The 57,671-nt window shown below is 72.0% G+C and carries 44 protein-coding genes (1 of these 44 running past the window's edge); 21 read left to right on the forward strand and 23 right to left on the reverse strand.

The window, feature by feature from the left end; all coding sequences use genetic code 11:
- Nucleotides 1-279: 279 nt before the first annotated feature.
- The 5 genes from AC5L36_RS33695 to AC5L36_RS33715 are packed head-to-tail and all read left to right on the forward strand — an operon-like array spanning nucleotide 280 to nucleotide 7,095.
- On the forward strand, nucleotides 280-3,093 hold the full coding sequence (locus AC5L36_RS33695) for an exo-alpha-sialidase (protein WP_494909498.1): 2,814 nt from the start codon (nucleotides 280-282) through the stop codon (nucleotides 3,091-3,093).
- A 9-nt stretch (nucleotides 3,094-3,102) separates the two neighbouring features.
- Nucleotides 3,103-3,915, forward strand: a complete 813-nt coding sequence (locus AC5L36_RS33700; RefSeq protein WP_441222653.1) for a carbohydrate ABC transporter permease — start codon at nucleotides 3,103-3,105, stop codon at nucleotides 3,913-3,915.
- Complete coding sequence (locus AC5L36_RS33705) at nucleotides 3,915-5,231, forward strand: ABC transporter substrate-binding protein (RefSeq protein ID WP_441222654.1); 1,317 nt, start codon at nucleotides 3,915-3,917, stop codon at nucleotides 5,229-5,231. The genes AC5L36_RS33700 and AC5L36_RS33705 overlap by 1 nt, the downstream gene beginning before the upstream one ends.
- Complete coding sequence (locus AC5L36_RS33710; RefSeq protein ID WP_441222655.1) at nucleotides 5,228-6,220, forward strand: ABC transporter ATP-binding protein; 993 nt, start codon at nucleotides 5,228-5,230, stop codon at nucleotides 6,218-6,220. The genes AC5L36_RS33705 and AC5L36_RS33710 overlap by 4 nt, the downstream gene beginning before the upstream one ends.
- Nucleotides 6,221-6,240: 20 nt before the next feature.
- Nucleotides 6,241-7,095, forward strand: a complete 855-nt coding sequence (locus tag AC5L36_RS33715; protein ID WP_441222816.1) for a carbohydrate ABC transporter permease — start codon at nucleotides 6,241-6,243, stop codon at nucleotides 7,093-7,095.
- Here the strand turns inward: AC5L36_RS33715 and AC5L36_RS33720 are convergent.
- Entirely contained in the window at nucleotides 7,058-9,970 is a 2,913-nt protein-coding gene (locus AC5L36_RS33720) for an AfsR/SARP family transcriptional regulator (RefSeq protein ID WP_441222656.1), read from the reverse strand. The two genes, AC5L36_RS33715 and AC5L36_RS33720, sit on opposite strands and share 38 nt — an antisense overlap.
- A gap of 214 nt (nucleotides 9,971-10,184) precedes the next feature.
- On the opposite strand from AC5L36_RS33720, the gene AC5L36_RS33725 reads away from it, so the two are divergent.
- Complete coding sequence (locus AC5L36_RS33725) at nucleotides 10,185-10,808, forward strand: LysE family transporter (RefSeq protein WP_441222657.1); 624 nt, start codon at nucleotides 10,185-10,187, stop codon at nucleotides 10,806-10,808.
- A 68-nt stretch (nucleotides 10,809-10,876) separates the two neighbouring features.
- Here the strand turns inward: AC5L36_RS33725 and AC5L36_RS33730 are convergent, their stop codons facing one another.
- Together AC5L36_RS33730 and AC5L36_RS33735 are read right to left on the reverse strand one after the other, a co-directional pair.
- Complete coding sequence (locus AC5L36_RS33730; protein ID WP_441222658.1) at nucleotides 10,877-14,005, reverse strand: penicillin acylase family protein; 3,129 nt, start codon at nucleotides 14,003-14,005, stop codon at nucleotides 10,877-10,879.
- 61 nt (nucleotides 14,006-14,066) lie between these two features.
- On the reverse strand, nucleotides 14,067-14,741 hold the full coding sequence (locus AC5L36_RS33735; protein ID WP_441222659.1) for a DNA alkylation repair protein: 675 nt from the start codon (nucleotides 14,739-14,741) through the stop codon (nucleotides 14,067-14,069).
- Nucleotides 14,742-14,769: 28 nt separating this feature from the next.
- On the opposite strand from AC5L36_RS33735, the gene AC5L36_RS33740 reads away from it, so the two are divergent.
- Complete coding sequence (locus AC5L36_RS33740; protein WP_441222660.1) at nucleotides 14,770-15,411, forward strand: acVLRF1 family peptidyl-tRNA hydrolase; 642 nt, start codon at nucleotides 14,770-14,772, stop codon at nucleotides 15,409-15,411.
- Here the strand turns inward: AC5L36_RS33740 and AC5L36_RS33745 are convergent.
- From AC5L36_RS33745 to AC5L36_RS33760, 4 genes are all read right to left on the reverse strand, one after another.
- Nucleotides 15,401-16,618, reverse strand: coding sequence for a cytochrome P450 (locus tag AC5L36_RS33745; RefSeq protein ID WP_441222661.1), 1,218 nt, complete (start codon nucleotides 16,616-16,618; stop codon nucleotides 15,401-15,403). The genes AC5L36_RS33740 and AC5L36_RS33745 overlap by 11 nt on opposite strands.
- 420 nt (nucleotides 16,619-17,038) lie before the next feature.
- The gene (locus AC5L36_RS33750) at nucleotides 17,039-18,061 is read right to left on the reverse strand and encodes a LacI family DNA-binding transcriptional regulator (protein ID WP_441222662.1); all 1,023 of its coding nucleotides are present in this window, start codon (nucleotides 18,059-18,061) and stop codon (nucleotides 17,039-17,041) included.
- 20 nt (nucleotides 18,062-18,081) lie between these two features.
- Nucleotides 18,082-19,242 carry an MFS transporter gene (locus AC5L36_RS33755; RefSeq protein ID WP_441222663.1) on the reverse strand — a complete coding sequence of 387 codons (1,161 nt, stop codon included), beginning with the start codon at nucleotides 19,240-19,242 and terminating at the stop codon, nucleotides 18,082-18,084.
- On the reverse strand, nucleotides 19,239-20,156 hold the full coding sequence (locus tag AC5L36_RS33760) for an ABC transporter substrate-binding protein (RefSeq protein WP_441222664.1): 918 nt from the start codon (nucleotides 20,154-20,156) through the stop codon (nucleotides 19,239-19,241). The genes AC5L36_RS33755 and AC5L36_RS33760 overlap by 4 nt, the downstream gene beginning before the upstream one ends.
- Nucleotides 20,157-20,343: 187 nt before the next feature.
- Between AC5L36_RS33760 and AC5L36_RS33765 the strand changes: the two genes are divergently transcribed.
- From AC5L36_RS33765 to AC5L36_RS33790, 6 genes are read left to right on the forward strand one after another with little or no spacing between them, the layout of a single operon-like run.
- Entirely contained in the window at nucleotides 20,344-21,561 is a 1,218-nt protein-coding gene (locus tag AC5L36_RS33765) for an amino acid ABC transporter substrate-binding protein (RefSeq protein ID WP_441222665.1), read from the forward strand.
- The gene (locus tag AC5L36_RS33770; protein ID WP_441222666.1) at nucleotides 21,558-22,439 is read left to right on the forward strand and encodes a branched-chain amino acid ABC transporter permease; all 882 of its coding nucleotides are present in this window, start codon (nucleotides 21,558-21,560) and stop codon (nucleotides 22,437-22,439) included. The genes AC5L36_RS33765 and AC5L36_RS33770 overlap by 4 nt, the downstream gene beginning before the upstream one ends.
- The gene (locus AC5L36_RS33775) at nucleotides 22,436-24,190 is read left to right on the forward strand and encodes a branched-chain amino acid ABC transporter ATP-binding protein/permease (protein WP_441222667.1); all 1,755 of its coding nucleotides are present in this window, start codon (nucleotides 22,436-22,438) and stop codon (nucleotides 24,188-24,190) included. The genes AC5L36_RS33770 and AC5L36_RS33775 overlap by 4 nt, the downstream gene beginning before the upstream one ends.
- The gene (locus AC5L36_RS33780) at nucleotides 24,177-24,896 is read left to right on the forward strand and encodes an ABC transporter ATP-binding protein (RefSeq protein WP_441222668.1); all 720 of its coding nucleotides are present in this window, start codon (nucleotides 24,177-24,179) and stop codon (nucleotides 24,894-24,896) included. The genes AC5L36_RS33775 and AC5L36_RS33780 overlap by 14 nt, the downstream gene beginning before the upstream one ends.
- The gene (locus AC5L36_RS33785) at nucleotides 24,889-25,986 is read left to right on the forward strand and encodes an alpha/beta hydrolase family protein (protein WP_441222669.1); all 1,098 of its coding nucleotides are present in this window, start codon (nucleotides 24,889-24,891) and stop codon (nucleotides 25,984-25,986) included. Before AC5L36_RS33780 ends, AC5L36_RS33785 begins: the two co-directional genes overlap by 8 nt.
- Nucleotides 25,920-26,900: an NAD(P)-dependent oxidoreductase gene (locus AC5L36_RS33790; protein ID WP_441222817.1), complete on the forward strand. Its 981-nt coding sequence runs from the start codon at nucleotides 25,920-25,922 to the stop codon at nucleotides 26,898-26,900. Before AC5L36_RS33785 ends, AC5L36_RS33790 begins: the two co-directional genes overlap by 67 nt.
- Here the strand turns inward: AC5L36_RS33790 and AC5L36_RS33795 are convergent.
- The 4 genes from AC5L36_RS33795 to ypfJ (AC5L36_RS33810) form a co-directional block, all read right to left on the reverse strand.
- Nucleotides 26,897-28,846: a xanthine dehydrogenase family protein molybdopterin-binding subunit gene (locus AC5L36_RS33795; protein ID WP_441222670.1), complete on the reverse strand. Its 1,950-nt coding sequence runs from the start codon at nucleotides 28,844-28,846 to the stop codon at nucleotides 26,897-26,899. The genes AC5L36_RS33790 and AC5L36_RS33795 overlap by 4 nt on opposite strands.
- Entirely contained in the window at nucleotides 28,843-29,289 is a 447-nt protein-coding gene (locus AC5L36_RS33800; RefSeq protein WP_441222818.1) for a (2Fe-2S)-binding protein, read from the reverse strand. The genes AC5L36_RS33795 and AC5L36_RS33800 overlap by 4 nt, the downstream gene beginning before the upstream one ends.
- 9 nt (nucleotides 29,290-29,298) lie before the next feature.
- The gene (ypfJ, locus tag AC5L36_RS33805) at nucleotides 29,299-30,300 is read right to left on the reverse strand and encodes a KPN_02809 family neutral zinc metallopeptidase (RefSeq protein WP_441222671.1); all 1,002 of its coding nucleotides are present in this window, start codon (nucleotides 30,298-30,300) and stop codon (nucleotides 29,299-29,301) included.
- A gap of 304 nt (nucleotides 30,301-30,604) precedes the next feature.
- Nucleotides 30,605-31,510: a KPN_02809 family neutral zinc metallopeptidase gene (gene ypfJ / locus AC5L36_RS33810; RefSeq protein ID WP_441222672.1), complete on the reverse strand. Its 906-nt coding sequence runs from the start codon at nucleotides 31,508-31,510 to the stop codon at nucleotides 30,605-30,607.
- A 181-nt stretch (nucleotides 31,511-31,691) separates the two neighbouring features.
- Here ypfJ (AC5L36_RS33810) and AC5L36_RS33815 point away from each other — a divergent pair, with 181 nt between their 5' ends.
- Entirely contained in the window at nucleotides 31,692-33,290 is a 1,599-nt protein-coding gene (locus AC5L36_RS33815) for an ABC-F family ATP-binding cassette domain-containing protein (RefSeq protein WP_441222673.1), read from the forward strand.
- A 5-nt stretch (nucleotides 33,291-33,295) separates the two neighbouring features.
- Here AC5L36_RS33815 and AC5L36_RS33820 read toward each other — a convergent pair whose 3' ends face one another.
- Nucleotides 33,296-34,471, reverse strand: a complete 1,176-nt coding sequence (locus tag AC5L36_RS33820) for a hypothetical protein (protein ID WP_441222674.1) — start codon at nucleotides 34,469-34,471, stop codon at nucleotides 33,296-33,298.
- Nucleotides 34,472-34,613: 142 nt separating this feature from the next.
- On the opposite strand from AC5L36_RS33820, the gene AC5L36_RS33825 reads away from it, so the two are divergent.
- From AC5L36_RS33825 to AC5L36_RS33840, 4 genes are all read left to right on the forward strand, one after another.
- The gene (locus AC5L36_RS33825; RefSeq protein WP_085066491.1) at nucleotides 34,614-34,841 is read left to right on the forward strand and encodes a helix-turn-helix domain-containing protein; all 228 of its coding nucleotides are present in this window, start codon (nucleotides 34,614-34,616) and stop codon (nucleotides 34,839-34,841) included.
- 46 nt (nucleotides 34,842-34,887) lie between these two features.
- On the forward strand, nucleotides 34,888-35,652 hold the full coding sequence (locus AC5L36_RS33830; RefSeq protein WP_441222819.1) for an enoyl-CoA hydratase/isomerase family protein: 765 nt from the start codon (nucleotides 34,888-34,890) through the stop codon (nucleotides 35,650-35,652).
- Between the two features lie 107 nt (nucleotides 35,653-35,759).
- Nucleotides 35,760-37,697, forward strand: a complete 1,938-nt coding sequence (locus AC5L36_RS33835) for an ABC transporter ATP-binding protein (RefSeq protein WP_441222820.1) — start codon at nucleotides 35,760-35,762, stop codon at nucleotides 37,695-37,697.
- Between the two features lie 5 nt (nucleotides 37,698-37,702).
- Complete coding sequence (locus tag AC5L36_RS33840) at nucleotides 37,703-37,906, forward strand: bacteriocin immunity protein (protein WP_494909499.1); 204 nt, start codon at nucleotides 37,703-37,705, stop codon at nucleotides 37,904-37,906.
- 498 nt (nucleotides 37,907-38,404) lie between these two features.
- On the opposite strand, the gene mug is transcribed toward AC5L36_RS33840, so the two are convergent.
- The 6 genes from mug to AC5L36_RS33870 form a co-directional block, all read right to left on the reverse strand.
- On the reverse strand, nucleotides 38,405-38,950 hold the full coding sequence (mug, locus tag AC5L36_RS33845) for a G/U mismatch-specific DNA glycosylase (protein ID WP_441222676.1): 546 nt from the start codon (nucleotides 38,948-38,950) through the stop codon (nucleotides 38,405-38,407).
- A 5-nt stretch (nucleotides 38,951-38,955) separates the two neighbouring features.
- Nucleotides 38,956-39,717, reverse strand: a complete 762-nt coding sequence (locus tag AC5L36_RS33850; RefSeq protein WP_441222677.1) for an SDR family oxidoreductase — start codon at nucleotides 39,715-39,717, stop codon at nucleotides 38,956-38,958.
- Nucleotides 39,718-39,733: 16 nt separating this feature from the next.
- A complete protein-coding gene (locus AC5L36_RS33855; protein ID WP_441222678.1) occupies nucleotides 39,734-40,084 on the reverse strand; it encodes an SCO6045 C-terminal-like domain-containing protein in 351 nt (116 codons plus the stop codon).
- Nucleotides 40,081-40,926 carry an MbnB/TglH/ChrH family RiPP precursor modification enzyme gene (locus AC5L36_RS33860; protein WP_441222821.1) on the reverse strand — a complete coding sequence of 282 codons (846 nt, stop codon included), beginning with the start codon at nucleotides 40,924-40,926 and terminating at the stop codon, nucleotides 40,081-40,083. The genes AC5L36_RS33855 and AC5L36_RS33860 overlap by 4 nt, the downstream gene beginning before the upstream one ends.
- A gap of 200 nt (nucleotides 40,927-41,126) precedes the next feature.
- A complete protein-coding gene (locus tag AC5L36_RS33865) occupies nucleotides 41,127-42,062 on the reverse strand; it encodes a TIGR04222 domain-containing membrane protein (protein WP_441222679.1) in 936 nt (311 codons plus the stop codon).
- Between the two features lie 22 nt (nucleotides 42,063-42,084).
- Nucleotides 42,085-42,657: a TetR/AcrR family transcriptional regulator gene (locus AC5L36_RS33870; RefSeq protein WP_441222680.1), complete on the reverse strand. Its 573-nt coding sequence runs from the start codon at nucleotides 42,655-42,657 to the stop codon at nucleotides 42,085-42,087.
- Nucleotides 42,658-42,716: 59 nt separating this feature from the next.
- Here AC5L36_RS33870 and AC5L36_RS33875 point away from each other — a divergent pair, with 59 nt between their 5' ends.
- Both AC5L36_RS33875 and AC5L36_RS33880 read left to right on the forward strand, forming a co-directional pair.
- Nucleotides 42,717-43,556 (forward strand): carbon-nitrogen hydrolase family protein, encoded by an 840-nt coding sequence (locus AC5L36_RS33875; protein WP_441222681.1) that lies wholly within the window; start codon nucleotides 42,717-42,719, stop codon nucleotides 43,554-43,556.
- 157 nt (nucleotides 43,557-43,713) lie between these two features.
- Nucleotides 43,714-44,379: an HAD family hydrolase gene (locus AC5L36_RS33880; protein ID WP_441222682.1), complete on the forward strand. Its 666-nt coding sequence runs from the start codon at nucleotides 43,714-43,716 to the stop codon at nucleotides 44,377-44,379.
- 3 nt (nucleotides 44,380-44,382) lie between these two features.
- Here the strand turns inward: AC5L36_RS33880 and AC5L36_RS33885 are convergent, their stop codons facing one another.
- The 5 genes from AC5L36_RS33885 to AC5L36_RS33905 all read right to left on the reverse strand — a co-directional run bounded on the left by AC5L36_RS33885 (nucleotide 44,383) and on the right by AC5L36_RS33905 (nucleotide 52,351).
- Complete coding sequence (locus AC5L36_RS33885) at nucleotides 44,383-44,634, reverse strand: DUF2630 family protein (protein WP_441222683.1); 252 nt, start codon at nucleotides 44,632-44,634, stop codon at nucleotides 44,383-44,385.
- Nucleotides 44,635-44,667: 33 nt separating this feature from the next.
- Nucleotides 44,668-47,184 (reverse strand): AAA family ATPase, encoded by a 2,517-nt coding sequence (locus AC5L36_RS33890; RefSeq protein ID WP_441222684.1) that lies wholly within the window; start codon nucleotides 47,182-47,184, stop codon nucleotides 44,668-44,670.
- A gap of 2 nt (nucleotides 47,185-47,186) precedes the next feature.
- A complete protein-coding gene (locus AC5L36_RS33895) occupies nucleotides 47,187-47,846 on the reverse strand; it encodes a hypothetical protein (RefSeq protein WP_441222685.1) in 660 nt (219 codons plus the stop codon).
- A 145-nt stretch (nucleotides 47,847-47,991) separates the two neighbouring features.
- Nucleotides 47,992-50,769, reverse strand: a complete 2,778-nt coding sequence (locus AC5L36_RS33900; RefSeq protein WP_441222686.1) for an aconitate hydratase — start codon at nucleotides 50,767-50,769, stop codon at nucleotides 47,992-47,994.
- Between the two features lie 667 nt (nucleotides 50,770-51,436).
- Complete coding sequence (locus AC5L36_RS33905) at nucleotides 51,437-52,351, reverse strand: serine/threonine dehydratase (RefSeq protein WP_441222687.1); 915 nt, start codon at nucleotides 52,349-52,351, stop codon at nucleotides 51,437-51,439.
- Nucleotides 52,352-52,434: 83 nt separating this feature from the next.
- Here AC5L36_RS33905 and pulA point away from each other — a divergent pair, with 83 nt between their 5' ends.
- Nucleotides 52,435-57,671, forward strand: partial view of a pullulanase-type alpha-1,6-glucosidase gene (pulA, locus tag AC5L36_RS33910; RefSeq protein ID WP_441222688.1) — the 5' portion only. It continues 58 nt past the right edge of the window; the window shows 5,237 of its 5,295 coding nt (coding positions 1-5,237); the start codon lies at nucleotides 52,435-52,437; its stop codon lies beyond the right edge, outside the window.

Genomic DNA, 57,671 nt, shown 5'->3' on the forward strand with positions numbered 1-57,671 from the left:
GTACATCGCCCGCGAGCTCTACCAAATCATCACAACAAACGACCCTGACCCCGCCGCTTGACAACCATAGGAGCATCGTCGCGGTAGCCCAAAGGATCTCGGTCTTGGGTGGGTCGGGCTGGCTGAAGCGGCCTGGGCCGGTGGTGACTCGGGATCGTTACATCCCCATCCTTGTACCTCGTGGGTCTTCTCTGAAAGATTGCTGGATAGCGCTGCCAGCGACGGCCGACGATCTCTGCTGCTCGCTGCGCGGCGGCGGCAGCAGGGAAGGGGATCCCGGTGACCCGACGACGTCGTCAGTCTCTCGCAGCTTTCTCGGCCGGGGTGCTGGTCCTCTCGGCCGGCATCGTGGCTCTCCATTACGCCGGTGCGCCGGCCACGCCCGCCGCGGTGACGGGTGAGGCGGAGGCGCCCACCGCGCTCGCCAAGCATCTCGAGCAGCGCCGCCAGGCCATGCCCGGCAACAGTGGCATGGCCCTCGAAGGGCCGGGCTCGGCGGCGGCGGCGGAGTACCTCAAGCGGGCCTACCCCGACAGCGCGGTCGCGGTCACCGAGATCGACGGGGCCAAGCGCGCGTTCGTCACCTCGCACAACCGTGGCTTTCCGCGCGGCAAGGCGAAGAAGGGCACCTGGCTGCCGGTCGGGCCGAGCCAGGCGCTCTACCCGGACACGCCGCTGCGCGACTCCTTCAACTACGTGCCCAACGACTACGTGGCGGGTGGGCGCACCACCTCGATCGCCCTGAGTGACCGGTGCTGGCCGGGCAACTGCCGGGCGTACATCACGCCGGCCGGCGGCGGCATCTGGCGCACCGACGACATCCTGCGCCGGCAGCCGGAGTGGAAATACCTGGCCGGGCCGCTCGACATCAACACCGCGGGCGCGGTGACGATCGACAAGAACGACCCGAGCCGCAACACGGTCTGGCTCGGCACCGGCGAGGCCAACACCTGCGGCTCCGGCTGCGGCGCGGGCGTCGGCCTCTACAAGTCGACCAACGCGGGCCGCACCTGGATCGGGCCGCTGGGCAAGGCGGAGCTGGGCGGCAAGGGCGTCGGCGAGATCGTGATCAAGCCGGGCGACCCGCGCACCCTGTACGTCGCCACGACGACAGCGCTCACCGGCATGTCGAGCGTCTGCTGCACCGGCGTCACCCGGCCCACCCCCGGCGCGGCGAAGTGGGGGCTCTACAAGTCGACCGACGGCGGGCGCACGTTCGCGTTCATCCACAACGGGTCGGTCAACGCGGCCGACTGCACCGGCAGCGCGACCGAGTTCGCCAACGGCTCGACCTGCTCGCCGCGCGGCGTGCGCACCGTCGAGCTCGACCCGGCCAACTCCAACATCGTGTACGCCTCCTCGTACGCGCGGGGCATCTGGCGCTCCAACGACGCGGGCGCGACCTGGACGCAGATCAAGGAGTCGCTCAACCCGGCGATCATCCAGACCCGTCCGGCGTTCGACGTCACGCGGCTGGCCAACGGCAAGACCCGTATGTACGTCTACGAGGGCAACACCGGCACGCCGTACGCGCGGATGCTGCGCAGCGACGACGTGGCCACGGGCGCGCCCACCTTCACCGATCTGACCAGTGCCAACGTCGCCGACCCGGGCTACGCCTGGTACAACCTCTGCGGTGGGCAGTGCTGGTACGACGTGTTCATCCACACGCCCGACGGCCACCCCGACATCGTGTACGCGGGCGGGTCGTACTCGTACGGCGAGACGATCGCCAACAAGCGGGCGGTGGTGCTCTCCACCGACGCCGGCCTCACCGGCACCGACATGACGTTCGACGGCACCGACGAGCTGCACCCGAACGGCCTGCACCCGGACCAGCACGACATCGTCACCCATCCGCGCAACCCGTTCCAGTTCTTCGAGGCCAACGACGGCGGCGTGATGCGCTCCAGCGGCACGTTCGTCGACCGCTCGGCCTGGTGTGACAACCCGCGGCGCGAGCTGACCGCGCCTCAGCTGGTGCGGTGCCGGCAGATGCTCTCCCGCATCCCGTCCAGACTGGACGGCGTCAACTCCGGACTGTCCACATTGCAGTTTATGAGCCTGTCGGTCAGCCCGCACAACCCCGAGCTGCTCCAGGGCGGCACGCAGGACAACGGCACCTGGGAAAACTACGGCAACCGCCGGCTGTGGCTCAACACCATCATCGGTGACGGCGGGCAGTCCGGCTTCGACGTCAAGGTGAAGAACTTCCGGTTCCACACCTACAACGACACGACACCTGAAGTGAACTTCAACAACGGCGCGACGGCCGACTGGATCTACACGGCCGACCCGCTCGCCGGGCAGGCCGGCTCGCAGTTCTACTCGCCGGTGATCAGCGACCCGAAGGTGAGCGGCACGATGTTCGCCGGCACGGGCCGCACGGCGTACCGGACCAAGACGTTCGGGCTCGGCGACCGCAGCCTGGCCGAAGCCAACCGGATCTGCAACACCTGGACCGGCACCTTCGAGGAAGACTGCGGCGACTGGGCGGAGCTCGGGCCCAACCGGCTCGTCGACCCGTTCTGGGGTGACCGGGCCGGCGGGGCGGTCGCGGCGATCGAGCGGACGACGGCCAACACGTCGAGCGCCTGGGCCGCCACGACCACCGGGCGCGTCTTCGTCACGTCCAACGTGGACGCCGAGCCGGCGTCGGCGGTGACCTGGACCCGGGTCGACGACGACGCGCCGGCACCGGGCCGGTTCGTCAGCAGCATCTACGTCGACCCGAAGAACGGCAACCACGCCTGGATCTCGTACAGCGGCTACAACGTCAACACCACGACGACGCCGGGTCACGTCTTCGAGGTCACGTTCGATCCGACCGCGGGCACCTCCACGTGGGTCGACCGGTCGTACGACTTCGGCGACATCCCGGTCACCGACCTGGTGCGCGACGACGTCAACGGCGACCTCTACGCCTCCACCGACTTCGGCGTGCTGCGCAACGCGGCCGGCACGACGACGTGGACGAAGGCGGCGCCGGGGATGCCCAATGTGGAGGTCGCCGGCCTGACGATCCTCCCGGGCAAGCGGATCCTGTACGCGGCCACCCACGGCCTGTCCGCGTGGCGGCTCAACCTTGCCTGATCAGAAAGGATGAGGCTGCGCACCGTCGGGGCGGTAGCCGTCGTCGCGGTGTTCCTGCCGCCACTGCTCATGCTGGTGGCCGGGTCACTCCGCGAGCCGGGGCTGCCGCCCCCGCCGGGTCCGCAGCTCGTCCCCGATCCACTCTCCATGGAGGGGTATCGCCAGGCGATCGACCTCGGCGGCCTCGTGCGCGCCGGCCTCAACTCCGCGGTCGTGGCGGCGATCGCGGTGCCGGTCAGCGTGCTCGTGGCGTCGCTGGCCGGGTTTGCCATGACCCAGCTGCCGCGCCGGGTCACCACCGCCGTGGTAGTCGCCTCGCTCGCCGCCCTGGCGGCACCGGCCACCGCGCTGCTGGTGCCGCGCTTCGCGCTGTTTCGGGCGCTCGGCCTGACCGACACGCTCGCCCCGCTCGTCGCGCCCGCGCTACTGGCCACCTCGCCCCTCTACCCGCTCGTGTTCTACCTCGCCTTCCGGACGCTCCCGGCTGACCTGTACGACGTCTGCCGGCTGGAGGATCTGTCGCCGCTGCGCACCTGGTGGCGGGTGGGCATGCCGCTGGTGCGGCCGGTGACGGCGGCGGTCGCGGCGCTGACGTTCGTGCTCACCTGGTCCAACTTCCTCGACCCGCTCGTGTACGTCTACGACCGCGACCTCTTCACGCTGCCGCTCGCGCTCCGCTCATTGTCCACACTGGACCCGACGAACTTCCCGGTCTTCCTGGCCGGCGCGGTGCTCACCACGATCCCGCCGCTCGTGGTGTTCGCCCTGGTCCAGCGGCACGCTCTCCGCCACCTCCACGTCCACCAGTACCGGGAGACCTGATGCGAAAGCTCACCGCGCTACTCGCCGCGGCCGTCCTCCTCGCCGGGTGCGGTGGCGGCGAGACCGCGGACACCCCGCAGACCGTCCGGCTGCTGGTCTTCGGCGCCCCGGAGGAGCTACAGGCGTACCGCACGCTCGTCGACGCGTACGCCAAGGCGTCGTCCGGCGCGCGGGTGCAGCTCGTCGAGGCGAGCGACCGGGAAGACCTCGTCACCCGCCTCTCCACGTCGATCGCGGGCGGCTCCCCGCCGGACGTGTTCCTGATGAACTACCGGTTCTACGGCCAGTTCGCCGCGAAGAACGCGGTCGAGCCGCTCGACGACCGGTTGGCCAAGTCCACTGTGGTCAAGCTCGCCGACCTCTATCCTCAGGCGACCGAGGCGTTCCGGTGGCAGGGGCGCCAGCTGTGCCTGCCGCAGAACGTGTCGAGCCTCGCCGTGTACTACAACCGCACGCTGTTCCAGAAGTTCGGCGTCGCCGAGCCGAAGACCGGCTGGACCTGGAACGACCTGGTGACCACCGCCACCGCGATGACCCGCAACGCGAGCGGCGCGATCGTGCGCGGCACCGAGTCGGAGGGCGGCAGCGCCCGGGTCGCCGTGCATGGCCTGGGCGTCGAGCCCACGCTGATCCGGATCGCACCGCTCGTGTGGTCGGCCGGCGGCCAGATCGTCGACGACGAGCGCAAGCCGACCCGGTTCACGTTCGACGCCAGCCCGGCCAAGGACGCGCTCCGCGACTTCGTGGCGCTGCGCCTCGCGTACGGGGTGGTGCCGACCGACGAGGAGGTCGAGGCGGAAGACGACGAGACCCGCTTCAGCAACGGCCGGCTCGCGATGCTGCTGTCGTCCCGCCGGGTCACCACGACGTTCCGCACGGTCGAGAACTTCGAGTGGGACGTCGCGCCGATGCCGATGTACGGCAAGCAGCAGGCCGGCATCCTGCACTCCGACGCGTACTGCATCACGAGCGGCTCGAAGGCCAAGGACGCGGCCTGGCGGTTCCTGGAGTACGCGATCGGGCCGGAGGGGCAGCGGACCGTCGCCGCCACCGGGCGGACCGTGCCGTCGAACATCGCGGTCTCCAAGTCGCCAGCCTTCCTCGACCCGGCACAGCCCCCGCGCAACGCGCAGGTCTTCCTGGACGCGGTGCCGACCATCCGGCGGGTGCCGACCATCTCCACCTGGCCGGAGATCGAGGACGTCACGGGCGGCATCCTGGAAAACGCGCTCTATCGCGGTGACCGGCTCGACGACGTGATCCGCCAGCTGGACGAGGAGACCCGGCCCATCTTCGCCCGCGGCGTGGCGCCATGACGGTGGCGTTGGAGGGCGTGCGGGTGGCGCACGGCGCGCGGGAGGTGCTGCACGGCGTCGACCTCACGGTGGCCCGCGACGAGCTGCTCGTGGTGCTCGGCCCGTCCGGCGCCGGCAAGTCCACATTGCTGCGTGCGGTGGCCGGCCTGACGCCGGTGTCGGCCGGCCGGGTGGCGATCGGCGAGCGCGACGTCACCCGGCTGCGGCCGGGCCTGCGCAACGTGGCGATGGTGTTCCAGTCGTACGCGCTCTTCCCGCACCTGACCGCCGTGGAAAACATCGCCTTCGGCCTCGTCGTGCGGGACGTACCGAAGGCGGAGGCGGTCGAACGGGCCCGGCGGGCGGCGGACACCGTCGGCTGTGGACACCTGCTCGACCGCCGGCCGGGGCAGCTTTCCGGCGGCGAGCGGCAGCGGGTGGCGCTGGCGCGTGCGCTGGTGCGCGAGCCGGACGTCTTCCTGCTCGACGAGCCACTGTCCAATCTGGACGCCGAGCTGCGGGTCGAGATGCGCGCCGAGCTGAAGGCGCTGCACGCCCGGGTCGGCGGCGCCACGCTGCACGTCACCCACGACCAGGTCGAGGCGCTCGTGCTCGGCGACCGGATCGCGGTGCTCCGCGAGGGGCGGATCGAGCAGGTCGGCACGCCGGACGAGATCTGGGACGCGCCGGCGACGACGTTCGTGGCCCGCTTCGTCGGCTCGCCCGCGATGAACCTGCTGCCGTCCGACGGTCCGCTGCCCGGCCTCGCCCCGCCGGGCACCCTGATCGGGATCAGGCCAGGCGCGCTCCGCCTCGGCTCCTCCGGCGTCGAGGCACGGGTCGAGCGGATCGAGGTCGTCGGGGAGGACGCGCATGTCTACTTGAGACTGGGCGAGCACTCGGTCGTTGCCCGGGTCCCGGCGACGGAAAGGCCGGGCGGCGAAACGTTCGTCACCGTCAGAGAGGGAGCCGTCCACGTCTTCGACGCCGCCACCGGCATCCGCGTATGAGTCGTCGCCAGCTCGGCTTCATGCTCGCGCCGTACGCCATCGGGCTCGTCGCTCTCGTCCTGCTGCCGGCCGCCGTGACGGTCGCGCTGGCGTTCGCCGACTACGATCTCGTCCAGCCGCCGCGGTGGACCGGCACCGGAAACTTCACCGAGCTGGCCGGTGACGGCATCTTCCGCACCGCGCTGCTCAACTCGCTGGTGTTCGCGGCGGTGGCGGTACCCTTGCGGCTCCTCATCGCCCTGGGCCTGGCCCTGCTGCTGCACCGGCGGGCGCGCGGTGTCGGCACCGCCCGGACCGTGGCCGCCCTGCCCACGGCGGTGCCGGAGGTGGCGTACGGCCTGCTGTGGCTCTGGCTCTTCAACCCGCTCCACGGCCCCGTCAACCAGCTGCTGCGGGTCGGCGGCGAAAACGGCCTGACCGCGCTCGGCCGCACGCCGCCGCAGTGGCTGACCGACCCGACCGACGCCCGGGCCGCGATCATCATCATGAGCCTCTTCACCATCGGCGAGTCGTTTCTGGTGCTGCTCGCCGCGCGGCTGGTGCTGCCGCCCGAGGTGTACGAGCTCGCGGCGGTCGAGGACGCCACGCCCTGGGACGTCTTCCGCCGCGTCACGCTGCCACTCGTCGCGCCGGTGCTCGGGCTGCTCCTGGTGCGGGACACGATCCTGAGCTTCCAGGTGTCGTTCGTGCCGGCGCTGGTCGTCACCGACGGCGGCCCGCCACCGTACGCCACCACGTACCTGTCCCTGTTCGTCTACCGCAACGCCTTCGAGTACCTGCGCTACGGCTACGCCTCGGCGGCCACGGTGGTGATGCTGCTCCTGACCGTCGCGGCGGTCATCCTCCAATGGCGCCTGCTGCGCCGCTGGCGCTGAGCGTGGCGCGCACCTCGTCGGCCTCGGGGACACCGAGTGCCTCGAAGATGGCCAGCGCCCGCCGCCACGCCTCCCGCGCGGTCGAGTGCTCGCCGAGCTCCTCGTGGGTGATGCCCAGCTCGCGGAGGCAGACGGCCGCGCTGCGGCGTTCGTCCACCTTCTCGGCGAGCTCCAGCGCGGTGCCCAGGCGGTCGAGCGCCTCGGTGTGCCGGCCGCGCAGGCGGTGCACCCGGCCGAGCTGGGACAGCACGGTCGCCTGGCCGACCGCGACACCCAGGTCGACGAAGCCGGCGTAGCTCTCCTCGTAGCACGCCTGCGCCTCGGCGTACGCGCCCTGCCGCTCGTACACCTGAGCCAGGTTGCTCAGCACGGCCGCCTGGCTGCGCCGGTTTCCGGTGCCGCGGAAGATGTCGAGCGCCTCGCGCAGGCTATCCACCGCGCGGGCCCGCTCGTCGAGTCCACAGTAGACCTCGCCGAGGTTGTTGAGGCTGATCGCCGCGCTGTGCCGGTCGTCCAGGGCGCGGCTGATGGCGAGGCTCCGTTCCAGGCAGGTGGCCGCCTCGCCGAGCTGGCCGAGGCTGTCGTACACCGTGCCGAGCCCGTTGAGGCAGGCGGCTTCGCCGGGCCGGTCGCCGGCGGCGGCGTAGCGGTCCATGGCCTCGCGCAGGCTGTCCAGCGCCTTCGGGTACTCGCCGCGCACCTCGAACGCCGCTCCCAGGTCGCGGCTCGCGTGTGCCTCCGCGATCGGGTCGCCGGTGCGGCGGGCGACGGTGCGGGCCGCCTCGTTGACCTCGACCCAGTCGTTGAGGTAGCCGCGCACGTGGAAGAACGCGAACAGCGCGCGGGCCAGGCTCGTCGCCGCCGCCGCGGGCAGCGTGGGGGTTTCCGCGACCTGATGTACGGCCGCGAGCAGGTTCGCGCGTTCGGACTCCAGCCAGGCGAGGGCGGCCTCCACGTCGGGGAAGGACGTGCCGCCCTCGGCCCACTCGCCGGCGGTCGCCGGCCGCGCGTCGGCGGGGCGCAGCAGCCGGAACGCCTGCCAGGCCGTCGCCGAGTACCAGCGCAGGAGCCGGACCATCGCGGCCGCGTCCGGTTCGGCGACCGACCGGCCGAACAGCCGGAGCAGGTCGTGCAGGCGGAAGCGACCGGGCGCCGGGCTGGCGAGGAGCTGGCAGTCGACCAGCCGGTCGAGGATCCGCTCGGCCTCGACGAGCGGCAGGTCGAGGAGCGCGGCGGCCGCCGGCAGGCTCAGGTCGGCCGCGTCCGGGAGGGCGATGAGCGGAAACGCCCGGGCCGCCGCGCGGTCGTCCGCCTCCGCGCCGTCGCGCAGCAGCTCGTAGCTGACCTGGAAGCTGGAGCGCACGCCCAGCTCGCCGAAGCGCAGCTCGTCGAGGCGGCGCCGGGTGTCGGAGAGCCGGTCGGCCAGCTCGCGCACCGGCCAGGACGGGCGCGCGGCGAGCCGGGCGCCGGCGATCCGCAGGGCGAGGGGGAGGCAGCCGCACCAGGTGGCCACCCGCTGCGCGCCGCCCGGGTCGGCGGCCACCCGGTCGGCGCCCGCGAGGCGGCTCAGCAGCAGCATCGCCTCGGCCGGCGGCAGCACGTCGAGGTGTACGTGGGTCGCGTTGTCCAGAGTGGACAGCACCGGCCGGCTGGTCAGCAGGACGGCGGTGTGCGGGCCGGCGGGCAGCAGCGGGCGCACCTGCTCGGCGTCGTGTGCGTTGTCCAGCACGACGAGCAGCCGGCGCCCGGCCGCGGCCGCTCGGAAAGCGCCGCTCGCCTCGTCCACTGTGGTCATATCGGTGTCCCGGACACCGAGCGCGCGCAGGAAGCGGCCGAGCACCTCCAGCGGCGGCAGCGGCCGCAGCCCGGCGGTGGCGCCCTGGAGATCGACGTAGAGCTGGCCGTCCGAGAAGTGGTGGGCGAGCCGGTGCGCCAGGTACACCGCGAGGGCCGACTTGCCGATCCCGCCCGGCCCGGCGATCGCGACGAGCGGCGCGGGACGCAGCGGGGTGGCGGCGAGCCGGGAGCGGGCGGCGGTCACCTCGCGGTGCCGCCCGGTGAACGCGGCGATGTCCGGCGGCAGCTGTCGCGGTGCGACCGGTCCGGAGCTTGCGGCCCGGTTTTCCCCGGGCGGGTCGAGTGCCGGGTCGGCGGAGAGGATCTGGCGCTGGAGCCGTTGCAGCGCCTGGCCGGGCTCGACACCGAGGTCGGCCACGAGCCGCCGCCGCAGCTGGCGGAACGTCTCCAGTGCCTCCGCCTGCCGCCCGGACCGGTAGAGGGCGAGCATCGTCAGCTCGTGCAGCCGCTCGCGCAGCGGCTGCTCGGCGGCGGCCGCGGCGAGGGCGGGCAGCGTATCGGCGTGCTCGGCGAGCGCGAGGCGGGCCTGCGCCCAGTGCTCCAGCACGGTGAGCCGCCGCTCGCCGAGGTCGGCCAGGGTGGAGTCGGCCGCGGCGCCGAGCTCCAGCCCGTCGAGGGGGCGGCCGCGCCACAGGCTGAGCGCACGCTCCCACCGGTCGGCCGCGGTTGCCAGCTCGCCCCGGGCCGCCGCCCGGTGCCCTTCCCCGGCGAGCCGGTCGAAGAGCAGCATGTCCAGGTCGTACGGGTCGACCTGGATCTGGTACCCGGGCGGGCGCGCGGTCAGCCCGGTCAGGTGGAGCGAGGTGCGCAGGTTGGAGACGTGCGTGCGGAGCGCACCGGCGGCCGTCCGCGGGGGCTTGAGCGGCCAGAGCGCGTCGGTGAGCGTGCCCACGGCGACCGGCCGGTTGGCGTGGAGGAGCAGCAGGCCGAGCAGGGTGCGCGGCTTGGTAGCGGTGAGCGGCATGGGCCGGCCCTCCGCCCCCTCCACCTCCAGCGGACCGAGAATGCGGAACGTCACCATCCGGCTCCCCTTACCCCTCGACAGGATGCACGCGCGGGGGACGAGATGGTTCAGCGATCAACCATAAAAATTGGTAGCTCTCCGCCAGGAGGTTGACGCAGACTGGCGGCGTGATCGAGCCGAAAACCTTCCGCGTCCCTGTCAGTGCCGTCCTCGCCGGCACGCGACAGCAGCGCGGCGGGCCGCCGGCTGCGATCCCCCACCCACGATCATGACGGGCGCGTTCGTCGACGGCGTGATCGCCGGGTACGGCGTGGCCGTGCCGGTCGGCGCCATCGCGATCCTGATCATGGGGTTGGCGGCACGCACCTCGTTCCGCGTCGGTGCCGCCGCGGCCATGGGCGTGGCCACCGCTGACGGGCTCTACGCGGTCGTCGCCGTGGTGGGCGGGGCGGCCCTCGCCGGCGTGATCGAGCCGGCCGCGACGCCCATGCGCTGGGTGGCCGTGGTCGTGCTGCTCGGGCTCGCGGGGCGCACCGCCTACACGGCGGTGCGGCACCACCGCGACCCGGCCCGCGCGGCCCGGTCCGACGCCGGCCTCGCCTCACCGCTGCGGGCGTACGGCGGGCTGCTGGCGCTCACCCTCCTCAACCCGATGACGATCGTCTACTTCGGAGCGCTCGTGCTCGGCCGGCAGGCGTCCGACAGCCTGAGCGCCGGGGGAGAGGCGCTGTTCGCGGCGGGCGCGTTTCTCGCGTCGGCGAGCTGGCAACTCGTCATCGCCGGCGGCGGCACGCTCGTCGGGCGGTTGCTCACCGGGCCGCGCGGCCGGCTCGCAACCGCCCTGGCGTCGAGCGCGCTGATCGTCGCGCTGGCGGTAGGAACGGCCGCGTGAGCGAGCTTGCGAGCGAACCATCAGGCTCAGGGAAGTCACGCACGACGGCGGCCGCGCCACCAGACGGCCTAAGCAGAGTACACCTCCATCTCATAAAGCGAATAGCCGTAGGAGGTGGCCCGGTCCACGCCGACCATGCGCACGTACCGGGCGTTTCTCGGGGTGAAGGTGTCGTTGTCGGTGCCGCCGTTGCCGGCGGCGGTCGACCACGCCGTGGTCCAGGTGGCCCCGTCGGTCGAGGTTTCGACGCGGTACGCGGACGCGTACGCGGCCTCCCACCGCAGGATCACCCGGGCCACCGTCCTGGTCGATCCTAAGTCGACGGTCAGCGCCTGGTTGTCGGTCCAGGAGCTGGCCCACCGGCTGCCCGGGTCACCGTCGAACGCCCGCGCCGCCGCGTGTGGCGACTGCGTGCCGGTCGCGGTGGCCGGGCGCCCGGCGGCGAGGTTGCCGGCGCCCTGCCCCCGCCCGGTGGGGAACGACACCACCTGCTGGTAGGTGGGCCTGTTCTGCCAGGCGATGATGGGTGAGGTGATGCCGCCGAGCGGCGACTGCACGATCGCGTCCGCGCACCACTGGTCGCCGGCGGCGCAGTGCTCGTCGCCGGGGTACACGGTGGACGCCGGCTGGGCCGCCGCCGCGCGCAGCGTGTCGAGCAGCACCGTGCGGCAGGCGGCCAGGTCGCCGTTGCCGCAGTACGCCCGTCCGAGCCCGCCCTGCACCGGCTCGCCGAGCACCCGCCGGATGTCCTTGTCGACGTAGCCCCACCAGCCGTACTGGAACGAGGAGCCCTTGTGCGGCTGGGACCCCTTGTCGGAGGGCGCCTCATCGATCTGGAGGGTGTTGACCAGCGCTTGGTAAAGGTCGGGACCGAGCCCTGGCTTGAACTGTCCACTCACGAGCAGCGGCCACCACGCGTCGAAGACCCGGATCGCGGTCGCGTGCTGGTACGCCTTCGACCCGGCCGAGGTCTCCTTGCGGGTCGCGCCGGCCTGCTGCCACGCCTTGAGCTGGCTCACCGCGGTGGCGAGACCGGCGTCGGTCACCGGCTGGCTCTCGATGACCCGCAGCAGCTCGTCGAGCACCTCCTTGCCGCGCAGGTCCACTGTGGCCGCGTGCTCCACGAGCCGCACCACGCCCGCCCGGTCGAACTTCTGCCCGGCGTTCAGCGTCGCCTTCACCGGCGTGTCCAGCAGCTCGCCGCGGTGTACCGAGCCGAAGCTGAAGTTGCCGTCCGCCGCGCCGAAGTCGCGGGCCTGCTTGTTGTTCCACGAGACGTAGTAGTCCTGGTCGATCGACTGCGGGTGGGCGGAGGCCGGTGCGAAGCCGGTCCACTCGTACTGCGCGGCCATCGGCAGGTTGGGGTTGGAGTTGGCCGCGCGTATCGGGTTGCGGCCCGAGTTGAAGTACGCCGACTGGGTCGAGTTGACGTAGAACCAGTTGAACGCGTACTCCACGTTGGACGCCGCGGTGAGGAAGGCGTTCGCACTCCCCATCACGGCCGGGTCGTTGTACATCTGGAAGCCGATCGCCGACTGCGCCTCCCGCCCGTACGTGGAGCGGCGTTGGGTGAACGCGTACGGCTGCCCGCCGACGGTGCCCCGCCACGCGACGAGGCCGAGCGCCGTGCGCCAGGCGACAATGCGGTACGAGCCGGCCGGTGTGCTGTCGGCGACGGTCGGGTTCCAGGAGTTGACGTGCGACAGCTCCTCCATCGCCTTGCACTGTCCCTGGTGGAGGTACCGGTTGCTGGCGAGCGTCGGCGCCGAGCCGTCGGTGGTGCACAGCGGCAGCGCGTACGTGTCGGTGATGTCCTGGACGGACGACGTGGCGCTCCAGGCGTAGTCCTGGCCGCGGCCGAGCAGCACGTAGAGGCTGATGCCGGCGAACGCGACGCCCCGGGCGCTGATGCCCGGCCCTTGAAGCTCCTGCATGAGCAGCAGCTGCGGGGAGAAGTAGCCGGTCTGCGGCCCGAAGACCGCGATCGGGTGGCCGCTGGTGGAGTTGCGGCCCGAGATGACGACCGCGTTGGACATGCCGCGGTGCGCGCTGCCGATGGCCAGCTCGGAGAGGGCAACCGCGCCGTCGGTGGCCGAGCCGGTCTGGTCCCGCACCACCGGTTCGGGACGGGCGGAGCCGGCGTCGGGCGTCACCACGCTCGGCGCGTCGTCGGGTGCCGAGCCGTACGGGAAGCTCTGCCCGTCGTGGAGGGTCAGCACGGTCTCCGGGTCGTTCTGCGAGCGGAACGCCCGCCACACCGCGTCACCCTCGGTGGGGCCGTACTTGGCGCGCGCGGCGATGCGCACCAGCGCGGACTGCATCTCGTTGCCGCCGCCACCGCCGAAGAGCCCGCCGACGACACCGGCGATGGCGACGAGGTCGGTCATCGTGAAGCGCTCGGGGCCGCCCGCGTTGGTGATCGCGTCGAGGTGGCCGGTGAGTACGTACTCGCCGGGACAGTTGCGCCCGGCCATGCAGGCGCTGATGTACGCGTTGACGCCCGCGATGTACGCCTCGACGTCCAGGTAGAGCTGCTCGCCGCGGGCGCCCTGCTGGCGCAGCGCGGCGATCTGCGCCTGGAGGTCCGCCTCGGTGTACGGCGAGTTGCGCCAGACGCTCTGCTCCAGCGCGCGGTTGCCCGGCGCGCCACCGGCGAACGGGGTGAGCGTGCCGCGACCCACGTGCCGCAGCAGGTCCATGGTGAAGAGGCGGTCCTCGGCACCGGCGTACCCGGCCCCGAACATGGTGCCGGAGCGAGTGGTGCCGGTGATGTGCGGTGTGCCGGTGGCCTTGTCGCGCACGACCGTCACGTCGGCGCGCGGCTGGTACGTCCGCTCGGCCTGCCCCGCGGGTACCCCGAACGAGGCGTTGTTGAAGTAGGTGTTGATCTGGTCGTCGGTGAGCCCGGCGTAGTTGTAGACGAGGTTGGCGTACTCGTCGATCTGGTCGGCCGAGTGCGCGGGGCGGGTGCCGAGCGCCTGGTGGGCGAGGATCTCGACGAGTGTGGCGTTGCCGTTCTGTCCGGGCGGGAGGATGTCCGAGCACTGCTCGAGGCAGTAGTCGTCGGCCGCGAGGACAGCGGCTGCGGCCTGCGCTTTCGCGGCCGCCGGCACGGGGACGATGAGGGTGGTCGTCGCGGTGAGCAAGGTCGCGGCGAGGACCGGGAGAGTGGCGGGTCTGCGCATGGCGATCCTCATGACTGTTAATATGTGAGGAACATTCGTGTACCGGATAGTAACTTGCCGGACCCCGTCATGCCTAGAGGTTCTTCAATGCCTCTCGCGTGGAGAGCGGCGCCAGCCGGTGCGCGGCGACGTACGCGCGGACCGCGGCCGGGTCGGTCTTGGCGTACTCGCGGAGCGCCCACCCGATCGCCTTGCGGACGAAGAAGTCAGGGTGCCCGGCCTGCCGCGTGCAGTAGCGGAACAGCCGTGCCACGTCGGTCTGCTCCTTGTAGCGCAGCTGGTGCAGGATCGCGGTGCGCACCAGCCACATGTCCTCGTCGTCGATCCAGGCGTCCATCGTGGACACGAGCGCCGGATGCGCGGAGACGAGTGGCCCTACCAGATGCGCCGCGAGCGCGTCCACTGTGTCCCACCACGGCTTGGTCACGACGAGGAAGCGCGCCGTCTCCAGAAACCCGGCCGAGCACACCCGCGCGTGCCGGCGCAGCAGGCCGCAGGCGAAGTACTGGTACTCCCGCTCGGGCAGCGCCCAGCACCCCTCGGCCACGTCGCGCAGGTCGTCTTCGGCCGGCCGGTCGAGCCCGGCGAGCACCTGCCGCGCGAGCACCCGCTGCGCCGGCGACTGGATGCCGAGGAAGGGAAACTTGTCGCGCATGTACGCCGCCATCGCGGGCGCCCGCTCGGGGTCGCGCGCGCCGCCGAACACCCGGGTCAGGCGGCCCAGGACCTCGGTGGCGAGCGGCGTCATGGCCCGATCATGCCGTACCGTCGGGCCCATGGGCAGTCGACCGGCCGCGGGTGGTGGGCGCTGGGTCGACGTCGACCCCGAGCGCCTGACCAGGTGGGTCGACGGCTTCGCGGCCCGGCACGGCTCGATCGAGCCGGCGGTGACCGGTTACGGCGTCTCGCTACGCGCCGACGACGGCGAGACGGCCGAGCTGCACGCGCCGCCCGGCGTCACCGGCTACCGCAACCTCTCGACGTTCGTGGCCGCCGCGATCGCGCCGCGACGCGTGGGTTTGCTGCTGGCCCGCAAGGGCGCCGCCGCGCTCGGCATCGCGGTGGGTGACAAGCTGGAGACGTCCAAGGTGGACACTTCCTACGTGCAGAGCCGCACGGCCGCGGGCGGCTGGTCGCAGCAGCGCTTCGCCCGCCGCCGCGAAAACCAGGCCAAGGCGGCCGCCGGCGACGCCGCTGACCTGGCCGTGCGGCTGCTGCTGCCGGAGGCGGGCGCGCTGGCCGCGCTGGTCTGCGGCGGCGACCGCCGCACGGTCGACACGATCCTCGCCGACCGGAGGCTGGCCCCGCTGGCCGCCCTCCGCGCCGAGCGCCACCTCCACGTCCCCGACCCGAGGCACGCCGTCCTGGTCGACGCCGTACGCGCCGCGCGCGCGGTGGCGATCCACCTCAGCCCGTGAGGACGTCCAAGGATTCCAGGCCGCGGAAGAAGTAGCTCGCGATGTACGTCGGCTCGTAGCCATCCACCAGGCGCAGGCCGGGCAGCCGGGCGAAGAGCGTCTCCACGGCCACCCTGATCTCGGCGCGGGCCAGCGGCGCGCCCGGGCAGAAGTGCAGGCCCCTGCCGAAGGCCACATGACCGCGGACGTTCGGCCGGTCGAGGTCGACGCCGTCCGGCTCGGGGAAGACGCTCGGGTCGCGGTTGGCCGAGCCGAAGAGGAGCAGCAGCAGCGCCCCCTGCGGCAGCAGCGTCCCGCCGAGCTCGACCTCGCGCGTGGTGATCCGAAACAGTCCGCGGTGCGGCGCGTCGCGGCGCAGGGTCTCCTCGATGGCCTTCACGATCGTGCGCGTGGGGTCGGCCGCGAACTGCGCGCGGACCGACGGGTCGCGCAGGGCGATCAGCACGGTCGCGGTGATCGCGTCCCGGGTGGTGTCGAGGCCGGCGACCCGCTTGCCGCGGATGTAGTTGTGCAGGTAGTCGTCGCTGAGCCCGGGAAGGCCCTCGGCGCCGTGTATCAGCGTCGAGATCATGTCTTCACGCGGGTGCGCCCGCCGCTCCTCGATCAGCCCCTGAAGGTACCGCGTGTAGTCGCCGAGCCGCCGCGCGGCGCCAACCCGGTCCTCCACGGGGACGAAATGGTTCCACAGCAGGTTGAGGTCTTCGGTCCAGGCATGGACCCTCGCGTTGTCCTCGGGCGGAAACCCGATCACGGCACCGATGATCGTCTGCACGAAGGGCGCCGCGTACTCGCTGACCAGGTCGGTGGACCCGGTCGAGAAGGCGTCGACCAGCTCGTTCGCCCGCCGGTGCATCAACGGCAGCAGCGCCCGCACCCGCGCCCCGCTGAACGCGATCTCGGTCAGCGCCCGCACATGCTCGTGCGCCGGCGGATCCGTGTTGACCAGCACGGTGGTCTCCGGCACGCCGCCGGCCCTCAGCTCGGCGACCACCTCGGGCGGGTTGTCGTAGATCCACGGCAGCGACGCCGACGAGGAGTACGTCCGCGGGTCGTCCAGAACGGCCGTGACGTCGGCGTAGCGGCTCACCATGTACGCGCCGATGGACTTGCTGAACGCCACCGGCCGCTCCCGCGCCGCCCGGTAGAACAGGTGCGGATCCTCCCGATGCGGGCTGACCATGGGATTGAAGTCGAGCTCGGTCTCCACGGCGGCCCCTTCATCGACGTCCTGTAATTCTCGGCGGCCCCCGCGGCCACGTCCACCTTCCGCATCTGTCCGATCGCTGCTTGCGATCATGCCGCCGAGACGCCCAGCGACCTTCGCGCCCCGAAAGCCCAATTCCAAAGACGTGAGCTACCGCGACGTCCGCGGTGGTCCGGACCGCCGCTCCCGCGGCCTCACCCTCCGCGCCACACAACCAAACCCCCGCGCTGAGGCCACCGCGCAGCGCCCCTCACCGTTCGCGCGTGCCACTGGCCGTCCGTGGCGAATAAGTGCCCTTCTGGGGGCAACAAGTCGCCACGGACGCTCCCGGGCCGGAGGCCGAGACGGGGTAACCGCGACCAGCGGCGAATGGGTGAGGCCGCGGGAGCGACGGACAGCGACCACGACGAACGTCGCGGTAGCTCAAAATCTTTTTGGACGCCCTGTGGAGCCGCGGACGACGAGCGTCAACGGGAGCAGCACCGAGCGCGGGTGGCGATCCGGCTCCTGGATCTCGGCGAGCAGCAGGCGGGCGGCCTCCGCGCCGAGCTCGTAGTGGGGGATGCGCACGGTGGTCAGCGGTGGGCTGAGCTTGTCCATGAAGGGGGTGTCGTTGAAGCCCACCACGCTCACGTCGCCCGGACAGCTCAGCCCGCGCGCGGCCAGCGCGTCGTAGCAGCCGAGCGCGAGCAGGTCGTTGCCCGCCAGCACGGCCGTGAAGTCCACATCGGAGTCGAGCAGCGCGGTCAGCGCCTCCGCGCCGGCGGCCTCCGTCCACGATGCACAGACGACGCGCCGCGCCGGGTCGTCGGGGAGGCCGTGGTCTTGCAGCGCCTGGCGAAACGCGCGCAGCCGGCCCCGCCCGGTGGAGAGGTCTTGCGGGCCGGCCAGGTGGGCGATCCGCTCGTGGCCCAGCTCGACCAGGTGGCGCACGGCCAGCGCCACGCCGGTCGCGTCGTCGGCGGTGACCGAGGGGATCTCGGGGCCGGCGGTGCGGCGGTTGACGAGCACGACCGGACTGCCGGCGGCGGCCAGCTCGGCGAGCAGCGGGTGCTCCAGCCGGGCGGTGGCGAAGACGAAACCCTCCACATTGCGCACCCGCATCGACTCGACGGCGTCGGCCTCGCGGGCCGGATCGTTGTCGGTGTTGACGATCCAGGCGCTGTAGCCGACCGGCCGCAGCACATCTTCGACGCCGCGCGCGATCGGTGGGAAGAGCGGGTTGGTCAGGTCGGGGATGACCAGGCCGATGCTGGCCGAGCGGGAGGTCTTGAGGCTGCGGGCGATCGGGTTGGGCCGGTAGCCGAGCGAGCGTGCCACCCGCTCCACCCGGTCGGCGGTCTCCGCGTTGACGAGGTGGCGGGTGGCCGGGTTGAGCGCGCGCGAGGCGGTCGCCCGGTGCACCTGGGCGCTGTCCGCGACGTCCTGGAGGGTCGGCTGCCGCACTCTGGAATGGTACGAGCCGGTCATGGCGAAACCACCGCGGGCGAGCGCCACCGGGCCCGTGCGGCCGTCGCCAACACCCCGAGGGGCACCAGGAGAGCCGCGGCCACCCCGTAGACGAGGCCGAACCGGCCGGCCTCGACCGGAGGGCCGCCGGCCACCGCGCCGAGCGCGCTGCCGGTGAAGAGGGCGCACGCGAAGAGCGACACCGAGGCCAGCCCGGCCTCCGGCGCTACCTCGGTGGCCCAGGCCTGGAAGGTGGAGTGCATCGAGGCCCAGGCCGCGCCGATCAGCAGGCAGACGACCGCCGCGGCGGCCGGGGCCGCGGTGACGGCGGCCAGCGCGCAGCCGATCGCGGCCAGCGTGGCGCCCGCGGCGATGAGGGCCGCGGCCGGCACGCGGTGCTGTAGGCGGCCGACGATCGGGGCGCAGACGAGCACCGCCACGCCGTACGCCGCGGTGACACCGCCGGCGACCGCGGCGCCGCTGCCGGTCGCGCTTACGGCCGCGGGCAGGAACGTCAGCGCGCCCATCAGGATGCCACCCTCCACAATGGCCAGGAGGAGGAGCGTGCGGGCGGGCCCGGAGCGCAGGACGGCGCGAAACGGGGCGAAGAGGCCGTCGGCGGCCGCGGGCGGGGCCGGCAGCTCGGGCACCCGGCCCAGCACCAGGCAGGCGACCACCGCGATCGCGCCGGTGACGAGGAACGCGGACCGCCAGCCGGCCGTGGCGGCCAGCACCCCCGCGCCGGCGGTCGCTCCGGCCGTGCCGAGGGCGACGCCGGCCATCAGCGCCGTGATGTCGCGGTGCCGCCGGCCCGGCGCCGCGGTGGCGCCGGCGTAGAAGAGGGCGGCGGGCACGGCCGCGCTGAAGCCGCCGCCCGCGACGAGGCGGAAGGCGGCGAGTGACGCGGCGTCGGTGGCCAGCCCGGTGCCGGCGGTGGCGAGCGCCGCCAGGAGCACCGCCAGCCGCAGCGACCGGACCACGCCGATGCGGCTGCTGACGAGGCCCCAGACCGGCTGCATGAGGCCGTACGCGAGGAAGTAGGCGCCGGCCGCGCTGGCCACCCCGGCCACCGGGATGTCGAGGTCGCGCGAGATGGCCAGCAGCATCGGCGGCATCGCGAACCTGTCGAGCGTGCTGGCGAGCGCGGTGAACCGCATCAGCCGGTTGTGCCGCTTCATGCCGGTGACAGTCCACTGAGGAATCGCTCGTCGACGAGGCCGGAGTCGGGTGCGAGCAGCGCGTCGAGCTCCGGACCACCGGCGCCGTGGCTGCTGCGCAGCCAGCAGATCGTCTCCAGCGCCCGGCTGTCGAGGCGGCCGGTGGGCACCAGGCCCTCGCGCGGGTCGGTGAGCGTGCGCAGGTATCGGGCCACGCCGTCCGGGTCGAGGCCGAGGCGGGCGGCGGTGACCTCCGCGGCGGGGCGGGCCAGCCGGCCGGCGACGAGCGCGCGGGCGGTGGAGAGCAGGACCGACGTGAGCGCCCGCAGCGAAGGTCCGCTGGCCTCCACAGTGGAGGCCGGCGCGGCGAGCACGGCGCCGACGTACGGCCCGAGGGCGGAGGCGCGGCCGATCCGGGCGCAGCCGGCGGTCTCGGCGCGCAGGTCGCTGCCGGCGTTGAGCACGCTCATCGTGCACTCGCCGGCGGCCAGGGCGGCGGCCCGGCGCGGTGTGGGGCCGATCGGCCGCACCTCGTAGTCGAGCCCGGCGTGCAGGCCGAGGCGGGCGAGCAGCGCGTAGGCCACGAAGGCGAAGCCGGAGCGCGGCACGTCGACGGCGAGGACCCCGCCGCGCAGGCCGGCGCCCGGGTCGGTGCCGCTGGAGCGGATGCCGGGCCGCGCGAACAGCGACAGCCCCAGCCCGCGGTCGACAGCGGCCAGGATGCGCACGCCCGAGTGCGGGTGGGCGAAGATATTGTCCGGGCTGGTCAGCGCCGCGTCGAGCTCGCCGGAGAGCAGCGCGGCGAACTGCTGGGTCGAGGAGGTGGCCGGCACCTCCTCGACGGCGAGGCCGGCCCGGTCGAGCGCGCCGGTGGCGGCGGCCACGCCGAGCAGCACCGAGGGGCTGAACACCCCCAAGCGCAGCGTGACCCTCACGAGCGACACCCTACCGCAACCGATTGCATCGACGGCGCGCCAATATCTTCAGCGCTATTGACACGTAGTGGCGTGGCTCACATGATGCGAGAGTCGCAATCGATTGCGGTCATCCGAAGTTCCCCGCGCAAACGTGGAGCGCAGCGGAGCGTTTCGTGGGGTGGACTAGTCGGACCAAGGAGGGCCCATGGCTGGCCTGCTGTCTCGCCTCGCACTCGTCACGACCGCCGCGCTCGCCGTCGCCGGCTGCGGAGAGCGGCCCAGCGCCTCCTCCGCCGACTCGGACAAGCCGATCCGGATCGGCATCTCGCTGCCGCTGACCGGCGACTTCTCCCAGCCGGGCACCCAGGCCAAGCGGGGGTACGAGGTCTGGGTCAACATGGTCAACGCCAAGGGTGGCCTGCTCGGCCGGCAGGTCGAGCTCAAGATCACTGACGACGCCAGCAACCAGGACACGGTGGTCGCCGACTACACCCGGCTGATCACGCAGGACAAGGTCGATCTGCTGTTGGGCACGTTCTCGTCGCTGCTCAACTACCCCGCCTCGGCCGTCGCGGAAAAGAACGGCATGCTCTACGTCGAGCCGGCCGGCGGCGCGCCGCGGATGTTCGAGCGCGGCTTCCAGTACCTGATCTACGCCCAGCCCGCGACCGCGCCCAAGCAGGCGGACGTGATGCTCGACTGGGTCAAGTCGCTCCCCGCCGACCAGCGGCCGAAGACCGCCGCCTACCCCACGCAGGACGACCCCTTCACCCGACCGGTCATCGAGACGCTCCAGGCCGGCCTCGAGGCGCTCGGCGTGCGCACCGTCTACTCCACCGTGTACCCGCCGGAGACGACCAACTTCCAGACCGTCGCCAGCGCGCTCGCGGCCCGCAAGCCCGACCTCGTGGCGCAGGGCGCCGTGTTCGAAGACGGCGTCGGGCTGGTCCGCTCGCTCAAGCAGCTCGGCTTCTCGCCCAAGGTGCTCTTCCAGACCTCCGCGCCGAGCAACGCCGGGCAGTACAGCGACGGCGTCGGCGCGGCCAACACCGAGGGCGTCTTCTACACGGTCAGCTGGAACGAGAAGGCCAAGACACCGTTGAACGAGGACTTTGTGGCCGCGTACGGCAAGGCGTACAACGGTGAGACGCCGGCCGAGGACGCGGCGGACGCGTTCGCGGCGGCGCAGGTGCTCCAGGCGGCGGTCGTGGCGGTCGGCAGGATCGACCAGAAGGCGCTCGCCGACTGGCTGCACGCCAACTCCGTCGAGACGATCCTCGGCAAGCTCAGCTGGGACGCGACCGGCGCGCCGCAGAGCCGGTTCCTGCTCGCGCAGTGGCAGGGCGGCAAGGTGGAGATCGTGGCGCCGGCCGACCGGGCGACCACCACGACGGTGATCCACCCGAAGCCGGCCTGGAAATGACGGAGCTGGCGCAAGCCCTGGCGCTCGGCGTGCTGATCGGCGGCGTGTACGCGCTGCTCGCCTCCGGACTCACGCTCATCTTCGGGGTGATGCACGTCGTCAACGTCGCGCACGGCGCGCTGCTCGTGCTCGTCGCGATGCTCACCTGGTGGATGTGGCGGCACACCGGCATCGACCCGATCGTCGCCTCGGTGGTCACGACCCCGTTGATGTTCGGCCTCGGCTGGGCGCTCTACAGAGGACTCGTCGTGCGCATCCGGGGCGCGTCGGCGTCGATGTCGGTGCTGCTCACGTTCGGCCTGGCGCTGACCGTCGAAGGTGTGCTCAACGTGACCGCGGGCAACAAGTTCCGCTCGGCCACCCCCGGCTACTTCGAGGAGTCGTACCGGATCGGCGGGGTCTCGCTGCCCAAGCCACAGCTCTACGGCTTTCTCGCCGCCGTCGCCGTGCTCGCACTGCTCTACGTGGTGCTCACCCGCACCTGGACCGGCCGCGCGATCCGGGCCACCGCGCAAAACCCCGACGGCGCCGCGCTCGTCGGCGTCGGTGCCACGGCGACGGCGTCGCTGGCCTTCGCGATCGGCACGGCGACCACCGGCGTCGGCGGCTCCATCATGTCGGTGCTGTACCCGTTCTTCCCGGCCTCGCACTACGACTGGATCTCCCGGCTGCTCGGCATCATCGTGCTGGGCGGCCTGGGGAGCCTGCCCGGCGCGCTGGTCGGCGCGCTCGTGCTCGGGCTGGCCGAGACGCTCACCGCCACGTACGGCTCGCTGCGCTGGTCCACATTGGTCTTCTACGTGGTGATCCTCGCCGTGCTGCTCGTCCGCAAGCAGGGCCTCTTCGGCGCCCGCCTGCGCGAGGACGTAGCCTCGTGAAGTGGGCGGCCGTCCCGCTGGCGGCGCTGGTGCTGTACCCGGTCATCCGGCCGTTCGACACGTACCAGCAGACCGTGCTGCTGCTCGCCTTCCTGCTCGCCGTGCAGGCGGTCAGCTGGAACATCATCTCCGGGTACGCCGGCTACGTTTCGCTCGGGCACAGCGCGTTTCTCGGGCTGGGCTCGTACACGGCCGGCATCGTCGGCGTCCACACCGGACTCAACCCGTTTCTCGCCGCGCCGTTGGGCGGGCTGGTGGCCGTGCTCGGCGCGCTCGTGCTGGGCGCGGTGGTGCTGCGGGCGCGCGGCCACGCGTTCGTCATCATCACGATCGCGCTGCTGCTCGCCATGCAGGTGGTCGCCACCAACTGGTCGTCGCTGACCAACGGCTCCAACGGCATCACGCTGGAGCTGCCGTTCTGGTCCCGCGACTTCCAGAACGTGCCCTTCTACTACTTCTTCCTGCTCCTGATGTTCGCGACGATCGGGTTCAGCTGGGCGATCCGGCGCACGAAGTTCGGCACCGGGCTGGTGGCGATCCGGGAGGACGAGGGCAAGGCCGCCGCGATCGGGGTGGACACGACGCGGTACAAGATCGTGGCGTTCTGTTGCAGCACGTTCTTCGTCGGCATGGCCGGCACGGGCTACGCCTACTTCCTGACGTTCCTCAACCCGGTCGGCGCATTCGGCATCCTCGGCAGCGTCACGATCGTGCTCGCCGCGCTCGTCGGCGGTCGGGGCACGCTCTGGGGGCCGGTGATCGGCGCGTTCCTGGTGCAGATCGCGAGCGAGGTCGCCACCGTCTACGGTGGAGGGTCGCAGAGCCGGGTGCTGCTCTTCGGCGTGGCGCTGGTGCTCGTCGTGCTCTTCCTGCCGGCGGGCCTGCTGCCGGCGGTCGCCGCCCGCGTGCGCCGGAAGTCCACCGTGGAGTACGTCGACCAAGCGGGAGCCCTGGCCCAGATCTCGACGCCGGCGATAACCCGCGTGGATGGCGACGGCCCCATCCTCGAAGTGCGTGGCGCCGCCAAGCGCTTCGGCGGGCTGGTCGCCGTCGACGGTGCCGACCTCACCGTCCAGCGCGGCACCATCACCGCGCTCATCGGGCCCAACGGCTCCGGCAAGACCACACTCTTCAACCTCGTCACCGGCGCCATGCGGGCGGACGGCGGGGAGATCTGGTTCGACGGGCGGCGGATCGACCGGCTGCCGCCGTGGACCCGCGGACACCTGGGGCTGGGCCGCACGTTCCAGGTCACCCGCCTCTTCAAGAGCATGACCGTGCTACAGAACGTCGTCGCGCCACTGCCGGACGCCCGCTGGCGCACGATGCTGGCCGGCGCGGTGCGCGGGCACGAGGCCGACCGGGCCCGCGAGCTGCTCGGCTTCGTCGGCCTGGCGCGCCTCGCCGACCAGCCGGCCGGCTCCCTCTCGTACGGGCAGCAGAAGCTCGTCGAGCTCGCCCAGGTGCTGATGATGGAGCCCAAGCTCGTGCTCCTCGACGAGCCGGCCGGCGGCGTCAACCCGAGCCTGGTCGGGCGGATCTGCGACATCGTCCGCGGGCTCAACGAGCAGGGCGTGACGTTCCTCGTCGTCGAGCACAACATCCCGATGGTGCTCGGCCTCTGCGACCCGGTGGTGGTGTTCTCCCGCGGCCGGCCGATCGCCGAAGGACCGCCGGCCGCGATCCGCGCCGACCCGGCGGTGCTCGACGCGTACCTGGGGGAGGAGGCGATCGCCGATGCTCTCACTTGACGGTGTCGTCGCCGGGTACGGCGCGGGCGACGTGCTCCAGGGCGTCGACCTGGAGTGCGCGGCCGGCTCGATCACGTGCGTCGTCGGCCCGAACGGCGCCGGCAAGTCCACCGTCCTGCGCGTGGTGAGCGGCCTGATCCGGCCGCGCGCCGGCACCGTGACGCTGGCCGGCCGCCCGATCGGTGGCCGGCCGGCCGACGAGATCCTCCGCCTCGGCGTGACCCAGGTGCCGCAGTCGCAGGCGCTCTTCCCGACGATGAGCGTGCGGGAGAACGTGCTGATGGGCGGCTTCCTCATCCGCCGCGACCGGGCTCTGCTGCGCAAGCGGTACGCGGCCGTGGAGGAGCTCGTGCCGCTGGTGGCCGAGCGCCGGGCCGACCCGGCCGGCAACCTGTCCGGCGGCCAGCGCCGCATGGTCGAGATTGGCCGGTGCCTGATGCTCGACCCGGCGCTGATCCTGCTCGACGAGCCGTCGCTCGGGCTCGACCCGAAGTCCCTCGCCGCGGTGGCGGGGCTCGTCCGGCGGCTGCACGACGGCGGCACCACCGTGTTGCTCGTCGAGCAGAACGTGCGGCTCGGGCTGGGCATGGCGACGCGGGGCGTGGTGATGGAGGGCGGCCGGGTCAGGCTGGCCGGCACCGCCGCGGAGATCCTGCGCCATCCCGAGATAGCCACCCTCTACCTCGGGGGAGTACCCAATGGATGACCTCGTCGCCTCGGCCATCGCCAACTGGGCGCCGCGCTTCACCACCAACGGCGTGGCGGTCGCCGACTTCGAGCGGGTGACCCAGCTGGTCAGGCGCTGGACGGACTGGTGCGCGGCCTGGTCCCGGGTGGCCGCCGAGCACGAGGGCCTCGGGCTGGAGGCGACCGCACAGGAACGGCACCGCTCGGCGGCGCAGCACTACGCGCAGGCGGCCACCTACTACCACTTCGCCAAGTTCCTCTTCGTGCAGGACCCGGCACAGATGCGGGCGGCGCACATGGCGGCCGTGCGCTGCCTCGACAACGCCCTGCCACACCTCGACCCACCCGGGCGGCGGGTCGAGATCCCGTACGGCGGGGCGCGGCTGGTCGGCGTGCTCCGCCTTCCGGCCGGGCCGGGCCCGCATCCGGTGGTCGTCCTGGTACCCGGGCTCGACTCGGCCAAGGAGGAGTTCCGGTCGACGGAGGCGCTGTTTCTGGAGCGTGGTGTCGGCACGTTCAGCGTCGACGGACCGGGGCAGGGCGAGGCGGAGTACGACCTGCCGATCCAGGGCGACTGGGCGGCCCCGGGCGCGGCGATCCTCGACGCGGTGTCCACACAGGAGCGGGTCGATCCGGACCGGATCGGCGTGTGGGGCGTGAGCCTCGGCGGCTACTACGCGCCCCGCGTCGCCAGCGCCGACGGCCGGGTGCGGGCCTGCGTCGCGCTCGCCGGCCCGTACGACTTCGGCGCCTGCTGGGACGGCCTGCCGGCGCTGACCCGCGAGGCGTTCCGGGTGCGCTCGCGCTCCTCCGACGAGCGTGCCGCCCGGGCGGTCGCGCACACGCTGAGCCTCGCCGGGCACGCGCCTGCCATCCGCTGCCCGATGCTGGTGGTGACCGGCAAGCTCGACCGGCTCATCCCGTGGTGGCACGCCGAACGGCTGGCCAACGAGACGGGCGGGCCGGTCACGTTGCTGCTGCTCGCCGAGGGCAACCACGGCTGCATGAACGTGGCCGCCCAGCACCGCCAGCGCACCGCCGACTGGGTCGCCACCCAGCTGAGGGCCGTGCAGAGGAAGACCGCACTGAGGGGGAACGCTCCGCTATGACGCACCACTTGACCGTCGGCTGGATCGGCGCCGGGCGGATGGGGTCCGCGATGGCCCGCCGGCTGGCCCGCGCCGGCTTCGACGTGACCGTTTGGAACCGCACCCGCGCCAAGTCCGAAGCCCTTGCCAGCGACGGGATCCGCGCCGCCGAGCGGGTCACCGACCTGGCCGACCGCGACGTCGTCTTCACGATGGTCTCCACCTCGACCGACCTGGAGGCGGTACTCACCGATCTGTTCGCCCGCACCGACGCGGCACCATCCACTGTGGTCGACTGCTCGACGGTGAGCGCGGAGGCGTCCGCCGCGATGCGGGCCGCGGCGGCCGAGCGTGGCGTCGACTTCCTCGCCGCGCCGGTGAGCGGCAACGGCAAGGTGGTCGCCGCCGGCCGGCTCAGCATCGTCGCCTCCGGACCCGAGGCGGTCTACCACCGGGTCGAGCCGCTGCTGGCCGTGCTGGGGCGGGCCACCACGTACGTCGGCGAGGGCGAGACCGCGCGGCTGGTCAAGCTCTGCCACAACCTGCTGCTCGGCGTCGTCATCCAGTCGCTCGCCGAGATCACGGTGCTGGCCGAGAAGGGCGGCGTTTCCCGGGCCGCGTTCCTCGACTTCCTCAACAACAGCGTGATGGGCTCGATGTTCACCCGGTACAAGACGCCGGCGCTGGTGAAGCTCGACTACACGCCCACGTTCACGCCGGTGCTGCTGCGCAAGGACTTCGACCTCGGCCTGGCCGCCGCGCGGGACCTGGGCGTGCCGATGCCGGTGGCCGCCCTGACCCAGCAGATCATCCAAGCCGTGATCAGCGGCGGCCACGGCGGCGACGACTTCGCCGTCCTCATGGAGCAGCAGGCCGCGGCGGCCGGCCTCGACCTCAAACCCGAGGCCGCCGACGTCGACGACGGCCTGGGCTAGGCGTCGATGGCGGCGACGACGCGCTCGCGGGTCAGCGGGAGGTCGCGGACCCGCACGCCGAGCGCGGCCGCCAGCGCGTTGCCGATCGCCGCCGCCGTGGGGCCCTGTGCGGCCTCGCCGGCGCCGACGCTCGGCTCGTCGGGGCGGTCGAGCAGAGCCACGTCGACGCGCGGCACCTCGCTGAAGCGGAGGATCGGATAGCTCTCCCAGTCGACGCTCGTCACCCGGCGGCGGTCGAAGCGCACCCGCTCCTTGAGCGTCCAGCTCGCCGCCTGCACCGCGCCGCCCTCGATCTGGTTGCGCACGCCGTCCGGGTTGACCACCCGGCCCACGTCGACGGCGATGGCGAGGCGGCGCACCCGGATGTCCTGCTCCGCCTCAACCTCGGCGACCACCGCGCAGTAGGCGCCGCGCTCCTTGTAGCGGGCCAGCCCGATGCCCCGGTTGTCGCCGCCCCAACCGCCCAGCTCGGCGGCGGCCAGCAGCACCGCGCGGGCACGCGGGTCGGTCAGGTGGGCGAGGCGGTGTGCGAGCGGGTCGCGGCCGGCCGCCAGGGCGAGCTCGTCCATGAAGGACTCGATGGCGAACACGTTGAGGAACGCGCCGAGCGAGCGCAGCGACGACGACCGCAGCGGCGCGCGCAGGGCCCGGTGCGCGCGGATCGACCGCTCCGGAAACGCGTAGACGGGGACGGCGTTGCGGGCGATGCCAGCGCCCCGCTCCAGCGGCGGGTCGGCGGGCGGCGGTAGCGGGTGCGGCTCTTCCAGGTGTGCGGCAGCGAGCAGGCCGGGGCTGCCGGCGTATCCGGGACGGGACACGTGCCCCTGGCTCCACACGTCGTACGACCAGGCCGTCACCATCCCGTCACCGTCCACTGTGGCGGCGACGTCGGCGACCATCGCCGAGCCGAACGGCGCCCAGGTCAGCTCGTCCCGCCGGCTCCACCGCACCAGCACCGGCCGGCCGGGCACGGTGCGGGCGAGCAGCACGGCGTCGAAGGCGGCGTCGTCGGCGCCGTTGTGCCCGTACGCCCCGGCGCCCTCCACGTGCGACACCTCGACCCGCGACGGCGGCAGGCCGAGGGCCTGGGCAATCGCCCGGCGCAGCGGATGCGGGCCCTGCGTGTGGCTCCACACCCGGACCCTCTCGCCGTCCCACTGAGCGACGGCGCAGCTCGGCGCGATCGAGGCGTGGGCGAGGAAGGGCCGGCTGTAGGAGGCGCGAAAGCCCCCGGAGACCGCGGCGCCGGCCACCACGGTGGACGTCTCCAGTGGACCCGCACGCAGGAATGACGGCAGCGCGTCCTCGTCGGGGAGCGTGTCCGCCTCGTCCCAGACCGCCGCCTGCGCGAGCGTAGAAGCAGCCCGGTCGGCCTCGGTCTCGGTGGCCGCCACCACGCCGAGGAAGCTGCCGTCGACCACCGCGTCCACGCCCGGTCCTACCGACACCAGCCGCGCGCCGCGCGACGGTGGGCGGACCACGCGGCCGTAGAGCAGGCCGGGCAGGCGCAGGTCGTGCACGTACCGGGGGCGGCCGGCCACCTTGTCGGGCAGGTCGAGCCGGGGCACGCTGGTGCCCACCACGCGCAGGTCGGCCGCGCTCTTGGGACGGGCCGAGCCGTCCGCGTCCCGGTCCCAGGTGGTCGCTCCGGCGGCACGCAGCGCGCGTACCTCCGCACAGGCCTGCCGGAGCGCGGCGCCGGAGTCGGCGACGGAGAGGCTGCCCGCGGTGATCCCTTCGTCCGGGCCTTCGGCAGTGCCGGCGGGGACCATCCGGACCCGGTCGAGCGGCACGTCGAGCTCGTCGGCGGCGATCTGGGCGAGCGCGGTGAGGATGCCCTGCCCCAGCTCGACCTTCCCGACCCGGATCTCGAAGCAGCCGTCCGGCGCGAGGCGTACCCAGCCGGAGAGCCGGGGATTCGCGGCGAGCGACCGGGGGAGGGTCATGGGCCGGCCGCCCGGAGCACCGCGCGGACCATCCGCCCGTGCGCGCCGCAGCGGCACAGGTGGCGGTCGAGCGCGCCCTTGACCGCCGCCTCGTCGGGGTGCGGCTCGCGGGCCAGCAGAGCGGCGGCGCTCACCAGGACGCCGGAGACGCAGTATCCACATTGTGCGGCCTGCTCGGCCAGGAACGCGTCCACCAGCGGGTGCCCGCGCAGGCCCTCCACTGTGGTCACCGCCTTGCCGACCACCGACCACAGTGGAGTATCGCAGGCCGGCGCCGGGTGGCCGTCGAGGAGCACGAAGCAGGCGCCGCACAGGCCCATGCCGCAGCCGAAGCGGCTGCCCACGAGCCCGAGGTCGCCGCGGAGCACGTCGAGCAGCGGCGTATCAGGGTCGGCCTCCACGGAGTGCCGCTCGCCGTTGACGGTCAGCTCATAGCAATCGATTGCGCCAGTCTAGAGGGCGTTGCCGAAGGTGTCGCACCGCTTGGGGTCGCCGGTCTTGTACCCCTGGTCGAACCACTGCTGCCGCTGCTGCGCGCTGCCGTGCGTGAAGGCCTGCTCGTCGACCCGCCCGCCGGCCTTCCGCTGGATCGTGTCGTCGCCGACGGCGGCCGCGGCGGTGAGCGCCTCCCGGATGTCCTGCTCGGTGACGCTGGTGAAGAGCGGCTGCCCGCCGGCGTCGGTGGTCGACGTCGCGGCGCGCGCCCAGGCACCCGCGTAACAGTCGGCCTGGAGCTCCAGCGTCACCGACAGCTGGTTGGCGTTGCCGGGGTCGCGCTGCTGCTGGCGGCGCATCTGCGCCTCGGTGCCGAGCAGCGCCTGCACGTGGTGGCCGTACTCGTGCGCCATCACGTACGCCTGCGCGAACTGCCCCGGCGCCCCGAACCGGCTGGCCAGCTCGTCGTAGAAGGTCAGGTCGATGTAGACGTGGTTGTCACCCGGGCAGTAGAACGGCCCCACGCCCGCGTCGGCGGAGCCGCAGCCGGTGCTCACCGCGCCGGAGAAGTATCGCGTGATGGCCGTCTGGTAGGGCCGGCCGAAGTTCTCCGGGAGCGCGCGCTGCCAGTACGCCTGGATGGAGTTGACGAAGGCCAGGTTGACGCAGGCCGGGTCGTCGAAGCGGTTGACGTTCTGGCGCGAGCAGGTCTCGTCGAGCGGCGCGCTGGTCGCGGTGTCGGTCTCGGTGCCGGTGAGCCCGCCGAGGCTTCCGAGGCCGCCGAGCCCACCGAGGCCGCCCTGCCCCAGGCAGAGGAAGCCGCACAGGCACAGCAGCACGACGGCGACGACCGCGATCCCGGCCTTGCCGGCGGGGAGCTTGATGCCGGGTCCGCCGCTGCCGCCCCGGCCGCCGCCACCCAGTCCGCCCGGGAGCCGGAACCGGCCGCCGCCGCCCCGCCGGCCGCGCATGTCCTCGACCTGGCCGGGGTCGAGGTTGGCGTCCTCATTAAGTTCCACGCGGGTCATGCTAATGGTACAAAAGCCATATATGTCCCGGGTTCGCGTCAGCTGCGGACCGCCGCTCCCGCCGGAGACCGCTCCGGCCGGCGGCGAGCTGGCGCTCGCCGAATCCCCCGACCTCCGCTGCCAGCCCCGCGCGCCAAGCCCACCCCGGCGGCTCGCCCCGGGCCCCAAGAGGGCTGCCCTCTTGGGGCAGGCCGGGACCAACGGCGGAGGGTGAGGCCGCGGGAGCGGCGGTCTGGACCACGACGGACATCGCGGTAGCTCGCATCTGCTTTTCGAATGTGACGATCTAATGGGGTCAGAGGGCGTTTCCGAAGGTGTCGCAGGACTTCGGGTCGCCGGTCTCGTGTCCGCGGCCGAACCACTCCTGCCGCTGCGCCGACGTGCCGTGCGTGAACTGCGACTCGTCGATCCGCCCGCCGGACTTCTTCTGGAGGGTGTCGTCGCCGATCGCGGCGGCCGTGTCGAGGCCCTCCTGGATGTCCTGCTGGCTGATGCTCTTGAAGATCCTTTGGCCGCCCGCGTCCGTCGTGCCGGTGGCGTTCTTCGCCCACGCGCCCGCGTAGCAGTCGGCCTGGAGCTCCAGCATCACCGAGAGCTGGTTGGCGTTGCCGGGGTCGCGCTGCTGCTGGCGGCGCATCTGCGCCTCGGTGCCGAGCAGGTCCTGCACGTGGTGGCCGTACTCGTGGGCCAGCACGTACGGCTGCGCGAACTCGCCCGGCGCGCCGAGCTGGTCGGCCAGCTGCTCGTAGAAGGTCAGGTCGATGTACACGTGGTCGTCCGCCGGGCAGTAGAACGGCCCGACGCCCGAGTCGGCCGCGCCGCACCCGGTGTTCACCGCCTGGCTGAAGATCACCGTGTCGGCCGGCTCGTACGGCTTGCCGAACCGCTCGGGGAGCGCCTTCTGCCAGTACGCCTGGATGGAGTTCACGTAGAGCGTGTTGCGGCAGTCGAGCTGGGCGAGCGCCTGGTCCGCCGCGCACTTCTGCTCCAGGGCCGTGTTGTCGCCCTGCTCGTCGCCGCCGGTGACCTGGTTGAGGCCGAGCCCGCCGCCGGCGAGCGCCACCAGAAGGGCCACGACGAGGCCGATCCACCCACCCTTACCGCTCGGCAGCGGGATGCCGCCGAGACCGCCTCCGCCGCCGGATCCGCGCCGGTCCTCGACCTGGCTGGTATCGATCCGGGCATCTTCGTTGAGTTCCACGCGGAATCGGTACCCAGTGATCTTGATTCTTACTCGGTTGGGGGCCCACGCGGCGCCGGGTAGAATCGCTCCCGTGCTGCTCTGCGAAGGCTGAGCCTCTCCGAGCCGACCGGGTCGATGACCGGCCGGCTCTTTAGCGCGCCCTGAGCCAGCCTTCGACGACGAGAGCGAGTTTGCCACCATGATCACCGCCACGGGCCTGGAGCTTCGCGCCGGCTCCCGGATCCTCCTGTCCGACGCCACGCTGCGCGTGCAGCCGGGTGACCGCATCGGCCTGGTCGGCCGCAACGGCGCCGGCAAGACCACCACCCTCAAGGTGCTGGCCGGCGAGGGCATGCCCTACACGGGCACCGTCGACCGGCGCAGCGCCGTCGGCTACCTGCCGCAGGACCCGCGCACCGGCGACCTCGAGGTCACCGCCCGCGACCGGGTGCTCTCCGCCCGCGGCCTCGACACCCTGCTGGCCGAGATGAAGGCCATGGAGAGCAAGCTCGCCGACGACGAGCGCATGCTGCGTCGCTACGGCGCCCTCGAAGACCAGTTCGCCTCCCTCGGTGGATACGCGGCCGAGGCCGAAGCCGCACGCATCTGTGCCAACCTGGGGCTGCCCGACCGGGTGCTCGCCCAGACGATCGGCACCCTCTCCGGCGGCCAGCGGCGGCGCATCGAGCTGGCCCGCATCCTCTTCCGCGACGCGGGCGAAGACGGCGCCGGCATCCTGCTGCTCGACGAGCCCACCAACCACCTCGACGCCGACTCGATCACGTGGCTGCGCGGATACATGGCCGCGCACAAGGGTGGGCTCGTGGTGATCAGCCACGACGTGTCGCTGCTCGACGCGGTGGTCAACAAGGTCTGGTACCTCGACGCCAACCGCGCGGTCGTCGACGTCTACAACGTGGGCTGGAAGAAGTACCTGGAGCAGCGCGAGACGGACGAGCGGCGGCGCAAGCGCGAGCGGGCCAACGCGGAGAAGAAAGCCGGCGCGCTCATGGCCCAGGCCGACAAGATGCGGGCCAAGGCCACCAAGACGGTCGCCGCGCAAAACATGGCCCGCCGCGCCGAAAAGCTGCTCTCCGGCCTGGAGGACGAGCGGGTCTCCGACAAGGTCGCCAAGGTGCGCTTTCCGACCCCGGCGTCGTGTGGACGCACCCCGCTGACCGCGACCGCACTGTCCAAATCGTACGGTTCGCTGGAGATCTTCACGGACGTCGACGTGGCCGTCGACCGCGGCTCCCGGGTGGCGATCCTCGGCCTCAACGGTGCCGGCAAGACCACGCTGTTGCGGATGCTCGGCGGCCTGCTGGAGCCCGACACCGGCGAGGTCGTCGCGGGGCACGGCCTGCGGATCGGCTACTACGCGCAGGAGCACGAGACGCTCGACGTGGAGCGCACCGTCCTGGAGCACATGCGCAGCGCGGCGCTGGAGCAGTCCGACACCGATCTACGCAAGATCCTCGGCGCGTTCCTCTTCTCCGGCGACGACGTCGACAAGCCGGCCGGCGTGCTCTCCGGCGGCGAGAAGACCCGGCTGGCGCTGGCCACGCTGGTCTGCTCCGGCGCCAACGTGCTGCTGCTCGACGAGCCGACCAACAACCTCGACCCGGTCAGCCGCGAGCAGGTGCTCGACGCGATCGCCCGCTACCCCGGCGCGATCGTGCTGGTCACCCACGACCCGGGCGCCGTGCAGGCCCTGAAGCCCGACCGCGCGATCCTGCTCCCCGACGGCGACGAAGACGCCTGGAGCGACGACCTGCTCGAACTTGTCGAGCTCGCCTGACTGGATCACGGGGTGAGCACCGCCCTGAGCACGATCGCGGCCACCGCGCCGGCGCCCACCAGGAGAAGGGGGCTGCGGACCGAGGGGCCGGCCTGGCGCTCGGGGGCGGTGGCGGCGACCGTGAGCCAGGGAAAGAACGTGAGCCAGGCGTGTTCGACCCCGCCCCGGGCCAGGCCGGCCAGCACGGTCGACAGCACGGCGGCGCCCGCGCCCACCAGGAAGGGCCAACCGGGGGTGTTGCGCGTCTTGCGGAGGCTCGCGACAAGCGCCGGGCCCGCGGCCAGCAGCAGCACGGCCAGGCTGATCACGCCCCACCAGAGCACCGGCCGTTCGCGCTGGGCCGCGAGCAGGCCGTCCACCCAGCGAAACCCGAGCAGCTGCGCCACGCCCACCGGCACCAGCGCGCCCAGGCCGGTGAGGAAGTTGAGAGCCGCCCGCCGGCGCGCGAAATACAGACAAACCAGCGAAAAACCCATCCAGGGTACGGCGAACGAGAACATCGCCGCGACGCCCAGCAGCAGGCCGGCGGTGATCGCCCCGGCGCCCGCCTTCGGGCCGGTGCGGCGGTGGTCGCTGGCCCACGCGCCCGCCGCCACCATCGCCGCGACCAGCACCGCGACAAGGGCGTCGAGGCTGGCGGCCACCCAGATGGCGTACGGCGCGAGCACCACCACGGGCAGGTAGCGGCGGGCTTCCAGATCGCCACAGCCGTTGCGCACGGCTACCAGGACGAGTGGCACGAGCAGGCCGCCGGCGGCGGTGAGCAGCAGCCCCACGGCGAGCGAGTCGGTGACGCCGGCGCGGTGGATCCACCGCAACACGAGAGCCGGGCCCGGTGGTTCGCCGGAGTGATTCGCCGGACCATACAAGCCGTGAACACCGTTGACAATGGCCAATGCGACGGTCCACATTAGGCCCGCGAGATAGCCGGTGAGCAGCACAATCGGCCATGGGGCGCGGTCCCACCAGCCGCGCGCGGCGACGGTGAGCGTGACCGCGGCGACCGCTGGTGCGAGCAGAGAGTTCGGTCTGACGTTAGCGGTGTACGTGCCGAGGAAAGGCGCGGCATCCGTGCCGAGTGGTGACGCGAACCGTACCGCCAGCCAGGTGAACGCGAGTCCGGCGGCGGCTAGAGCCAGCCACACGAACAGGTCCCACCGCGTCACCCGCGCTTCGCTCATCACGGCGCACCACGGTATCGGGTAGGCGACAAGGTGTGCGTGTCGCTTGGCGAAGGGTTGATATCTAGCGCATGATCGTTCGAGGCGGTCTAATAGACAGGACCGCAAAGAAACCGCACAGTCTGGGACGTGAGGAATCAACATGGCAGCCACCGGCACAGCCACCAGCACTGAGAAGGGTCGCCGGATCGTCGGGGCCGAGCGGCAGACGCTCGCTAAAGACCTGGTCAAGCGGTATACGTCCGGCGAGAGCATTCGTGCTCTGGCGGCCTCCACCGGCCGTTCGTACGGGTTCGTACACCGGGTACTGACCGAGTCGGGCGTGCAGCTCCGCCAGCGCGGCGGTGCGCGTCGCCGCAAGAAGGCGTGAGAGCCTTTCGCCTGTTCGGCACCCTGCCGCTGTCGGAAACCCCCCGATGACCGACGACAGCGGTGTTCGGCTGGAATGCGCCGGGCCGGTCGCGACTCTGACGTTGTGCCGGCCCGACGTGCTCAACGCGCAAACGCCGGCGATGTGGACGGCGTTGTCACACTTCTCCCGCGACCTGCCCGGTGATGTGCGGGTCGTAATCGTACGGGCCGAGGGACGGGCCTTCTCCTCGGGGTTGGACCTTTCGCTAGTGAGTGGTGAAGGGACGAATTCTTTCACGGAGATGGCCCGCCTCACCCCAGAGGAAAGCGTGGATCGCATTCACGCCTTTCAAATGGGATTCACGTGGTTGAGGCGTCCTGACATCGTTAGCATCGCCGCCGTCCAGGGTCATGCGATCGGCGCCGGATTCCAGCTCGCCTTGGCGTGTGATCTGCGCGTACTCGCCGACGACGCACAACTGTCCATGGCCGAGGTGACGCTCGGTCTCGTACCCGATCTGGGTGGCACCAAACGCCTCGTCGAGCTCGTCGGATACGGACGCGCTCTGGAGATCTGCGTCACCGCGCGCCGCGTCGGCGCGGCGGAGGCCGAGCGGATCGGCGTCGCCAACCTCGTGGTGCCCCGAGCCGACCTGGACGGCGCCGCGCGCGACCTCGCCGCCGCCGTGCTGGCCGCCCCACGCGACGCGGTCGTCGAGCTCAAGGCGCTGCTCGCGGGCGCCGCCGACCGCACGTACGCGGAGCAGGACCTGGCCGAGCGCGAGGCGCAGGTGCGCCGCTTCCGCGACCTCGCCGGGCTGGGCGAGTGAGCGGGTAAGGGGCCGGCGGGAACACTCCGCTTACGTGACGAGTTCTGTCATACCGGAGTAGCAGACTTGTCCCGGGACTGACGCGGAGGTGACGCGTGTCGTATGGCATGGGGGGTTGGGAGACCTTGCGGGCGATGCGCGCCCGCGACAAGGTGGCCGGCCACCGGCTTGCCCGCGGCACGGCCAAGCGCATCCTGGCGTTCGCGCGACCCTACCGGGCCGACATCGTGGTGTTCCTGATCACGGTCGTGATCGCGGCCGCCATCGGGGTGGCCACTCCGGTCCTCGCCGGCGACGTGATCAATACGATCACCCGCGGCGGCCCCGACGCCGACACCGCCGTGGTGCGGATCGCCTTCCTGATCGCCGGCCTGGCGGTCGCCGACGCGCTGCTCTCGCTCGCCCAAAGGTGGTATTCGGCGCGTATCGGCGAGGGCATCATCCTCGACCTGCGCACCAAGGTCTACGACCACGTGCAGCGGATGCCGCTTCAGTTCTTCACGCGTACGCAGACCGGCGCGCTGGTCAGCCGGCTCAACAACGACGTGATGGGCGCCCAGCGGGCGTTCACGTCGACACTCTCCGGCGTGGTGAGCAACGTGATCCAGCTCGTGCTCACCGCCGCCGTCATGTTCACGCTGTCGTGGCAGATCACCGCGCTCTCGCTGGTGATGCTGCCGGTCTTCATCATCCCGGCGCGGCGGGTCGGCAAGCGCCTGGCGGAGATCACCAAGGAGAGCTACGACCTCGACGCGAAGATGAACGCCACGATGACCGAGCGCTTCGGTGTGGCGGGCGCGCTGCTGGTCAAGCTCTTCGGGCGGCCGGACGCCGAGGCCAAGCGCTTCGGCGAGCGGGCCGAGCGGGTGCGCGACATCGGCATACAGACCGCGATGTACTCGCGCACGTTCTTCGTCGCGATGCTGCTGGTCGCGTCGCTGGCCCAGGCGCTGACCTACGGGCTCGGCGGCTGGCTGGCGGTCAACGGCACGGTCAGCGCCGGCACGGTCGTCACGCTCGCGCTGCTGCTCACCCGCCTGTACGGTCCGCTGACCGCGCTCTCCAACGTGCGGGTCGACGTGATGAGCGCGCTCGTCTCGTTCGACCGGGTCTTCGAGATCCTCGACCTCACCCCGTCGATCGCCGAAAAGCCGGACGCGGTCGCCATCCCGGCCGGCTCCGGGCGGCTGGAGTTCCGCGACGTGCGCTTCCGCTACCCGGCGGCCGCCGAGGTGTCGCTCGCCTCGCTCGAAGACGTCGTGACGCTCGACCGCACGGTCTCCGAGCCGGTGCTGCGCGGCGTCTCGTTCAGCGTCGAGCCGGGCGAGATGGTGGCGCTGGTCGGCCCTTCCGGCGCCGGCAAGAGCACCACGTCGATGCTGGTCTCCCGGGTGTACGACGTGACCGACGGCCAGGTGCTCGTCGGCGGCGTCGACGTCCGCGACGCCACGCTGGAGTCGCTACGCGACACGATCGGCGTGGTCACCCAGGATTCGCACCTCTTCCACGAGACCATCGCGGAAAACCTGCGCTACGCCAAGCCCGACGCCACCGACGACGAGCTGTGGTCCGCGCTGCGCGGCGCCCAGGTCGAGGAGCTGGTGCGGGCGCTGCCCGACGGCCTGGAGACGATGGTCGGCGAGCGCGGCTACCGCTTCTCCGGCGGCGAAAAGCAGCGCATCGCGATCGCCCGCCTGCTGCTCAAGGCCCCCTCGATCGTCATCCTCGACGAGGCCACCGCCCACCTCGACTCCGAGTCCGAGGCCGCGGTGCAGCGCGCCCTGTCGGTCGCCCTGGCCGGCCGCACCGCGCTGGTGATCGCCCATCGGCTCTCCACCGTCCGTGACGCCGACCAGATCCTGGTCCTCGACGAGGGCAAAATCGTCGAGCGCGGCCGCCACGACGAGCTCGTCGCGGTCGGCGGGCTGTACGCGGAGCTCTACCGCACCCAGTTCGCCGTGGCCGACTCGCCCGCGCCCTACACCGACACCGACCACCCCGAGCCGGTCACCGTCCCACCCCGCGACTACGCCGCCGACTCCTGAGCCGCCTGAGCCGCGCGGAGATGGTCGCGCTGGTCGAGCTCCTCCAGTCGGGCGCCGGCGGCGACGACGAGGCGTCGGCCTGGCTGGAGGCACTGGAGCGCTCGATCCCCAACCCCCACGTCAGCGACCTGATCTTCCATTCACCGAAGGACCTGACGGCCGAGCAGATCATCGATCGCGCGCTGGAGCACCGCCCCTTCGCGCTCTAGAGACCTTCCGGATCAGGGTGACGCCGTCGTGCTGGTGTTGCCCGGGTTCGTGTCAGCTGCGGACCGTTGCTCCCGCCGGAGTACGCGCGGGTCGGCGGCTCGCCAGGGCTCGCCGAGATCCCCGACCCGCGCTGCCAGGTCCGCGCCGCAAGCCCACGGGGGGCCTTGTCGCACGCTGCCCGAGGGTCGGTGCGCCGCTTGGTGACACGGTGTCACCGGCCTGGACAGGTGCTTTCGGATCTAGAACGGTCAGGGCGCCATATCAGCCCTAAGTCTCCTAGATCTCACAGTCCGGCTCCCGACGCTGGTGACGTTACGTCGGGATGTCACAGGTGGCGCCTGCGACTGGACCCGAGGGCTTGTCGCGCGGACCCGGCAGCGGAGGTCGGGGGTTTCGGCGAGCCCTGCGAGCCGCCGACCGGAGCGGTGCCCGCGGGAGCATGCGGCCCGCAGGTGACGCGGACGCGGGCAAATCTGCCTGAAGAAACCGGTGGGCGCTTACCTCGCGTGCGTGGCTTCGCGGAGGAGGGCGAAGGCCGCGGCGAGGGAGTCGGGGGTGTAGTGGGCGTTGAGGCCGCTGGGGTTGGGGAGCACCCAGATCTTCGTCGTGCCGATCGTCTCGGGCTGCGCGCCGAACACCGCCTTGGGCCGGCGAAACGCGGTGCGGTACGCGGTCACGCCGACCACCGCCAGCCACCGCGGGCGGAAGCGGCGGACCTTCGCCGTCAGCAAACCGGCGCCGGCGACCAGCTCGGCGGTGCTCAGCTCCTCCGCGCGGGCGGTGGCTCGGGCCGCCACGTTGGTGATGCCCAGGCTGTAGCCCAGCAGCTCCTCCTGCTCGTCCGGCCGCAGCTGCCTGGGTGTGAAGCCGGACCTGTGCAGCGCGGGCCAGAAGCGGTTGCCGGGGCGGGCGAAGTGGTGGCCGGTGGCGGCGGAGTACAGGCCGGGGTTGATGCCGCTGAAGAGCACGGCCAGGCCGGGCGCGATCACGTCGGGGATGGTGCGGTCGGCCGCGGCGGCAAGCTGGTCCTTGGTGGGCTTCACGGCGCTTAGAGCGACCGCACCGCGCCGCCGTCGACCGGGACCGACAGGCCGGTCAGGTAGCTGGCGGCCGGCGAGAGCAGGAACGCCGCCACCCGCCCGAACTCGGCCGGCTCGCCCAGGCGGCCCAGCGGGATGGCCGCCTCCGCTTCCCGCCGGGCGCGTTCGGGGTCGCCGGTCGCCGCGAACAGCTCCTGGTTGCGGTCGGTGAGGATGCGGCCGGGCAGGAGGCTGAAGACGCGGATGCCGCGCGGGCCGTACTCGTCGGCCATCTCCTTCGCTACGCCGGCCAGGCCGGGGCGCAGCGCGTTGGAGAGGCCGAGCCCGGGGATCGGGCTGCGCACGGAGGTGGACAGGACGAAGCCGATCGCGCCGTCGCGCCCGATGGCCTCCGCCGCGTCGCGGGCCAGCCGCACCGAGCCCAGGAACACGGTCTCGAACGACTCGCGCCACTGCGCGTCCTCCACGGTGGTGGCGCTGGCGCGGGGTGGCCCGCCGACGGAGATGAGCGCGCCGTCGATCCGGCCGAAACGTTCCCGGGCCGCCGCCACGAGGCGCTCGGCGGCCAGGGGGTCGCCGAGGTCGGCGGCCACGCCGATCACCCGCTCGGGCGCGCCGAGCCGTTCGACCGCGGCGGTGACGCCCTCCGGGGAGCGCGCGGAGACGACGACGTTGGCGCCGTCCGCGACGAGGCATTCGGCGGTGGCGTACCCGAGACCGCGCGACGCACCGGTGAGGACATAGACGCGATCCGCAAGCCCCAGATCCATACCGCCGATCCTGCCATCACCCCCGCCGGAACACGCGGCGGAGGAAACCGGGGCGGAGCGCGGCCTCGCGTTCGGCGAGCTCTTCGGCCGCCGCGCCGGCCAGGGTCAGCGAGCGGGCCAGCGCCAGCCCGTCCTGGAAGGAACCCTGCGTGGGGCGGCCGTCGGCCCACTCGGCGAAGACCGCCGGCCATTTGGTGCCGAACGAGGCGGCGAGCAGCGGCCAGTGGCGGGCGACCTCGCCGGAACGCTTACGCAACAAGGCCTGCCGCGCCGTGTCGATCAGCCGGGGGTCGAAGCCGTCGGGGATCGGGGCACCGGCGACCAGGGCCGCGACGAGCGCGGCTTGGCGCTCGGCCAGGGCGCTCATGTCACCACCGGGTACCCGGAGGCGGCGGCGATGGCGTCCAGCTCGGTGCGGAGGGTGTCGGCGGGCGGGTAGTGGCCGTCGCGTTCGAGCATCAGGGCCGGCGGGCGGTGGCGTGCGCACAGCTCGGCGACGAGGTCGAGCACCTCGCGCGGCACCGCGTCGGTGTGGGTGTCGTGGTAGATGCCGTCGTGCTCGGCGCCGCCGGCCACGTGCACGTACGCGACGCGCTCCAGCGGCAGCCGGTCGAGCAGGTCGGTGGGCTCGGTGCCGCGGTTGCGGGCGTTGGCGTAGACGTTGGCGATGTCGAGCAGCAGCAGCGCGCCGGTGCGGTCGAGGATCTCGGTGAGGAACGCGGCCTCGTCCAGCTCGTCGTCGGGCCAGTCGAAGATGGCCGCGATCGGTTCGAGGGCGATGGGCACGGGCAGCTCGGCCTGGGTGCGGGCGACGTTCGCGACGACGGCGTCGACCGCCTCGCGGCTGCGCGGGAGGGGGAGCAGGTGGCCGGCTTCGAGGCCGCCGGCGCGGACGAACGCGATGTGCTCGCTCACCAGCGGGGCGTCCAGCTGCCGGGCGGCGGCGGCCAGGTGGGCGACGCGGGCGGGCTCGACGGGCTCGGCGCCGCCCAGCGAGAGCCGCACGCCGTGCGGGATGACCGCGGCGCCGGCGTCGCGCAGGGCGGCGAGGGGAGCCGGCACCGGCCCGGAGGCCGGCACCGACTCGGCGATCACCTCGGTGAAGCTGAGGCCGGGCAGCGCGGCCACGAAGCCCGCGATCTCCGGCCGCCACCCGATCCCGACCCCGAACGGGCCACCGCCCGGCGCACCCGCGCCGCCGGTCCCCAGCTCGCCCTTTCCGGCGCCGCCGCGGTCGTCGGGCCGCCCGAGGTTCGTGCCGGCCGCGGAGCCGCCGCGGTCGTCGGGCCGCTTGAGGTCCGTGCCGGCCGCGGAGCCGCCGCGGTCGTCGGGCCGCCCGCGGTCCGTGCCGGCCGGGGAGCCGGCGGCGGCCGTGGAGCCGCCGCCGTCGACGGCATGGGGCGGGACCGTCATCCGCCGCAGCCCCCGCCACAGCCGCCGCCGCAACCACCACCGCCGCCGCCGTCGCCGCCGGAGTCCGAGCCGCCGGAGCTGCTCGAGCCGCTGGAGTCGCCGCCGTAGGAGCCGCCGGTGCTCGCGGACGACGCGTACTGGCGCTGTATCTCCGCCTCCTCGGCGAAGGCGGCGTCGGCCTGCCAGAGCGAGGCCGCACCGTATAGGCCGACGCCGAGCGCGAGGCCCGCGGCGCCGTAGGTGGCCCAGGCGGGACCCATCGAGGGGGAGAGGTAGGCGTGCTGCCGCCGCAGCTCCTCCAGCGCCCGCCGGGCGGCCCGCGTGCGGGTCGGCACCTTGGCGAGGAGGGTCAGCGTGACGATCGTCCACGCGATCAGCAGCACGACAAGGAGGATCACCGGCTTGTCGTTCATCACGCCGGCGACCACCCGCACCACGCCGAGGCCCAGCAGCGCCAGCATCAGGAACGGCACCGCACGGGCGGCGGCTCGGGCGCCCTCGCTCGGGGCGAGGCCGCGCTGCTGGAGGTCTTCGCGGAGCGAGGTGAGCGCCATCGCCACCCACTGCTGGTCCGCCACGTCGCGGGCCCGGACGCGCTGGCCGGCGGCGTTGTAGACGGCCTGGTCGAGCGGGGTGGCGCCGGCCGGCATCGGTCCGGAGGTGGTGAGCGTGCGGCCGGGCCCCACCTCGATCGCGCCGGCGCCCTTGAGGCCGGCCAGGGACGAGTAGACGGCGAGCTTTTCGCCGCCGTTGAGGAACGCGACCTGCTGGGGGCCGAGCCGGTCGACCGGCGTGTGGTGGCCGGCGAAGAGCACGGCCCGGTGGATCAGCGCGGCGATCACCAGTGCGGCCGCGGTGGCCGCGAAGAGCGCCAGGAAGGAGGACCCGGGGATCCCCCAGGTGTCACCTTGAGCGGCGAGAACCGTCTGCATGCGCTCAGTGTGGACCAAGCTGTCACGCCTTACGGACAGCCTCTTCGACAAGGTCGAGCACGCGCCCGAGGTCGCCCGGCGGGCGACCGGTGGCGAGGTGCAGGACCAGCCCGTCGTACGCCAGCTCGAGGAACTGGGTCAGCAGGTCGAGCGGCACGTCGTCGCGGAGCACACCGGCCTCGCGCTGGCGGCGGAGGCGCTCGTGGGTGGCGTCGGTGATTGCCTGCGCGCGCTGCGCCCACCGCTTGGCGAACGCCGGGTCGGTGCGCAGCCGCCGCGACACCTCCAGCTGGCTGCCCAGCCAACCGGCCGTCTCGGTGGAGTCGGCGCGGGCGAGCAGGTCGCGCATGACCTGCACCAGACCGTTGCGCGCGACGGTCTCCACCATCGCGGCGGCGTCGTCTTCGGCCACGGCGAGGAAGAGCGACTCCTTGTCGCGGAAGTGGTGGAAGATCGCGCCACGGGACAGACCGGTCTCTTCCTCCAGCCGGCGGACCGTGGCACCCTCGTATCCGTGCCGAGCGAAACAGGCGCGAGCGGCCGCGAGGATCTCCTGCCGCCGCGCGTCGAGCTGGTCCTGGCTCACTCTCGGCACGTGACCGATCGTGTCACGGTGACGGGTGGCGCGGCAATCCGTACGTACGGCTTGGTGGCATGCGACCACTCACCGTAGCCGCCGTGCAGGCCGAGGCGGTCCCCGGCGCCGTGGCAGCCAACGCCGCACAGGCCGCCCGCTTGGCGGGACTCGCTGCCGACCGGGGCGCCACGGTGCTCGTACTCCCGGAGCTTTTCCTGACCGGCTATCACCCGCCGGCGCTGCGGGCGAGCCCGGCCACGACGGACGTGGCGGCCGACGACGGCGGGTGGGTGGCCGACGCGCGCCTCGACCCCCTCCGCGCGGCCGCCGCCGACCGCGGGGCCGTCATCGTCGTCGGCGCGGCCGTCCGCCGCCCCGACGGCCGCCGCACCTGCGCGGCGCTGGTGGTCGACCGCCGCGGCCGGGTCGCCGCGCCCTACGACAAGCAGCACATGTGCGGGCCCGAGGAGAAGGAGCTTTTCGTCCCGGGTACGCGGGGCGCGACGCTCGACGTCGACGGCTGGCGCCTCGGGCTCGGCGTGTGCTACGACGGCTGCTTTCCCGAGCACGCGCGGGCGGCCGCGGTGGCGGGTGCGCGGGGTTACCTGTGCCCGAGCGCGTACCTGGTGGGCTCGGCGCACCGGCGCGACGTGTACTACGCGGCGCGGGCGCTGGACAACAGCATCTACGTGGTGTTCGCCAACCCGGTCGGCGGCGCGGCGCCGTGGCGCTTCAACGGCGGTGCCGCCGTCTACGACCCGGAGGGGCGCCCGGTCGCGCGTGGTGCCGACGAGGGCGAGGCGGTCGTGGTGGCGACCCTCGACGCGACCGAGGTCGAGCGGGTCCGAGCGGCCCACGAGATGCTCGCCGAACACCGCACCGACCTCGGCGCCGACCGGGTGGTTTTGACTGCTTAATCAGCGAACTCTTTTCAACGCGGACCGCGCGTTGCTGGCGCCCGATTCGACCTTGACCACCGCGGGCCGCAAGGGGCGTTGAAAAAGGTTCGTATTGCCTCCCTTGTTTACGATGCGGGTCTGTTCGGGGGTGCGTCCGGTCACGTAGGGTGCGCGAGTGCCCCTCCTGCTCCTCGATCTCGATAACACCCTGCTCGATCGGGCCGGGACGTTTCGCGCGTGGGCACAAGACTTTCTGGCGGAGATCGGGGCCCCGCCGGAAGACCTCCAGTGGCTGCTCTCCATCGACGCCGACGGTTTGACCGACCGGTGGGACGTGGCCGACGCGATCCGTGACCGCTACCGGCTGCGCGTCTCCTCCATCGACCTCGTCGACGAGCTCACCGAGGGCCTGGTGGAGCGGCTCACGCTCGACCCGTTGGTGGCCTGCGCGCTGCGGATCGCCGACGACTCGGGCTGGGTGCCGGTCGTGGTGACAAACGGGACGACCCGGCAGCAGGACATCAAGATCCGGCGGACCGGCCTCGACCGCTACGTCGCCGACTGGGTGATCTCCGAGGATGCCGGGGTGAGCAAGCCCAACCCGCGCATCTTCGCGATGGCCGCGCAGCGGGTGCGCATGCGCTTGCAGGGTGCCTGGGTGGTCGGCGACAGCCCGGAGGCCGACATCGGCGGCGCGGCCGCGATGGGGCTGCCGAGCGTGTGGCTGCACCGGGGGCGCAGCTGGATGGAGGAGCGTTTTCGCCCGACGCGCACGGCCGAGGGCATCATCCCGGCCGTGGCGACGGTGCTGGCCGCGGCCGGGGTAGCCCGGTACGCGTAAGGCCTACTGCAAGTAACCCTCTACTTCGGACTTCGGGCGGCTCTGCGTGGCCTCCGGGTCGTGGCCCGCCTCGCGCGCGGCGCGGCGCTGGCGCAGCAGATCCCAGCACTGGTCGAGCGACTCCTCGACCTCGCGCAGCCGCGTCCGCTCGTCGTCGGACGAGATCTGGCCCTTCTGCACCTGTGAGCGGAGCCGGTGCTCCTCCTCGACCAGCTTGTGGATCTCGGACAGGATCGTCGTGTCTTCCATGACCATGAGCCTACGAGAGTCCGGCGGCCCGCCGGTGGCTCAACGCTCGGTAGCCGGGTCGGCCTCGGGCTCTGTGGCCCCGGGGTCGTCGCCGGCCGCCGGCCCGCCGCCGTTCGGCGACTCGGCGGCCTCGGCCGGCTCCGCCCCGTTCGGGGTCGCGGTGATCGCGGCCGGCGGGCGCCACGCGGAGTCGGGCGTCGGCGTGGCCGTGGGGACGAACGGGAGCGTGACGCTCACCTTGGCGTGTCCGCGGTGCGCCACGACCGCGGCCCGGTGGTAGTCCTCGATCTCGCGCAGCAGCTCCTCCCGCTGGTACACCGTGCCGTCGACAAGTGGACCCGGCCGGCGCTCCAGCACCGCCACCACGTCTTCGCCGGTGAGCGTCTTGTGCGTCTCCAGCGCGTGGGCGAGCGTCAGGATCTCGCGGCGGTTGGCCTTGAGCAGGTCGACCACGCGCTCCAGGTGGGCGGTGAGGTTGTCTTCGATCCGGTCGGCCAGGGCGCGGCGCGCCACGTCTTCCGGGTCTTCGCGGTTGCCCGGGCCACGGCCGCCGGGCGCGCCGGTGCCGATCTGGGCCGACGTCGCGTACGACGAGATCGTCGAGCCCATGCCCCAGAAGCCCTCCATCTGCGTGGCGACGATGGTGGCGTGCTCCAGGTCGCCGGAGACGCCGGAGGAGCTGTCGCCCTCGAAGAACATCCGTTCGCCGGCGAGCGACGCGAGCGAGACGTAGATGTCCGCCTCGTGCTCCGTGCGCCACCGGTTGAACTGGTCCTCCGGCTTGATGCTCGCCACCATGCCGAGGTACTCGGCGCCCTTTTCGATCGTCGCGATGTCGATCTCCATGTGGTAGCGGGTGCGGTACGCGGCAACCGCGTGGCACGCCTCGTGGACCGCGACGGCGTGCCGCTCGCGCTCGATGTACTCGACGTCTTCTGGCGGGCCGAGCTGCTTGAGGCGCTTGGCCTGCATCACGTCGCGCCACTCGATGACCTCGCGGTCGTCGCGGATCGCGGTGATCAGCGCCTCGTTGACCAGATCCTTGATCGTGGCGCCGGTGGCGTACGGCGTGATGACCGCCAGCTTGTCGATCTGCTCCTCGGTCAGCTCGTGCCGCACCTTGTCGAAATAGCCTTGGTATGTGCGCATCCGCCCGGCCTTGCTCGGGTAGCCGACCTTGTAGATCCGGTCGATGCGGCCCGGCCGCAGCAGCGCCTCGTCGAGCGCCTCCGGCAGGTTGCTGGCCATCACGGTGAGGATGCGGTACTTCGGCGGCGGCTTGGGGCGCATGCCGAGCAGCCGCCGCACGTAGCGGTTGACCAGGCCGCGCGGCTTCTTCAGGCCGGACAGCTCGCTGAGCAGGGCCTGTAGCGTGCCCATGTCGCCGCCGCCACCGCCCATCATGTTGCCCATGACGACCCTGTCGCGCCCGGCGCCCGGCTGGTCCGGCGCCGGGCTGGCGCTGGCCATCGCCATTTGGGTGAGGCGCCACTGGGTGTCCTTCGAGAGGTACGAGAAGCCGTGGCAGCCGTCGCCGAACACGGCCGGCCGCAGACCGCGCGGGAACCCCGGCCCGCCCTGCGCGAGCGCGCCGCGGCGGCCCAGCGAGTCGGCCTCGTCGAAGAAGACGATCACCCCGCCGTACCGGAGCGCGAGCTTGCGCAACTTGCGGAAGAGCGACTTGACCTTGAGGATGCCGACGCCCATGAACATGTTGGTGAAGGCGCCCGGGTCGACGAACACGTACGGCCGGCCGGTCTCACCCGCCATCGCCTCGGCCATGAGCGTCTTGCCCGTGCCGGGCGGTCCCCACAGCAGGATGCCGCCCGGTACGTAGCCGCCCTTGGCCTCGATCGCGTCCGGCTTCTCCAGGAAGAGCAGGTTTTCCCGGATGCGGTCGAGCACGTGGTCCTGGCCCCAGACGTCGGTGAAGCGGGTCTTGATGTCGTCCGGGTAGTACGTCTCGATGCCGCCCCGGGACAGGAACCAGAACAGCGCGACGAACTGGAGGATCAGCACGAACATCAGCAGCACGATCTGCACGATCAGCGGCAGGAACTGCCAGATGAGCGCCGGTGCCTGGAAGAGCGCAAGGAACGGTGAGGTGTCCAGCGCGGCGCCCGCCACCAGCGCGAACACGACGATCCAGAACGCCCACTTGATGGCCCGCGCGATGCGGAAGCGGGTCCAGTCGCTGAGCCGCCGGTGGGTGACCCGCTCGATGCCGCCGAAGAAGCGGTGCGTCCAGAAGTGGTGGTAGCCGCTCCACCGTTCACTGATCAGGAAATGGATCTGCCGGAGCACCTCGATGCCGATGAGCACGAAGATCCAGATCGAGTCGCGCGCCTCGATGCGGGCCGCGTCGTCGAACGGCAGCAGCGGGTTGTCGGCCATTGCGGCCCAGACCAGGATCAGCCACAGCAGCGCGAGCAGGATGACGAACTTGACCCGGTCCCACATCGGCAGCTTGGGGCGGGTGGGCCGGCGGTCGTCGCGCGGTCCTTCGTCCGGCGGGCGGAGGCCCTCGACGGGAGCGACGGTGTCCTGCTCTTTCATGGTCAGCTCCTCACGGTGAAGGACGTGACGACCTCTTGGATCTCGTCCATGCGGTCCGCGTAGCAGCCGGCGGAGCAGCGGAGGAAGAGCATGTAGAGAAGACTCGCGTCGTCGTTGACCAGCGCTGTCAGGTCGAACGTGTGCAGCTGCCCCAGCAGCGCGTAGTTGAAGACGACCCGCACGCCGTGCAGGCCCTTCTCCGGGGTGATGACGTCATCCTTCAGCAGCTCGAAGTCGGTCAGCGTCGAGCCCGCCGCCGCGGCCGCTTCACGGGCGTCTTCGGTGACCGGCATGACCGCGTTGCGCAGCGCGTCGAACGAGACACCGTCGCTCTGCTCGGGGAGCAGCCGCTCGACCTTCGCCCAGGCCACCGGCTCAGGCGTGGGAAACAGCCCGTACACGTGGGAGACGGCGGGCTCGTCGTCCGCGTCGTACGCCACGGTCCACATCAGCTGATCGCGGATCTTGGCGGTGGCGGAGTCGGGGTCGGCGCCGGCCGCCCACTGGTCGAGCGCCTTCTGGTCGACCTTGCTCCAGGAGCTCGGCACCTTGAAGTAGGTCTGCTGCTCCGAGTTCTTGACGTACTCGTACTGGGGGGCGCCGCAGGCTCCAACGAGCAGCGCGACCGCGGCGAATGGGATTACCAACCGTTTCACCAGCATCGCGCCCCCTGTCGGTAGGCCCAGCGTGCTGGTCAGTATGGATCGTTACTGTTACGAGACATAGCGTTCGAAGGGATCTATTTGCCGGCTCAAAAGGCTATGCCCCGGCCGCTGTCCACGGCCGGGGCATTTCTGCTCGTTTAGCTTAGCTGGCCAGCATTTTCCGCAGTACGTACTGGAGGATGCCGCCGTGCCGGTAGTAGTCGGCCTCGCCCGGGGTGTCGATCCGCACCACCGCGTCGAACTCCACACCGGCGTCGGTGGTCACCTTGACCGTGCGCGGCGTGGTGCCCTCGTTGAGCCGCTCGACGCCCGTGATGGTGAACGTCTCGGTGCCCTCCAGCCCGAGCGTCTCGGCGGTCTCGCCGGTCGGGTACTGAAGCGGGAGCACGCCCATGCCGATGAGGTTGGAGCGGTGGATCCGCTCGTACGACTCGGCGATGACCGCCCGCACGCCGAGCAGCATGGTGCCCTTCGCCGCCCAGTCCCGGGACGAGCCGGAGCCGTACTCCTTGCCGGCCAGGATCACCAGCGGGATGCCGGCCTCCTGGTACGCCACCGAGGCGTCGTAGATCGTGGTCTGCTCGCCGGTGAGGTGGTTGACCGTGAAGCCGCCCTCGACGCCCTCGACGAGCTGGTTGCGCAGCCGGATGTTCGCGAACGTGCCGCGGATCATCACCTCGTGGTTGCCCCGGCGGGAGCCGTACGAGTTGAACTCGTGCCGGGCGACCCCGTGCTCCGCCAGGTACTTGCCGGCGGGCGAGTCCGGCTTGATCGAACCGGCCGGCGAGATGTGGTCGGTAGTCACCGAGTCGCCGAGCCGGGCCAGCACCCGCGCCCCCGCGATGTCGGTCACCGGGGTCGGCTCCGGCGCCATGCCCTCGAAGTACGGGGGCTTGCGCACGTACGTCGAGTCGCCGTCCCACGAGAACGTGTCACCGGTCGGCGTGGGCAGCGACTGCCACCGCTCGTCGCCGGCGAAGACGTCCGCGTAGTCACGGGTGAACATCTCGCTCGCGATCGCCTTGGCGATCACGTCTTCGATCTCGGTGGGGCTCGGCCAGATGTCGTTGAGGAACACCGGCTGCCCGTCCGAGCCCAAGCCGAGCGGCTCGTTGGCCAGGTCGATGTCCATCGTGCCGGCCAGCGCGTACGCCACCACGAGCGGCGGCGACGCGAGGTAGTTCATCTTCACGTCGGGGTTGATGCGCCCCTCGAAGTTGCGGTTGCCGGAGAGTACCGACACCACGCTGAGGTCGGCCTCGTTGACCGCCGCCGAGATCGCCTCGGGCAGCGGGCCGGAGTTGCCGATGCAGGTGGTGCAGCCGTAGCCGACCAGGTGGAAGCCGAGCTTTTCCAGGTAGGGCGTGAGGCCGGCCCGCTCGTAGTAGTCCATGACCACTTTGGACCCGGGAGCGAGCGTGGTCTTCACCCACGGCTTGCGGTTGAGTCCTTTGTCGACCGCGTTGCGGGCGAGCAGCGCGGCGCCGAGCATCACCTGCGGGTTGGAGGTGTTGGTGCACGAGGTGATCGCGGCGATCACCACCGCGCCGTGGTCGAGCTCGAACTCGGTGCCGTCTTCACCGGTCACCCGCACCGGGTTCGAGGCGCGACCGTTGGCGCCCGCGGCGGCCGAGATGAGGTCGCGCGGCTGGTCGGCGGGGTCGTCCACGTGGCCGTAGGTGGGCGGGTCGCTGGCCGGGAAGGACTCCTCGGAGGCCTCGTCGGCCGAGCCGCTTTCCTGCACGTAGCTCGTCAGCGCGCCCCGGAACAGCGTCTTCGCGCTGCCCAGCGGCACCCTGTCCTGCGGGCGCTTGGGGCCGGCGAGCGAGGGCTCGATCGTGGAGAGGTCGAGCTCCAGCCGCTCCGAGTAGCTCGGCTCGGTGTTGGGGTCGTGCCACATGCCCTGCCGCTTGGCGTACGCCTCGACGAGCGCCACCTGCTGCTCGCCGCGGCCGGTCAGCTGGAGGTACTTGATGGTCTCCTGGTCGATCGGGAAGATCGCGACAGTCGACCCGTACTCCGGCGACATGTTGCCGATCGTGGCCCTGTTGGCCAGCGGCACGGCGGCCACGCCCGGACCGTAGAACTCCACGAACTTGCCCACTACACCGTGCTTGCGCAGCATCTCGGTGATCGTGAGGACGAGGTCGGTGGCGGTGGTGCCGGGAGGTGCCTCGCCGTGCAGCTTGAAGCCCACCACGCGGGGGATCAGCATGCTGACCGGCTGGCCGAGCATCGCCGCCTCGGCCTCGATGCCACCCACACCCCAGCCGAGCACGCCGAGGCCGTTGACCATCGTGGTGTGCGAGTCGGTGCCGACGACCGTGTCCGGGTAGGCCTGGCCACCGCGCTCCATGACGGTGCGCGCGAGGTACTCGATGTTGACCTGGTGGACGATGCCGGTGCCCGGCGGGACCACCTTGAACTCGTTGAACGCCGTCTGTCCCCACCGCAGGAACTGGTAGCGCTCGCGGTTGCGCTGGTACTCCAGCTCGACGTTGCGCGCGAACGCGTCCGCCCGCCCGAACAGGTCCGCGATGACCGAGTGGTCGATGACCAGCTCGGCCGGCGCCAGCGGGTTGACCTTGGCGGCGTCGCCGCCCAGGTCGCGCACGGCCTCGCGCATCGTGGCCAGGTCGACCACGCAGGGCACACCGGTGAAGTCCTGCATCAGCACGCGCGCGGGCGTGAACTGGATCTCCACGCTCGGCTCGGCGGCGGGATCCCAACCGCCGAGTGCCCGGATGTGGTCGGCGGTGATGTTGGCGCCGTCTTCGGTGCGGAGGAGGTTTTCGAGCAGGATCTTCAGGCTGTAGGGCAGCCGTTCGTGCCCGTCCACCTTGTCGACCGCGAAGATCTCGTAGCTCGCGTCACCGACGTCGAGCCGGTCCTTGGCACCGAAACTGTCGAGACTCGCCACGTCGTACTCCCTCCTGCCGTGTCGTCCACTGACCAGTCTTTCGCACAGGGGTGCCCGCCGCTGCGGTAAGGCAACCCTTAGAAACCGTACGTCCGTCTTGTTGCCGACCCCAGCCTACCTTGCCGTCGCGCCGGCGTCGCCCCGGGGTTGTTTTGAAGATTTGAGCTACCCGACGTCCGCCGTGGTCTATGCCGTTGCTCCTGCGGACTCACCGTTCGCTGTTGGTTGCGGTTACCCCTTAAACCTCTGGACCATCAGGAGGGCGCGGGCGCGTGGTGGGCCGTGCCGCCGTCGGTTTCGGGCGAACGATCATCACGCGGGTCAGGCTGCGCGGCCGTCTAACGCAGCGTTAGCGAATCGGGTGAGACATAGCGACCAACCACGACGGTCACCAGTCACAGCAACGGATCGTGGTACGGAATTGCCCCCAGAGGGGCAAACAAATACCACGATCTTTTGAGGCGGCGCCCATCAGGTTTGGACAAGCGGACAAATCAGCGGAGATCTTCCACTACTCAGCGCAACAGCCGGCCGGCGCGCCCCCACCCCACCTCGCCTGCCACCCATCCTGATGGTCCGGAGGCTTGGAAGGGGTAACCGCGACCCCAAAACCAGGGTGAGGCCGCGGGAGCAACGGAGAGCGACCACGACGGACGCCGCGGTAGCTCTAGAAAGGACTCCAAGGCGCGTTGGCGCCGCAGAGGATCAGGCACGGGTGGTCGCCGGGGATGTCGCCGGCGAGCCAGGCGGCGAACGGAGCCGCCGCCGCCGGCTCGACCGCCAGGCGGAACTCGTCCCACAGGCGGTCGCGGGCGGCGAGGATGCGCTTGTCCTCGACCAGGGCGAGGTGCAGGTTGGCGTCGCGGAGGATGGCGTACGGGATGCGGCCCAGCCTCGTCGCGCCCAGTGCGGACGCGGCCACCGAGTCGACCGGGCTGTCCACGGGTTCGCCGGCGGCGATCGCGGCGTGGAGGCAGGCGCAGTGCTCGGGTTCGACGCCGGCGATCGCGGTGCCGGGTGGGGAGGCCACCGCGATGCCGGAGATGAGGCCGCCGCCGCCCACCGCTACCGCGACGGTGTCGCATTCGGGGGCTTGGGTGGCGATTTCCAGCGCGATGGTGCCCTGGCCGGCCACCACGTCCGGATCGTCGTAGGCCGGCAGGTAGCGCAGGTCGTCGCGGGCGGCGTGTGCCCGTGCGGCGGCTTCGGCCTCGGCGTACCGGCTGCCGTGGTAAACCACGTCGGCCCCGGTGGCGGCGATGCGCGCGGCCTTGTCCGGTGGGACGGTCTCGGGCACGTAGATGGTGGCGCGGACGCCTAGCCGGGCGGCGGCGGTGGCGACCCCGATGCCGTGGTTGCCGCCGGAGGCGGTGACGACCGGTGCGGCCGCGCCGGAGCAGAGCAGCGCGTTGAGCGCGCCGCGGACCTTGAACGAGCCGGTGAGCTGGAGGTGTTCCAGCTTGAAGGTCACCGGCCGTCCATCCACGACGGCGGGAAAGACGGGCGTGCGCCGGATGTACGGCCCGATCCGCCCGGCGGCCGCCGCGATGTCGCCGGCTACGGGCAGTACCAACTCGATCACTTCAGGCACTCCTTGCAACATCTTGCAGAATCTTTCTGCAAGGGCTAGCGTGCGGGCACCCCGCGAACCCAGGAAGGCCGTCGATGAAACGCACCGTCCTGCTGTCCGTCGCCGCACTCCTCCTCGGCACCGCCCCGGCACCAGCCCAAGCGACCACACCACCACCAGCCAAGCACGAGATCACCACGAAAGCCGAGCAGTTCTACTTCATGCTTCCCGACCGCTTCGCCAACGGTGACCCGCGCAACGACCGCGGCGGGTTGGCGGGCGACCGGCTCGCCACCGGGTACGACCCGACGGACAAAGGGTTCTACCACGGTGGTGACCTGCGCGGCGTGATCGACAAGCTGGACTACATCCAGGGGCTGGGCACCACCGCGATCTGGATGGCGCCGGTCTTCAAGAACCGGCCCGTCCAGGCGGACAGCGCCGGCTACCACGGCTACTGGATCACCGACTTCACCGACCTCGACCCGCACTTCGGCACGAAGGCCGACCTGCGCGAGCTGATCCGCAAAGCACACGGGCGTGGCATAAAGGTCTACCTGGACATCATCACCAACCACACCGCCGACGTGATCCGGTACGCGGAGGACCGGTACGGCTACGTCGACAAGGCGACCGAGCCCTACCGGGACGCGCGGGGCCGCCCTTTCGAGGACCGCAACTACGCGGACGGGACGCGGACGTTTCCCGAGGTCGACCGGAACGCCGGCCCATACACCCCGGTCTTTCCCACAAAGGCCGACGAAACAGTCAAGGTGCCGGCGTGGCTGAACGATCCGACCATGTACCACAACCGGGGCGACTCGACCTTCTCCGGTGAAAACAGCGAGTACGGCGACTTCTTCGGCCTCGACGACCTGTGGACCGAGCGGCCCGAGGTGGTCGAGGGCATGACGAAGATCTACGCCGACTGGGTCACCTCGATGGGCGTCGACGGCTTCCGCATCGACACCACCAAGCACGTCAACATGGACTTCTGGCCGCGCTTCGTCGACGGGATCGACAAGGTCGCGGGCGACGGCTTCTTCATGTTCGGCGAGGTTTTCGACGCCAACCCGGCCGTCACCTCCCGCTACGTCCGCGAGGGTGAGCTGCCGGCCACGCTGGACTTCCCGTTCCAGGAGGTGGCCCGCGGCTACGCGGCACAGGGCGCGCCGGCGCGGACGCTGGCCGACCTGTACGCGGCCGACGACCTCTACACCGCCCGCGACACCGGCGCGACCCGGCTGCCCACGTTCTTGGGCAACCACGACATGGGGCGGATCGGCTCGTTCGTCGCCGGCGGCGGCACCGACCCCGCCACCCACCTGCGCCGGGACGTGCTCGCGCACGAGCTGATGTTTCTCACCCGCGGGCAGCCGGTGATCTACTCCGGCGACGAGCAGGGCTTCACCGGGCCGGGCGGCGACAAGGACGCGCGGCAGGACATGTTCGCCTCGCGCACGCCCGACTACCTCGACGACGACCTGCTCGGCACCGGACGCACCCACGGCACCGACCAGTTCGACACCGCCCATCCGATCTACCGCGCCATCGCCGACCTGTCCAAGCTGCGCCGCGACCACCCCGCGCTGCGCGACGGTGTACAGGTCACCCGCCACGCCGACGACGGCGCCGGCGTCTTCGCGTTCTCCCGCGTCGACCCGCGGGAGCGGGTCGAATACATCGCGGCCGTCAACAACGCCACCACCGCGCGCACGGTCACCGTCGACACGTGGTCCAGCTCTTTCACGACGGTGTACGGGCAGGGGAGCGCGACCGGTGGCGGACGACTGACCATCACGGTGCCACCGCTGTCCTCCACCGTTTTCCGCGCTACCGCGCCGATCCCGCCCGGCGCCGCCCCGACGGTCGCGCTCACCGCGCCGGCCGCCCCGGTCGCCGGCCAGGCCGAGGTGGTGGCCGAGGTCACCGGTGACCCGCTGGCGACGGTCTCGTTCGAGGCGCGGGTGGACGATGGTCGGTGGACGGATCTCGGCACGGCCCGGCGCGCGCCGTACCGCGTCCGCCACGACCTCGACGGCCTGCCCGCCGGCGCGAAGCTGGAGTACCGGGCGACCGTCCGCGACAGCGAGGGGAGGACGGCGTCGGTGCGGTCCCGGGCGAGCGTGGCCACACCCCCGCAGGGTGGCGGCCGCGACTGGCTCGTCGTGCACTACAACCGCCCGGCCGGTGGGTACGACGACTGGGGCCTCTACGCCTGGGGCGACATCGACCCGGCCTGGCAGACGCAGTGGCCGGCCGGGCAGCCGTTCGCCGGCGAGGACGAGTACGGGCGGTTCGCCTGGGTCAAGCTCAAGCCGGGCGCGAAGAGCGTCGGTTTCCTGGTGGTCAGCGAAGACGGCGTCAAGGATGTCGAGGCCGACCGGTTCGTCGACGTCACCAAGCACGGCGAGGTGTGGCTGCGCCAGGGCGACCCGGCGGTCGAGACGAGCCACGACAAGCCGCCCGTGGAGGAGGGCGTGGCGATCCTCCACTACAGACGGCCGGCCGGAGACTACGACGGCTGGGGGCTGCACGTGTGGGACGGCGCCGCCAGCCCCACCGACTGGGCCAGCCCGCTCCAGCCGGCGTCGCGGGACGCGTTCGGCGTGACGTTCGAGGTGCCGCTGGCCGCCGGTGCTGGCGGGCTGAGCTATATCGTCCACAAGGGAGACACGAAGGACCTGCCGGATGACCAGCGACTCGACTTCGGCAGCGCGGGGCGGGAGGCGTGGCTGCTGGCCGCGACCCCGCGGCGGCTGCTTCCCGTGCCGGTGACCGCCGGCGGCGACAAGGACCTGTCCAAGGCGCGGGCGCACTGGATCGACAAGGGCAGCGTCGCCTGGCAGATCCCGTCGACCGACGGCAAGCGGTACGAGCTGGCGGTCGCGCCGGCCGGCGGGCTGTCCATCGTGGACGGCGAGCTGGCCGGCTCGTTCGCGCGGATCCCGCTCACCGCCCGGCGCAACGGGCTGACCGAGAAGCAGCGCGACAGGTTCCCGCACCTGTGGCAGTACACGGTGCTCGGCCTGTCGAGGAAGGACCAGGCGAAGGTCGAGGACCTCCTGCGCGGGCAGGTCGTGGTGACCGAGCGCGACCACGAAGGCACGCTGCTCGCCGCGACCGGCGTGCAGCTCCCCGGCGTGCTCGACGACGTCTACGCGGGCCGGGCCACCACGGCCACGCTCGGCCCGACCGTGAAGGGCGACCGGGCGACGCTCGCGGTCTGGGCGCCCACCGCCCGCTCGGTGTCGCTGGAGCTGTACGACACCCCGTCGGGCAGCCCGAGCGTCACGCCGATGCGCCGCGACGGCAGGTCCGGGGTGTGGTCGGCGACCGGCCCGTGGAAGGGGAAGTACTACAAGTACCGGGTCGAGGCGTGGCAGCCGGCCGCGCAGCGGGTCGTCACCGCCTCGGTCACCGACCCGTACTCGGTCGCCCTCGCGGCTGACTCGACGCACAGCCTCGTCGCCGACCTGGCTGACCCGGCGCTCAGCCCGGCGGGGTGGGAGCGGCTGCGCAAGCCCGCGCCGGTGCCCGCGACCCGTACCCAGATCACCGAGCTGTCGATCCGCGACTTCTCCATCGCCGACGAGACCGTGCCTTTGGCGCAGAGGGGCACCTACGCGGCCTTCTCCGGCGGCGCGGGCGCGACCCACCTCGCCAGGCTCGCGGACGCCGGGGTGACGCACGTGCACCTGCTGCCGGCGTTCGACTTCGCCACGATCCCGGAGCGCCGGGCCGACCAGGCCACACCGCCGTGCGACCTGCCCGCCCTGCCGCCGGACTCGGACAAGCAGCAGGCCTGCGTCGCCGAGGTCGCCGAACGCGACGGCTACAACTGGGGCTACGACCCGCTGCACTACACCGTGCCGGAAGGCGGGTACGCGGTCGATCCCTCGGGCGCCGCGCGGACCCGGGAGTTCCGGGAGATGGTCGCCGCGCTCAACCGCGACGGCCTGCGGGTCGTGATGGACGTGGTCTACAACCACACGTCGGCGTCCGGTGTGGACGACCGCTCGGTGCTCGACCAGATCGTGCCCGGCTACTACCACCGGCTGCTGGCGGACGGCGCGGTCGCCAACTCCACCTGCTGCGCCAACACCGCACCCGAGCACGCGATGATGGGCAAGCTGGTGGTCGACTCGGTGGTCACCTGGGCCCGGCAGTACAAAGTGGACGGCTTCCGCTTCGACCTGATGGGCCACCACCCGCGGGCCAACATGCTCGCGGTGCGAAAGGCGCTCGACGGGCTTACGCCGAGGCGCGACGGCGTGGACGGCAAGGCGATCCTGCTCTACGGCGAGGGCTGGGACTTCGGCGAGGTGGCCGGGGGAGCGCGCTTCACGCAGGCGACACAGGCCAACATGGCCGGCACCGGCATCGCCACCTTCAACGACCGCCTGCGCGACGCGGTGCGCGGCGGCGGCCCGTTCGACGCCAACCCGCGGCAGCAGGGCTTCGCTTCCGGGTTGTACACCGATCCGAACGGCGACCCGGTCAACGGCTCCACCGACGAGCAGCGCCGCCGCCTGCTGCACCAGCACGACCAGATCAAGGTGGGGCTCACCGGCAACCTCGCCGGTTACCGCTTCACCTCCTCGTCTGGTGCGGTGGTCACCGGCGCGCAGGTCGACTACAACGGCTCGCCGGCCGGCTACACGGCGGCGCCCGGCGAGGCGGTCACGTACGTCGACGCGCACGACAACGAGATCCTGTACGACGCGCTGGCGTACAAGCTGCCGCAGGCGACCGGCCCGACCGACCGGGCGCGCATGCAGGTGCTCGCGCTCGCCACGGTCGTGTTCGGCCAGGGCATCGGCTTCGTGACCGCCGGCTCGGAGCGGCTGCGCTCGAAGTCGCTCGACCGCAACTCGTACAACTCGGGCGACTGGTTCAACCAGATCCGGTGGGACTGCGCCGGCGGCAACGGCTTTGGCGCCGGGCTGCCGCCGGCCGCCGACAACCAGGACAAGTGGCAGTACGCCCGCCCGCTGCTCGCCGATCCGGCGCTGGTGCCGGACTGCGCGGCGGTGGGGCTGGCCGAGGCGCGGTACGCCGAGCTGCTCCGGGTGCGGGCCTCGTCGCCGCTGTTCTCGCTCGGCACGGCGGCCGAGGTGCAGAAGAAGCTGTCGTTCCCACTCTCCGGGCCGGGGGAGACGCCCGGCGTGATCACGATGGAGCTCGGCGGCGGCGCGGTGACGGTGGTCTTCAACGCCACGACCTCTACCGCCACCCAGACGGTGCCCGGCATGCGCGGGGTGGACGCCGCGCCGCACCCGGTGCTGAGGCGGTCCGCGGACCCGGTGCTGCGGACCGCCTCGTACGACCG

The sequence above is a fragment of the Phytohabitans sp. LZ39 genome, from assembly GCF_059359075.1.

Bases quoted from the DNA above. Each gene is read 5' to 3' on its own strand.
- AC5L36_RS33890 (WP_441222684.1), bottom strand. From the start codon at position 47,184: ATGAAAGAGCAGGACACCGTCGCTCCCGTCGAGGGCCTCCGCCCGCCG.
- AC5L36_RS33715 (WP_441222816.1), top strand. From the start codon at position 6,241: ATGCTCGCGCCGTACGCCATCGGGCTCGTCGCTCTCGTCCTGCTGCCG.
- AC5L36_RS33705 (WP_441222654.1), top strand. From the start codon at position 3,915: ATGCGAAAGCTCACCGCGCTACTCGCCGCGGCCGTCCTCCTCGCCGGG.
- AC5L36_RS33825 (WP_085066491.1), top strand. From the start codon at position 34,614: ATGGCAGCCACCGGCACAGCCACCAGCACTGAGAAGGGTCGCCGGATC.
- AC5L36_RS33735 (WP_441222659.1), bottom strand. From the start codon at position 14,741: ATGACGCCGCTCGCCACCGAGGTCCTGGGCCGCCTGACCCGGGTGTTC.
- AC5L36_RS33770 (WP_441222666.1), top strand. From the start codon at position 21,558: ATGACGGAGCTGGCGCAAGCCCTGGCGCTCGGCGTGCTGATCGGCGGC.
- AC5L36_RS33740 (WP_441222660.1), top strand. From the start codon at position 14,770: ATGGGCAGTCGACCGGCCGCGGGTGGTGGGCGCTGGGTCGACGTCGAC.
- AC5L36_RS33730 (WP_441222658.1), bottom strand. From the start codon at position 14,005: ATGAGGATCGCCATGCGCAGACCCGCCACTCTCCCGGTCCTCGCCGCG.
- AC5L36_RS33835 (WP_441222820.1), top strand. From the start codon at position 35,760: ATGGGGGGTTGGGAGACCTTGCGGGCGATGCGCGCCCGCGACAAGGTG.
- AC5L36_RS33865 (WP_441222679.1), bottom strand. From the start codon at position 42,062: ATGCAGACGGTTCTCGCCGCTCAAGGTGACACCTGGGGGATCCCCGGG.
- AC5L36_RS33815 (WP_441222673.1), top strand. From the start codon at position 31,692: ATGATCACCGCCACGGGCCTGGAGCTTCGCGCCGGCTCCCGGATCCTC.
- AC5L36_RS33710 (WP_441222655.1), top strand. From the start codon at position 5,228: ATGACGGTGGCGTTGGAGGGCGTGCGGGTGGCGCACGGCGCGCGGGAG.
- AC5L36_RS33830 (WP_441222819.1), top strand. From the start codon at position 34,888: ATGACCGACGACAGCGGTGTTCGGCTGGAATGCGCCGGGCCGGTCGCG.
- AC5L36_RS33855 (WP_441222678.1), bottom strand. From the start codon at position 40,084: ATGAGCGCCCTGGCCGAGCGCCAAGCCGCGCTCGTCGCGGCCCTGGTC.
- AC5L36_RS33755 (WP_441222663.1), bottom strand. From the start codon at position 19,242: ATGAAGCGGCACAACCGGCTGATGCGGTTCACCGCGCTCGCCAGCACG.
- AC5L36_RS33895 (WP_441222685.1), bottom strand. From the start codon at position 47,846: ATGCTGGTGAAACGGTTGGTAATCCCATTCGCCGCGGTCGCGCTGCTC.
- AC5L36_RS33850 (WP_441222677.1), bottom strand. From the start codon at position 39,717: ATGGATCTGGGGCTTGCGGATCGCGTCTATGTCCTCACCGGTGCGTCG.
- AC5L36_RS33785 (WP_441222669.1), top strand. From the start codon at position 24,889: ATGGATGACCTCGTCGCCTCGGCCATCGCCAACTGGGCGCCGCGCTTC.
- AC5L36_RS33765 (WP_441222665.1), top strand. From the start codon at position 20,344: ATGGCTGGCCTGCTGTCTCGCCTCGCACTCGTCACGACCGCCGCGCTC.
- AC5L36_RS33885 (WP_441222683.1), bottom strand. From the start codon at position 44,634: ATGGTCATGGAAGACACGACGATCCTGTCCGAGATCCACAAGCTGGTC.
- AC5L36_RS33875 (WP_441222681.1), top strand. From the start codon at position 42,717: ATGCGACCACTCACCGTAGCCGCCGTGCAGGCCGAGGCGGTCCCCGGC.
- AC5L36_RS33780 (WP_441222668.1), top strand. From the start codon at position 24,177: ATGCTCTCACTTGACGGTGTCGTCGCCGGGTACGGCGCGGGCGACGTG.
- AC5L36_RS33725 (WP_441222657.1), top strand. From the start codon at position 10,185: ATGACGGGCGCGTTCGTCGACGGCGTGATCGCCGGGTACGGCGTGGCC.
- AC5L36_RS33700 (WP_441222653.1), top strand. From the start codon at position 3,103: ATGAGGCTGCGCACCGTCGGGGCGGTAGCCGTCGTCGCGGTGTTCCTG.
- AC5L36_RS33795 (WP_441222670.1), bottom strand. From the start codon at position 28,846: ATGACCCTCCCCCGGTCGCTCGCCGCGAATCCCCGGCTCTCCGGCTGG.
- AC5L36_RS33820 (WP_441222674.1), bottom strand. From the start codon at position 34,471: ATGAGCGAAGCGCGGGTGACGCGGTGGGACCTGTTCGTGTGGCTGGCT.